Below are 51,231 nucleotides of genomic sequence, written 5' to 3' on the forward strand. Positions count from 1 at the left end.
CAGTCGATCAAACAGCACGCGCAACAGTTACTGGTGCGTTTGCAGGCTCATCCTGAACAGTTTGCGGCGGTGGCCAAAGTTGAGTCCCAGGACCCGGGATCGGCAAGTCAGGGAGGGGATCTAGGGTTTTTTGCCCGGGGAACCATGACGCCTCCCTTCGAGAAAGCCGTGTTTGCCTTGAACAAGGGGGAATTTTCCGGACCCGTTGAAACAGACTTTGGTTATCATGTGATTCAGGTGACGGATATCCACGAAGCGAAGCATTTAAGTCTTGAGGAAGTTACGCCCCAACTGACTGCAGAGATTCGCCGCCAGAAGGCCAGCCAGAAATTTTCCGAGGAGGCCGATGCCTTTACTACCCTGGTTTATGAGCAATCCGGCAGTTTACAGCCGACTGCCGACAAATTTCACTTGACGGTGCAGACAGCCAGTGGGATCAGCAAAGACCAGAAAACAGGAATCTGGTCCAATCCAAAGTTGCAACAGGCATTATTTTCTTCAGCAGTGATCAGAGATCATCGCAATACGCCTGCCATCGAGGTGGCGCCGGGTCTGCTGGTGGCCGCCCGGGTCACCCAGGATCAAGCGGCGATGCTGAAACCCTTGGAACAGGTGGCTCCTTCCATCGAGCAACGGCTGGAGGAACAGCAGGCGGCGGTTTTGGCCCGTCAGGCGGGAGAAGAAAAACTCAAGGAATTACAGGCAGGCAGGACGGATCCTGCCCTGACCTGGTCAGGAGAGCGGCTTTTGACACGCCAGCAGGCCTATGCCGGCGGTTTGCCCTCCGCAGTGGTGACCCCTGCCTTCCGGGTGGATGAACGACATTTGCCCGGTTATGCGGGGGCGTCCACCCCCGAGGGCGGGTTTGTGCTGGTGCGGGTTACTCAGATTCAACCGGGACGTACCGATGAATCTGCCACGCGCAAAGAAGCTGAAACGGGTTTGACGCGCGCCTATGGAGATGGAGCCATGGAAGAATTCATGGCCGCTTTGCGTAAAAAGGCCACCATTCAGGTCGTGGACAAGAGCGTGCTGGAAGAGTCTCCCCAGCACTGACCTTCCGGAGACCTCCGGGTTTTCCCTATGATTCAGCCACCCATGCCGGGGACGGTACTGGAAAAACCGCCGTCCACATGAAGAATCTCTCCCGTTACACCGGAAGCCAGGGAACTGCACAGAAAAGCCGCCACATTTCCCACTTCCTCGATGGTGATATTGCGGCGCAGGGGGGAGGTTTGTTCCACATAGCCAAGAATCTTGCCGAAATCACCGATGCCGGCGGCGGCCAGGGTTTTGATGGGACCCGCAGAAATACCGTTGACCCGAATGCCCTCAGGCCCCAGACTTTGTGCCAGGTAACGGACATTGGCCTCGAGACTGGCCTTGGCCAGTCCCATGACATTGTAATTTTGTACGGAACGTTCGGCGCCCAAGTAGGACAGTGTCAGCAGAGCACCTTGACGACCGGCCATGAGGGGGGCACCGGCTTTGGCCAGGGCCGCGAAACTATAGGAACTGATGTCATGGGCAATACGAAAGTTTTCCCGGGTTACCGAATTCAGAAAAGTCCCGCTGAGGGCCTCACGAGGGGCAAAGGCAATGGAATGAACGATACCATCCAGTCCGTCCCAGCGTTGTCCCAGTGAATGAAAGAGAGCCTCGATTTGATCGTCTTGCGCTACGTCACAGGGATAGAGTTCAGTAACCCCCAATTCTGTGGCCAGTTTCTCCACTCGGCCGCGCACCGCATCGCCTTGATAGGTAAGGGCCAGTTGTGCCCCTTCCCTTTGCATGGCTTGGGCGATACCCCAAGCGATGGAACGATTGCTCAACAATCCGGTGATGAGTATGTTCTTGTTTGCCAAAAATCCCATGGGTTGGTCTCCTCTTGTCAGGGCACCATGATAAACCATTCCCTTCGGAAAGGCGCAGTGGGACGCGATAGAATGAGGGATGGGGTGAATGAAACCGGGCATAGGTCGGGGGGGAATGGGTTCTGCTGTGACGAAGAAGAGGAAAGGGCATGATAGAGGGCGATGGATGAAGGTGATAAGCGCTTGGGTGCTGGGGCTGACCTTGGCCCTGTTGTGGATGTCCCCGCTGCAGGCCCGGGAAAAGGTTCTGCATGTGGCGTTTTCTGCCTCTGAAACGGGGTTTGATCCGGTCCAGACTTCCGACCTCAATACGGCCGCCGTCGAACAGCAACTGTTCGAATCGTTGCTGACCTATGATTATCTGGCACGACCTGCCAAACTGATTCCGCGTTTGGCAGCCGCCATGCCCAGCGTGAGCGGACAGGGGAGCATCTGGACCTTTACCCTGAAAAAAGGGGTGTATTTTTCCCCCGATCCCGTTTTCCGGGGTAAGAAGCGGGAGGTGACCGCGACCGATGTGGTCTATACCCTGATGCGTTTCATGGACCCAAAAAATCGTTCTCCCTACAAGTTTTTGCTGGAAGGAAAAATCGAAGGACTGGATGAGCGTGCGGCTCAGGCCCGAGTGACAGGGCATTTTGACTATGATACCCCCGTGGCGGGGTTGAGGGTACTGGATCCCTGGCATGTGCGCGTGCACCTGAAAACCACCGACTACGACTTTGGGCATGCCATGGCCCAGCCGGTTATGGGCATTGTGGCCCGGGAGGTAATCGAGGCGTATGCCGGGGACACGGCGTCCCATCCGGTGGGTACCGGACCCTATCGCCTGGGACAGTGGTTGCGCTCAGCGCGCATTGAATTGATTCGTAATCCCAACTACCGCTCTGAAATCTGGCATTTTTCTCCCGGAAAGGATCCGGTAAATCAACGTCTGGTGGCACAAATGGAAGGAAAAACGCTGCCCCAGATCGATCGGATCGATATTCAAATCATCGAGGAAGCCCAGTCGGCCTGGCTCAGTTTTGGTAAGGGAGAGTTGGACATTCTGGGGATTCCTGCCCAGTTTTCTCCCCTGGCCCTGAGTGGGGATCAATTGCGTCCGGAATGGGTTCAGCGCGGGATTCATTTGGACCGGATCGTGGAACCCGCCATTGCCTACTATTTCATCAATCAGCAGGACCCCCTGTTGGGGGGCATGGCCCCCGCCAAAATTGCCCTGCGGCGCGCCATTTTTCTAGCGATGAATGATGGAGAAATGATGCGGGTCATCGACAAGGGCCAAGCGATTCGGATGACTTACCCGATTCCGCCAGGCGTGGCGGGCGCCGATGCCCAGTATCAGAGTTTGTTGAATTATGACCCCGAACTGGCCAATCAACTGCTCGATGCCTATGGTTATCGACGGGGCAGGGATGGTTATCGTCTTCAGCCGGATGGAAAACCCCTGGAAGTTCAGTACACCACAGGGCTTTCTTCGCAGGATCGTGAATTGGATGAGGTGATGAAAAAATCCCTGGACCGCATCGGCCTGCGGTTTTCCAGCAATAAACTCAAGTTTCCGGACATCATCCGGGCAGAACGCCAATGCCAGGTTCAGTTTCGCTTGTCGGCCTGGATTGCAGATTACCCGGATGGAGACAATTTCATGCAACTCTGGTACGGACCGCATACCCATGAGAACAATGCCAGTTGCTATCAGGATCCGGAATGGGACCGGCTGTACGAGCAAACCCTCACCCTGCCCGATTCCCCCCGGCGAGATGCCTTGTACCATCGTTTGGCGCGCCGCCTGGAACTGTATGGGGTGACCAAGGTCAGTACGGCGGCCTTGCGCAATGTCCTGTCCCAGCCTTGGGTCCTGGGTTACCGGACGCATCCGATCTTGCCTTCGGTATGGAATTACCTGGATGTGGAGGAGAGGAATGACCGAACTCCTTGACGAGAAAAAAACATGAGTGGATTACTGTTTCTGGTTCGGCGCCTGGGACAGGCTCTGCTGACTTTGCTGGGGGTGATCCTGCTGGTCTTCGTCCTGTTCAATTGGGTGGGGGGAGACCCTGCCACGATCCTGGCGGGCAAAATGGCCAGCGCGCAGGATTTGGCCAACGTGCGTCACCAACTGGGCCTCGACCGCCCACTCTGGCAACAGTTTCTGGACTTTGTCGGGCAGGTTTTGCGCGGAGATTATGGGGAAAGTTGGGCCACCCATGAACCTGTCTCCGCCATTTTCCGCTCCCGGTTGGGACCTTCTCTGACGTTGCTGATTCCCATGCTGGTTCTGGAAACGCTGGTGGCCGTTGCCGTGGCCCTGCTGGTGGCGGCGTTGCGGGGGTCCTGGCTGGATCAGGGAGTGCGCATGGTGAGTACGGTGGCCATGTCCATCAGTTTATTGGTCTACATCATCGTAGGACAATACGTATTTGCATACCTGTGGGGATGGTTTCCAGTCAAGGGGTGGAGCGATTCCGTTCTGACCAATTTACGGGTCTACGCGCTTTTGCCTGTGTTGCTGGGCCTTTTTGTGAGTGTTGCGCCTTCGATCCGGCTCTATCGCTCCTTCATACTGGAAGAGATCGATCAGGATTTTGTGCGGACAGCGCGTGCCAAGGGATTGTCGGAAATGCGCATTCTTTTTGTGCATGTTCTGCGTAACGCGGCCATTCCCATCGTGACCAATGTTCTGATGGGATTGCCCGGATTGTTGACGGGCGCTTTTCTTCTGGAGCGGTTTTTTGCCATTCCTGGCATCGGACGGGAAATCATTCTGGCCGTGGAACGTAGCGATTTTCCCTTGATCAAGGCAATCACCGTGTATGTGGCCATGGCCACCCTGGCAGTCAATTTACTGGGCGATCTGTGTTACCGTTGGCTGGACCCCCGGGTACGTTTGGAGTAGGACGGAATGACGGTGCAAATTTATTCATCGATGCGTTCGGAGAATGCCTGGAGCCTCGCCCTGCGCCGCTTATGGCGTGACCCGGTGGGACGTATTTCCCTGGGGGTGGTGGTTTTTTATCTGGTGCTGGTGGGACTGGTGCTGATGGGTTGGCTGGGAACGCACTGGAATGACCCGGTGGCAGTCAATTATGCACCGCCGACGTGGTATGCCACTGCTGCGAATCGGGTGACCTTGCCGGCTGAAGAGGCCTGGGATCGTACCCAGGTCATTCCCCTGTATGGTTGGACCGATCCGCTGGAACCGATCTGGAGTGAGGCGCGGGCAGCCGCACAGCGGATCCAGCCCGAGCCTGTATCCTATCGCTTGACCCTGCCTTTGGGTGCGGATAAATGGGGGAGGGATGTGGGGCAAAAGGTGCTCAAGGGAACCCAGACCTCGGTTTGGGTGGGGCTGGTGGCGGCTTTTGTGGCCACCTTCATTGGAACCGTCCTGGGCGCTCTGGCGGGTTATTACGGGCGGGGCGTAGATGACCTGTTGAATGGTTTTTATGGGGTATTGACCTCCATTCCTTACCTGTTGCTGGTTTTTGCGGTGGCTGCCGTATTTCAGCAGAAGGGGGTGGGTACCCTCATCCTGATTCTTGGCCTGACGGGGTGGACGGGAGTTTTTCGCCTGGTTCGCGCCGAATATCTGAAGCATCGCACCCGAGAATACGTTCTGGCTGCTGGTGCCTTGGGCGCTTCCCACGGACGACGGGTGTGGGTACATATTCTGCCTAATGTCAGTCATGTGGTTTTGGTTCAGTTTTCTCAGAATCTGGTGGGGTTTATCAAATCGGAAGTGATTCTGAGTTTTCTGGGATTTGGCGTCCCAGTCAGTTCGGTGTCCTGGGGCAGCATGTTGAACGAGGCGCAGAATGAACTGATTCTGGGTAAATGGTGGCAGTTGGTGGTCACCACGGTGGCCATGGCTATTTTTGTCACCGCCTTGAGTTTATTGACCGATGCTCTGCGGGATGCGCTCGATCCGAGGTTGAACTCGTGAGGCCCCAGCCTTTGCTGGAGGTGCGCGACCTTGAGGTGGCGTTTCGACGTACTGGAGATAGTCCCCTGGTGGTGGTGCGTGGCGTGGATTTTACCGTTCCCCCCTGTTCCACGGTTGCCCTGGTGGGTGAGTCGGGAAGTGGAAAATCGGTGACTGCGCTCTCCATCCTGCGCCTTCTCCCGGAATCCCATGCCCACATCCATGAACGCAGTCGTATTTTATGGGAGGGGCGCAATCTTCTGGAGTTTTCGTCTCAGGCCATGGGGGCTTTGCGCCGGCGTTCCCTGGGGATGATCTTTCAGGATCCCCAAGGTGCGCTCAACCCGGTTTTTACCATCGGAATGCAGTTGGGAGAATCCGTGCGCCGCGCGGAAGGGATTGGGTCCGCACGGCAGGTACGTCAACGTTCCCTTGAACTTCTGGCGCAGGTGGGCATTGCAAATCCTGCGGCACGGCTGTCCGCCTATCCCCATCAACTGTCCGGGGGGCAGCAGCAACGGGTCATGATTGCCATGGCAATCAGTACCCATCCCCAGTTGCTGATTGCCGACGAACCGACTACGGCCCTGGATGTGACCGTGCAACGTCAGATCATGACCCTGTTACGGGAACTGCAACGGGAACTGTCCATGGCCATTCTGTTCATTACCCATGATCTGGCGCTGGTGGGAGAAATTGCCGAGGAGGTGGTGGTGATGCGCCAAGGGCGAGTGGTGGAGCAGGGGCGCTGTTCCGAGGTTCTGGTGGCCCCCCGCCATGGCTATACCCGTGCGTTGCTGACCTGTCGTCCTACTCTGGGCAATTTGCCTGCCCGTTTGCCCATGATCGACGACCAGGGGGATTTGACGCCTGCCCGGGCCTCTTCCGGTCCTCGCTCGTCGGGTCCGTTGCCAGTGGTGCTGGAAGTGGAGGGGGTCAGCAAGTCCTTCGTGGTGCAAGGAGCAGGCTGGCGACGTTCCCGTTTTCAAGCCCTGGAACCCCTTGGGTTCACTTTGCAGGCCGGGCGTACCCTGGGCGTGGTGGGTGAATCCGGTTCCGGAAAATCCACTCTGGCGCGGATGGTGGCGGGTATTCTGGTTCCCGACACGGGACAGATTCATTTTCCCGGGAGGGGAGCCCCCGGCAGAAGCGGAAGGGCAACCCAGGTTCAAATGGTGTTTCAGAATCCCTTTGCTTCCCTCAACCCGCGTTTTACCGTTGCCCAGTTGCTGACTGAACCCCTCATGCTTCAGGGGGTGGGGACCGGTGCGCGCGAACGGGTGGAATTGGCGGTGCGCTGGTTGGAGCGCGTGGGTCTGAACGAACGGGCACTGAACCGTTACCCCCATGAATTCTCCGGTGGACAACGCCAACGGATTGCCATTGCGCGTTGCTTGACGGTGAATCCGCGCGTGCTGATCTGTGACGAATCCGTTTCCGCTCTGGATGTGTCAGTTCAGGCTCAGGTGTTGAATCTGTTACGGGATTTGCAGGACGAACTCAATCTCAGCCTGCTGTTCATTTCCCATGATCTCGCTGTGGTCCGGTTCATGGCGGATGAAATCCTGGTTTTGTACGCCGGGCAGGTCGTGGAACGGGGGAAAGCAGAAGAGGTTTACGCACGTCCACGACATCCCTATACCCAGCAGTTGCTCAAAGCCGTTCCTCAGGGCATTCCCCTCTCCGCTCAAGGAGAAGAATGAGGGGGGGAGGAAGTTGGGTGACGATCTCGTCCATGGGTTTTGTGAAGTGCAGGATGCGTTCGGGTGGTGGAAGTTTGCGTCGTGGTTTTGCCAGAGGAACCTCGGGCCGGTTTTGAATGGCCTTTGCCACGGAGAGCATGGGCCCGACTGGTTTTTTTATGGGCCTGTGGGTTGTGCGCAGGCGGATGCTTCGTGGGCGGCGTGGAGAGCTCGGCTTCCGGGGGGCTGGCAGGAAGATCGGGGGGAGGCGCAGGAAGACCGGTTTCTGCAGTTTTTGAAAAGGGAACCAGAATGACGCCGCCGCTGGCAATTCTACGGTTGGCCGCAATGCCGTTGATGCGTTTCAGTTCTTCGCCGCTCATTCCATATTCGTGGGCCACATGATCGATGGCTTCGCCCCTTTGCAACTGGCGGGTTTGCCAGGATACCAGGATGATATCCGGGTCATCCAGGCGGGCGATGAACGAATTGGCGGCGGATACAGGAACCAGAATCGTCGTGTTTTGATGGGAATCCAGTTGAATCAGAGGGCGGTTGAAACCGGGATTCAGCATCAGAAAGTCTTCCACGCTCAGTCCCGCCAGTTGAGCGGCTACTTTGGTATCGATTCGCTTGTGGGTGGTAATGGAAGAAAAGTAAGGTTCATCAGGAATGGGAGGAAGAATGAGACCATAATGTTCTGGAGACAGAACGATGGTTTTGGCGGCCAGAAGACGGGGGACGTAATTGCGGGTTTCATCGGACAAGTTGAGGTGGGCAAAGTCGGTGGGTAACTGGCGAGCCTGATTGTAGGCAATTTCGCGGCGAATTTTTCCTTCCCCGCAATTGTAGGCTGCCAGCGCCAGGTCCCAGGAGTGGAATTCGTCATACAGGCGTTGGAGATAATCCAGGGCACTGTAAGTGCTGGCGACCACATCCTTCTGACCGTCATACCACCAATCCTTGTGCAAGCCGAAGAGACGGGCCGTGGAGGGAATGAACTGCCAGATGCCCGAGGCTTGGCTGCGTGACAGGGCGTGGGGGTTATAGGCACTTTCCACCACAGGCAGCAGCGCAATCTCTGTGGGCATGCCCCGCCGTTGTACTTCACTGGCAATGAAATACAGATACATCCGGCTACGGTTGAGGGTCCGTTCCACATAATCCGGACGGGCGACAAACCAGGCAATATGTTTGGCCACTAACTGGTTGTCCCGGTCATCCGTCAAGTCGGGCAGAGCGAATCCGCTGCGGATCCGGTCCCAGACTTCCCCTGGAGGGGCCTGATCACTGGCTTGTGGAGGTAATTCAGGATCGGTGGGCAGGTCGAGGTCATCCATGTCGGAATTCTGCGGTGTGGCTTCCTCCATGAACGCAGGGGTGGGCGAAGGTGTGGTGGAAGGAAGTGGATCCTGGGCCCAGCCGGGACCCATCCAGAAGAACAGAGCCAGAAGTCCCAGAATTCTGATCAACACTGATTCTTCCAGGCACGTAGAACCGTGAAACGGGTCAAGGGGTCGGTGCCCACGGGATGGCCCAGGTAATGATCCAGTGCCGGGGTCAAGGCGATGTCGGTACTACGCAGGAAGGGATTGGCACGTCGCTCGCGGCCGATCTGGCTGGGCAGGGTGGGTTCTCCCTGTTCCCGTTGAGCCCGAGCCTCCCTCGCCCAGTTCTGGAGTTCCTGATTGTGCGGGTCTACCTTCAGGGCAAAATCCAGGTTACGTACCGTGTACTCATGGGCACAGTAGACGGCGGTTTTGTCGGGTAGGGCAGCCAGTTGAGCCAGGGAGTGAAACATCTGGGCAGGAGTCCCTTCAAAGATTCGGCCGCAGCCAGCGGCAAACAGGGTATCCCCGCAAAAGAGGCAATCCTGCCCCACATAGGCCACATGTCCCAGGGTATGTCCGGGAACTTCCAGTACGGTCAGGGTCAAACCCAGAGAGGTCAGGGTGATTTCGTTTCCTGCGCGAAGGGGATGGGTGGTGCCCGGGATGGATTCTTCTGCAGGGCCGTAAACCGTCAGGTTGGGGAAGAGGGTACACAATTCCACCACCCCGCCGCAATGATCGGCATGGTGATGGGTGAGAAGGATGCCCTCCAGTTCCAAGTGACTACTCCGAAGGGTGGTCAGGACGGGGGCGGCGTCTCCAGGGTCGACGATCCATGCTTTGCGGTTATTGTGGATCAACCACAGATAGTTGTCGGCGAAGGCAGAGATCGGAACAATAGAAAAAGATTTAGGCATTTTCCACAAAGAAGCAGATTTGGACTACAATTTTGTCATGGAACAGAGAAACCTGCACGCTTGGCTCGAAACACCCTTGGGACAGTATGTGCTCCAGATGGAGCAGGATATGCTGGATCAGGCGGTGGCGAACCTGTTTGGCTTCAATGCGCTGCAAATCAGTTGGCCCCATCTGGATGGATTGCGCACCAACCGGATTCCGCATCATATCTCTTTGAGCACACGTCTGGGGGGAACCATTCAGGCCGAACCCTGTGCCCTGCCTCTGGCTTCTCAGAGCCTGGATCTCGTGGTCATGCCCCATGCTCTGGAGTTTGCCGAACATCCCCATGCCCTGTTGCGGGAGGTGGATCGAGTCATGCGCCCTGAGGGGCGGTTGGTGGTCGTGGGCTTCAATCCACGAAGTCTGTGGGGCGTGCGCCAGTTGTTCACTCTGAATCGACGGGTCTCTCCCTGGTCGGGACATTTCATCAGCCTCTCCCGTCTCAAGGACTGGCTGGCCCTGCTGGGCTTCGAGATGGATGGGGGGCGATTTGGCGCCTATGCCCCCCCTTTCACCAGTGCTCGCTGGTTACACCGTTTCCGCTTCATGGAACTGGCGGGTGATCGCTGGTGGGGGGTAGGCGGCGGTATTTATCTGCTGCAGGCGGTCAAGCGAGTGCATGCCATGCGCCTGATCATGCCGCGCTGGCAACCTCAGAATGTGGTGGAACCTTCCTTGGCTGCTGCGGTGCGCAGCGCGGGGGTCCGTCGGCAGGGGGTGCAACCAGAGGCGCATGATAACGTGGTCCCTCTTCTGCCCCGTCCCAAGGCGGTGCCGGTATCGCCCCAATCATGAGTGTGGTTCGGATCTATACGGACGGGGCGTGCAGTGGCAACCCCGGACCGGGCGGGTGGGGCGTGTGGTTGCACAGTTCGGGAGGGGAGCGTGAACTTTGGGGGGGGGTGGCGCAAACCACCAATAACCGTATGGAATTGCAGGCTGTCATCGAAGGATTGACGGCCTTGACCCGACCCTGTGAAGTGGAACTGTATACCGATTCCCAATATGTCCAGAAAGGCATCCAGGAGTGGATTCATGCCTGGCGTCGCAATGGTTGGCTCACCTCTGCCCGCAAGCCGGTACGGAATGCTGATTTGTGGCAGATCCTCTGGGAGGCAACCCAGCGTCACCAGATTTCCTGGTACTGGGTCAAAGGTCATGCGGGAGATTTGGGCAACGAACGGGCCGATGCGCTGGCACGGCGCGGTCTGGAAGAAAAAGGGCGGGTATGCGCTGGGTGATGCTGGATACCGAGACCACCGGGTTGGACCCCCGTCAAGGCCATCGCCTGGTGGAAATCGGATTGGTGGAAATCCTCACCCGACGTCGTGCGCGCACCTGGCATCACTACCTCAACCCAAGACGGGAGAGTGATCCGGGCGCCTTGGAAAAGCATGGTCTGACGACGGATTTTTTGAAGGATAAACCTCCCTTCGGGTCGGTGGTGGAAAGTTTCATCGAATTTTTGTGTGATTCCCCCAAGGGAATGCCTCTGAACTGTTTGGTCATTCACAACGCCGCCTTCGATCTGGGTTTTCTCGATCATGAGTTGAGTCTGCTGGGAAGGCCTGCGTTGCTGGCTCATTTGCCAGAGGGCGTGTTGGTGGATTCCCTCAAGGTGGCACGGGAATTATTTCCGGGAAAACGTAACAGTCTGGATGCACTGTGCGAACGGTATGAAATCGATCATGCCCACCGTACCTTCCATGGTGCGCTCCTGGATGCCGAATTGCTGGGTGAGGTTTACCTGGCCATGACGCGGGGCCAGGAACATCTGTTGATGCCCGAAGAAACTTCTCCGGGTTCGATGCAGATGCCCGGCTACGTTGCCTCGGTTTCGGCCCATGGATTACGGGTACCCAAGGCCACCGAAGAGGAAATGGAAGCCCACCGTACTCAATTGGAACGAATTCACCAAGCCAGTGGTGGGCGAGTGCTATGGCGGCCTGAGATTGCTTAGGTGGAAAGGGTGGCCTGGAGCAACTGGCGGTAACGCTCCTGATCGGGCGGGGTTCCCTGGCGTTGGGATTCCCACAGGACCTGACCCAGACAGTCCAGAAGGCGGTGGCGTGCTTCATGTTCGTCACGGGTGGTTCGGCATAGGCGCTGAAAAATTGCGCTGATGCCCGGGGGGTGATCGATTCCCAACTGTTCTTCGAGGGCAAGATGCAAGGACAGGTGTAAAAATGGGTTCATGCCGCCCTCCTCCGGGCCCCAGGTACGTTCCAGGGTTTCTTGGGAAGTGGATTCGAGCAGCGGGTGAAATTCGGGGTGGTATTGAATGACTTCCGTAGCCAGCGCTTCCAGGGGGCTCAGCAGGCGTCCGTTGCGTTGTCCTTGCCAGGCTTCCATGAAAAATTTCCGGACTTCTTCACGGCTGGGTTCAAACATGGATTTTCCCCGTGTCACAAAGATCCTGAATCGGGCAGATGCCACAGCGCGGTGCCCGTGCCAGGCAGATGTGTCGGCCCTGCAGGATCAACCAGTGGTGGGCATGCTGCAGAAAAGGCGCAGGTACCGCGCGTAGCAGGGCCTGTTCCACCGCCAGAGGCGTGGTTCCGCGTGCCAGTCCGGTTCGATTGGCCACCCGAAAGACATGGGTATCCACGGCGATGGTGGGGTGACCGTAAAGGGTATTGAGGACGACATTGGCGGTTTTTCGACCTACGCCGGGCAAGGCCTCCAGTTCGACCTGGGTCTCTGGCACCTGACCCTCATGCTGATCAACGAGAATTTTAGCCATTTCAATGGCATGGCGTGATTTTGTACGGTACAGTCCCAAGGTTCGGATGGCTTCTTCAAAGGCTGCCAATCCCAGCGTCAGCAAGTCTTGCGGGGTCTGTAGGGTGGGAAACAAAGGCGCAGTGACCCGATTGACTCCCACGTCGGTGGATTGAGCCGACAGGAGAACTGCCAGGAGTAACTGAAAAGGGGTATGCCAGATCAGTTCGGTGGTGGGATGAGGATTGGCCTGCGCCAATCGTTCAAACAACTGTTGGCGTTGGGCGGGAGTCATGGAGCGGGGCGGCAGGCAAAAAGGTGATGCAGTTTTCTGGACAGGGGGGGAGGCAATTTTCACAACCGGTACACAGTGCGTGCAGGATGGTATGCATCCAGCGTGCGGCGCCCACGATGGCTTGCTCGGGACAGGCGCGCACACACTTGAAACAACCGATGCAGCGGGTTTCATCGATCAGCGCGATTTGCCGGCGGGTGGCCAGGGTGGGATTCATATCGGGCGGTCACTTTCCAGAATCTCGCGGATCAGGTCCGGGCCCCGATAGATCAGGCCGGTGTAGACCTGAATCAACTGGGCACCGGTGGTCAACATGGCCTGGGCCTGCGCTGCACTGGTGATGCCGCCGACGCCAATGATGGGCAGAGCCCCGTCCAGCGTGCGGGCCAGATGGGCGACCACGGCCAGGGATTTTTCATGGAGGGGCGCTCCGCTCAACCCCCCGATTTCCTGTCCGTGGGGTAGGTGCAGGACGGGATCGCGGGTAATCGTGGTATTGGTGGCGATGACCGCATCCATATGTTCTTCCACCAGAATCTGGGCAATATCTGTCAGGGCTGCGGGGGTGAGGTCGGGGGCGATTTTGATGGCAATGGGCAAAGGACGTCCCAAGTCTTCCACCAACCGGAGTCGTTCTTCATGAAGTGCGCGCAGGAGCGGGGGCAGGGCCTCGGTTCCCTGGAGTTGACGCAGATTTTGAGTATTGGGTGAAGAAATATTGACCGTGACATAATCCGCGTGGGGGGCCGCCGCAATGAGTGCGGATCGGTAATCCTCCACGGCCCGCTCCATGGGAGTATCGAAGTTTTTGCCGATATTGATGCCGAGGAGGGCGGAGGGTCGTCGTTGGCGGACCTGTTCCACCAGTGCGGCCACGCCATGGTTGTTGAATCCCAGGCGATTGATCAATCCTTCCACTGTGGGGAGGCGGAAGACACGGGGACGGGGGTTACCATTTTGTGGCCGTGGAGTGACCGTACCAACTTCAATGAACCCCACCCCGAGGGCAGCCAGTCCATGAATGAAGGTTCCGTTCTTGTCCAGGCCTGCGGCAATCCCCAGGGGGTTGGCAAAGGTCAGTCCCATGACGGTACGAGTGCGGGTGGAAACCAGATGTCCGGGCTGGACCAGACCGCACCGGGCAGCTTGGTCCAGAGCGGTCAGGGAGAGGGTGTGGGCAGTTTCCGGGTCGAGGCGAAACAGCAGGGAGCGAGCAATGGGATAGAGCATCAGTGGGAGTCAGCGGATTGTCGAGTCAAGGGATTCGAGTAGTTCAGGAAAAGAAATCCAGGCGCCGGAAAACCAGGCTTCGAGGGGCTGGAAACGGCTTTTGTAAGTCATTTTGGCACAGGAACGGATCCAGTAACCCAGGTAGAGCCAAGGAAGTCCTTGTGTCTGACATTCCTCGATTTGCCAGAGAATGTTATAGGTGCCGTAGGAAACTCCGGGCATGTCCGGTTCATAGAAGGTGTAAACCGAAGAAAGTCCCTGGGTCAGTTCATCAATCAGGCTGACCATGCGCAGTTGTCCGGCTTCGCGAAACTCCACCAGGCGAGTAGGCAGGGAAGATTGTAGCAGGAATTGGCGATACTGATCTTCTCCGGTGCGGCCCTGAGTGATTTCTCGATGACGTGCATGCTGGTATCGGGTATAGAGCGAAAAATGCTCTGGTTCGAAATGCAAGGGCAGCGAACGTGCCTCCAGAGATCGATGCTGTTTCCAAACACGGCGCTGAATGCGCGATGGGGCAAAGTCCTGTACCCGAATCCGTACCGGAATGCAGGCGCGGCAGCGGTGACAGTGGGGGCGGTAGGTGAAGAGTCCGCTGCGACGAAAGCCATTTTCCACCAGGAGGCTGTACAGTTCCTGGTTGATCTGAGGACCGGGGGCCACCACCTGAGAACGTGCGTTCTGTCCCTCCAGATAACTGCAGGGATAACTGGCCGTGACATAGCACTGCACGGGTTGGATCGGAAGGTCATAAAGGTGTGTCATGGGGACACTCCAGGCGCGTCGTTCACGGGTTTGGGGGCGAAACGCAAGAAATCGGTGGCGTTCATGTCTCCTAGTATAATACGAGGTTCTGACTGTGCAAAATCATCGAGGATGGAGACGGTAAAACCATGAGGGAAAGAAGGGAATGAGGAGAGAGGAAAGGTGATCGGTTCCATGATGGAACGTCCGCTGCTGGTTTCTGCCTTACTGGAACACGCGGCTCGCTGGCATGGCAAAACCGCCGTGGTTTCCCAGCGCGCCCCCCAAGAGGGGGTGACCCTTGGTTGGGCGGACATCGATCAGCGTGCCCGTCGTCTGGCTCAGGCACTGATTCGTCTGGGCGTGCGTCCAGGCGATCGGGTGGGGACCCTGGGTTGGAATCATCATCGCCATCTGGAAGCCTACTATGCGATCCCAGGCATGGGGGCAATTTGTCATACCCTCAATCCCCGCTTGTTTCCGGACCAATTGGTCCAAATTCTGCATGATGCAGAGGACGTGGGGTTATTGGTGGATTCCGGGCTTCTTCCGTTGTTGCTAACCCTGGAAAACCTGGGTGTGCGTTTGCCCTGGGTCATAGTGATGGGAGAACCCGGAGAAGCACGGGCCCCCCTCCTGGGGACGTGGTTTGACTACGAAGTTCTGCTGGCGGAAGAAGACGGAGGTTTCAACTGGCCGGACTGGCCCGAGGATCAAGCCGCCGGTCTCTGTTTCACCTCTGGAACCACAGGACGACCCAAAGGAGTGGTGTATTCCCACCGCTCCACCGTACTTCATGCCATGAGTGTGGCCTTGCCCGACAGTCTCGGGTTTTCAGCTTGCGACTCGGTATTGCCGGTGGTTCCCTTATTCCATGCCAATGCCTGGGGATTTCCTCATGCTGCTGCGCTGGTGGGGGCCAAACTGGTGTTGCCAGGTCCCTGGCTGGATGGGGCAACCCTGTATGCTTTGCTGGAGCGCGAGGAGGTTACGATCAGCGCGGGTGTGCCCACGGTGTGGCGAGGTTTGATGTCTTTTCTGCAGGCGCAGGAGGTGAAACTGCATCATCTGCGTTTGCTCGGGGTGGGGGGGTCGGCTTGCCCTTCGATGTTGGTGCGTTATTTCGAACAGGAACAGAAGGTGACGGTGCGGCCAGGGTGGGGGATGACAGAAACCAGTCCGGTGGCAGCGCTCGCGAGCCCCAAACGGGCACAGGCGGAGTTGTCCGGCGAGGCGCGCTGGCACTGGTTGGAGAAATCGGGGCGTCCGCCCTTTGGCGTGGATATGCGACTGAGGGACAGTGAGGGACGGGAAGTGAACTGGGATGGAAAAACCCCCGGTCACCTGGAGGTGCGCGGCCCGTGGATCTGCGAACATTATTGGAAAGAGGCGCGGGAGACGGAGCGAGCCTGGTTCCCCACCGGTGATGTGGCCACCCTGGATGAGGAAGGATTCTTGCAGATTACGGATCGGGTCAAGGATTTGATCAAGAGTGGAGGAGAATGGATCAGTTCGGTTCAGGTTGAACAGGCGGCTTTGCTTCATCCTGTCTTGCGTGAGGCGGCGGTGATCGGCGTTCCTGATCCGCATTGGGGGGAACGTCCTCTTTTGATCATGGTGCTGGAGGCAGGAAGGGTCGTGGAGGAAGAAGAATTACGGCAACATCTGGCGCGGCATGTGCCGCGCTGGAGTGTGCCCGATGGATTTCTGACGGTGGACAGTCTGCCCTATACCGCCACGGGCAAAGTGGACAAGGTGGCTTTGCGCCAACGCTATGGAGAGTATACGGGGGGTTGATGGGTTTTTGGTTCAGACACAAAAAAGACCAAGTTCAACCGAAAAAACGGAAGAAACCTGGCCTAAATGATTACGGGACGGTCAAGTCCCGTTCACGCACCTAAGCGTTTTGAATATTTGAAGCTTGTTTTCCCTTGGGTCCCTGGGTAACATCGAAGGAGACTTTCTGTCCTTCCTTCAGGGTTTTGAACCCGCCCATCTGGATGGCGGAGAAATGAGCGAAAAGATCTTCGCTTCCGTCATCGGGGGTGATGAAACCGTAACCTTTAGAATCGTTGAACCACTTAACTGTACCTGTTGCCATGTTTGCTTTCCTGTTGATGATTTGGGCCTTAAAACCCGGGTAAGGTTTGAGTTTCAAGGCCAGCAAACGGCAAAACCGGTGATGCAGACAACTTGGAACCAAACTCCAGTTGCACTTTTACGCGAGTTTGGGTCAGGTCGTCAAGGGGGGATCCGTTTTTTTTTTGAAAAAAGGGTGGTTTTGTGCAAAAAATGATCAGAAATGAACTTTTTGAGTAAGGGGGTTGCGAAAATTCTTGAAAAGTTTAGACTGAAACCATATCTTTGGAGACAAGGGGAAGAAGGGGGCGGAAAAGCGTCGAGTTTCCTCATGGTGGACTTGGGTGAGAGAGGAGCAGGATGAATCGGGAATTGACAACCGTGCTGGAAAGAAAAGAGATCCGGGTGAACCCGCCGCCGCTCTTTGATGTCCTGTTGCTGAATGATGATTATACCCCCATGGAATTTGTGGTGGACGTTCTCGGGCGGGTATTCGGTCTGGAGCAGGAGGCGGCAGTACGAGTCATGTTGCAGGTTCACACGGAGGGTCGTGGACTCTGTGGCACTTATCCACGGGATATTGCAGCAACGCGGGTGGCGCGCGTCGTCACCCTGGCACGAGCGGCACAACACCCTTTGCAATGTATCATGGAGGAACGGGGATCATGATTGCCCAAGAACTGGAAGTCAGTCTGCATATGGCCTTCGTGGACGCGCGTCAGAAGCGCCACGAATTCATTACGGTGGAGCACTTGTTATTGTCTCTGACGGAAAATACCGCCGCCTTGGAGGTGTTGCAGGCCTGTGGCGCCGATGTGGGGGGGCTACGCGAAAAGTTGAGCACGTTCATCCAGGAAAACAATCCCCAGACAGAGGGAACCGGAACGGTGGATACCCAGCCCACGCTGGGTTTTCAGCGGGTTATTCAGCGCGCCATTCTGCATGTTCAATCCTCAGGAAAAAAGGAAGTGACCGGTGCCAACGTGCTGGTGGCTATCTGTGGGGAAAAGGATTCCCATGCCGTGTTTTTCCTCAATCAGCAGGGTATTACCCGTCTGGACATGGTGAACTTCATGATTCACGGCGTGAGCAAGGTGAAAAATTCCGCCTCCCACCAGAAAGAAGATGCAACTGCCGAGGGGGAGAATGAAACGGGCGCTGGGCGGGAATTACAAAGTTTCACCGTGGATCTCAATGCGCAAGTGGTCGCGGGAAAAATCGACCCCCTCATTGGGCGAGATCGGGAAGTGGAACGGGTCGTTCAGATTTTGTGTCGCCGCCGCAAGAACAATCCCCTGCTGGTGGGAGAAGCGGGGGTGGGTAAAACAGCCATCGCCGAAGGACTGGCATCGCGCATCGTGAGTGGGGAAGTACCGGAAATTCTCAAGTCCTCTACGGTTTACAGTCTTGACATGGGGTCTCTGCTGGCGGGGACCAAATACCGGGGGGATTTTGAACAGCGTCTCAAAGCGGTGCTCAGAAAGTTGCAGGAGGACCCGTACAGTATCCTGTTTGTCGACGAGATACATACGCTGATTGGCGCTGGTGCCTCTTCAGGGGGTACTCTGGATGCTTCCAACTTGCTGAAACCTGCTCTTTCGAAGGGCAGTCTGCGCTGTATCGGGGCGACGACCTACACGGAGTTTCGCGGCGTTTTCGAGAAGGATCATGCCCTGGCCCGACGGTTCCAGAAGGTGGATGTGAATGAGCCTTCCGTGGAAGATACGGTGCAGATCCTGCGCGGGTTGAAGTCCCGTTTCGAGATCCACCATGGGGTTCGCTACACTGAAGCGGCCATTACCAGTGCGGCGGAACTGGCGGCCCGTTTTATCAACGATCGCCATTTACCGGACAAGGCCATCGATGTGATCGACGAAGCGGGGGCAGCGCAACGAATTCTGCCCAAGTCCCGGCAACGCAAGTGGATCGGCAAAACGGAAATCGAGGATATCGTCGCCAAGATTGCCCGTATTCCCGTGCACAATATCACCCACTCCGACCGCACTGCGCTCAAGACGTTGGACCGTGACCTGAAAGCGGTGGTCTTTGGCCAGGATCGGGCCATCGATGCCTTGAGTGCTGCCATCAAAATGTCGCGCAGCGGGTTGGGGAATCCCCAAAAACCCGTGGGTTCCTTTCTGTTTTCCGGACCGACGGGGGTGGGCAAGACGGAGGTGGCTCGTCAACTGGCCTATGTTCTGAAGGTGGAACTGATCCGTTTCGACATGTCTGAATACATGGAGCCCCATGCCGTCTCCCGTCTCATTGGCGCGCCACCGGGGTATGTGGGATTCGATCAGGGCGGGTTGCTGACGGAGGCCATCACTAAAACCCCGTATTCGGTCTTGTTGCTGGACGAAATTGAAAAAGCGCATCCCTCCATCACCAACATACTGCTTCAGGTGATGGACCACGGAACTTTGACGGACAATAACGGGCGCAAGGCGGATTTTCGGAATACCATCCTGATCATGACCACCAATGCGGGGGCCGAGGCCTTGACCCATGCCAGCATCGGTTTCATGAGTGCACAAACCCAGGGAAATCAGGGAGAGGAAGAAAAGGAAATCAAGCGCCTGTTTTCTCCCGAATTTCGCAATCGTCTGGATGCACGGATTTCCTTTGCGGCCCTGGACAGCGAGATCATTCTGCGGGTGGTGGACAAGTTCCTCATGCAACTCGAGTCCCAATTGCATGAAAAACGTGTGGAAGCCACCTTCACCGATCGCTTGCGGGCCTATTTGGCCCGTCAGGGCTTCGATCCCCTGATGGGCGCGCGTCCCATGGCTCGCTTGATACAGGACACGATCCGGCGTGCCTTGGCGGATGAATTGCTGTTCGGGCGTCTGGCGCAGGGAGGGAAAGTAGTGGTAGATCTGACCGAGGAAGACAAGATTCATCTCGAGTTCGAAGAAAACCTGGCGGAAAGCGTACATTGACATAAAACTTGCATTCTTCTGGGGTTCGGCCTCTATAATGGTTTCACCAATTCCAGTGGGGAGGCTTATGGACTCGTTTGTTGATGCTGAAGAACTCGTACGCATGGATGGGTGGTGGAGGGCAGCCAACTATCTGTCTGTGGGGCAGATCTATCTGAAGGATAATCCCCTGCTTGAACGTCCGCTCACGCTGGAGGACGTCAAACCCCGTCTGCTGGGGCACTGGGGAACGACGCCCGGACTCAATTTCATCTACGTTCACATGAATCGGGCCATTCCGGTGGAGCGGGGTGCGCTCTTGTGGCAACAGATGGTGGATCGGCTGACGACCCATCGAGCCTATGTGTGCGAGTTTGGTGAAGATCAAGCGGAAATTCAGGAATAGCGGTGTCCCCACTAACCCTTCTGGTTCTCAATAGCGGTTCCTCTTCCTTGCGTGCCTCCCTGTTTCAGGGGGGGGAAGGGGTTCGTCACTGGCATTTTTCCGGAACCACGGATCATGAAGGTCCGTTGCAATCTCTGCTGAAGGATCTGGAGGGCCAGCGTCTGGATGGCGTGGTTCATCGACTGGTGCATGGGGGGGCCATCACAGAGATGGCAAGGGTGATCGATGGGGTGGAGCGAAGTCGTCTCGAGACATTAGTGCCCCTGGCGCCGCTTCATCTGCCCGCCAACCTGAGGGGCGTGGACCTCTGCACGGCTCATTTTTCCGTACCCCAGATCGCCTGCTTTGATACGGCATTTCATGCCACCTTGCCTGCCCTGGCCATGCGTTTGCCCATTCCTTCCCGTTTCCATCTGCGCAAATTTGGTTTTCATGGCTTGAGTTATGCTCACCTGGCGCGGCGCCTGCCCGAGGTTCTGGGTTGGCAACGAGCCCAGGGAAGAATCATGGGGTTGCATCTCGGACAAGGCGCCAGCGCCTGTCTTCTGCATCACCTGACGTCCGTTGAAACCACCATGGGGTACAGTCCGGCAGGGGGATTGGTGATGGGAACACGCAGCGGAGATCTGGACCCTGGGGTCATCCTGGCATTGGGACTGGAGTTGACGTGGGACGAATTGACCCAGGTGGTTTACCATGAAATGGGTTTATGGGCCTTATCTGAAGGAATCAGTTCCGACATGAAAACCTTGTTGGCAGATGGACGGGAAGAGGCTCGTTTTGCCGTGGAATTTTTTTGCCGGCGGGTGGCGCAGAGCGTGGGCAGCATGGCCACCCTGCTGGGCGGTCTGGATGCGCTGGTTTTTACCGGTGGGATAGGAGAGCATGCCGGGGAAGTTCGATCGCTCATTGTACAGGCCTTGTCTTTTCTCGGGTTTGCACTGGACGAGGAAGCCAACCAGGAAAATGCGCGTTTCATTTCCACGGCGCAGAGTCGTCCCGTCCTGATCATTCCCGCCGACGAGGAAGACCTGATGCGTGAGGTGGCGACGCCACTCTTTCTGCCCCGGCTTTGAGGCAGAGCCCATGGGCAATCTCCAGGAAATTAGGAGCAAGATCGGGACCGTACGAAATTTGCAGAAGTTGACGCGGGCCATGGAAATGGTGGCACGCAGCAAGATTGGCAAGATCATGATGCGCATGGAGGCAGCCCGTCCCTTTGGCGAGAAAGTGCGTGTCATTGCTGCACATATGCACCATGCTCGCCTCGAATACCACTCACCCTATCTGGACCAGCGCCTGCCCATGAAACGAGTGGGACTGATTCTGGTGACCACCGACCGGGGCATGTGTGGTGGTTTGAATACCCGTTTGTTCCGTCAATTGGGAGAGCATTTGAGGGAATGGAGTCGGAGCGGGGTAGCACTGGAAGTATGTGTGATCGGAAATCAGGGGCTGAGTTTCATGGGCCGTCTGGGTTTGCCGGTGGTCGCGCAGGTGGTGGGACTGGGAGACACGCCCGAGATGGAAAGGTTGGTCGGCCCTGTGGACGTGGTCCTGAAGGAATTTCGGGAAGGTCGGATCGATGGTGTATTTCTGGCCTATTCGCATTTCGTCAACGTACTGGTTCAGCGCCCCGTGGTAGAAGTCTTGTTGCCGCTCTCGGGCGAGCGACTGGGTGCGCCCACGGAACCTTGGGATTACCTGTATGAACCGGATTCCGCTACGGTGGTGGATCGTATGCTGCGCCGCTACCTGGAAACCTTGATCTGGCTGGCGGTGGCGGAGAACATGGCCTCCGAGCAGGGTGCACGGATGATGGCCATGAAGGCAGCCAGTGACAATGCCCAGGAAGCCATGGAAGACCTTCAGCATCTCTACCACCGTTCTCGTCAGGAACAAATCACCCGTGAGTTGGTCGAGATCACCTCGGGGGCGACAGCCACGGGGGGAGTGGGATGAAGTTATTCCAGGTGGATATTGTCAGTCTGGAACGATTGGTTTTTTCGGGGCAGGCTTCCTTTGTGGTGGTCCCGGGGGAACAGGGCGATTTGGGCATTCTGCCGGGCCATGCTCCGCTCATGGCGGAATTGCGCCCGGGATGGGTGCGGGTGGATCAGGGAGATCCCGTGGCCGAGGAACATTTTTATGTTTCTGGTGGTGCGGTGGAGGTACAGCCGAAACGGGTGACCATCCTGCTGGATTTCGTCCTGGCAGCGCGGGAAGACCAGGAGAAGCAGCAGGGCCGGGAGAACCTGCTGCGGGCACGGGTATCGGCCCTCGAATATGCGCAAATGGAAGCGGCCCTCTACAAGGCCCTGAATGGCTTGCAGAGTGGGCAACATCCCCTGCGCAGCAGGAGAATCCGTGGAAGTGGGCGGTGATGACAGAAAAATCAGGTAAAATCCGGGTTTCGGTTCAAACTTTTACCTTCAGTCGAAACGGATCATGAAATCTTCCGCCCTGCGTACGCGTTTTCTGCAGTTCTTTGCCCGGCACGGGCATACCATCGTGCCTTCCAGTTCCCTGGTGCCCGCCCATGACCCGACCCTGCTCTTCACCAACTCGGGCATGGTCCAGTTCAAGGACGTCTTTCTCGGCAAGGAGCAGCGCCCCTACACCCGCGCCACCAGTAGTCAACGCAGCGTGCGCGCCGGGGGTAAGCACAACGACCTGGAGAATGTGGGGTATACGGCCCGCCATCATACCTTTTTCGAGATGCTGGGAAATTTCAGTTTTGGCGACTATTTCAAGCGCGCCGCCATCGGCTATGCCTGGCAATTTTTGACAGAGGAACTGGGGTTGCCCAAGGAGCGGTTGTGGGTGACGGTTTACCATGACGATGAAGAAGCCGCCGGGATCTGGCTCGATGAGATTGGCGTGGATCCGGCCCGTTTTACCCGCATTAACACGGCGGACAACTTCTGGCAGATGGGGGATACCGGCCCCTGTGGCCCCTGTAGCGAGATTTTTTATGACCATGGTCCTGATGTGGCGGGGGGGCCTCCAGGATCCGCCGAGGCCGATGGCGATCGGTACATCGAAATCTGGAATCTGGTGTTCATGCAGTTCAATCGCGATGAACAGGGAGTGTTGCATCCCTTGCCCCGTCCTTCGGTGGATACGGGAATGGGGCTGGAACGGATTGCGGCGATTTTGCAGGGCGTGCACAGCAACTATGAAATCGATCTGTTTCGTGACCTGATTGCGGCGGCCCAGCGTCATACAGGGGCACCGGACCCTACCAGCCAGTCCTTGCGTGTCATCGCTGATCATATTCGGGCCTGTGCTTTTCTGGTGGTGGATGGCATCGTTCCGGGCAATGAGGGACGAGGTTATGTGCTGCGCCGCATCATTCGGCGGGCTATTCGCCATGGTTATCGACTGGGGCAGAAACAACCCTTCTTCTACCGTTTGGTGGAGGATTTAGTGGCGGTGATGGGAGAAGCCTATCCCGAACTGGTGGCGGCACAAGAGCGGGTGAAGGCCGTGCTGCTGCAGGAAGAGGAACGTTTCGCCGAAACCCTCGAGCATGGGTTGGCGGTGCTGGATGAGGCCCTGCGTCTAAACGCCGAACATCTCTCTGGTGAGGTGATCTTTCGTTTGGCGGACACCTATGGGTTCCCCGTGGACCTGACTGCAGACATTGCACGTGAACGGGGTGCAACGCTGGATAGGGAAGGCTTTGAACGGGCCATGACGCAACAACGTGAACGGGCCCGCGCGGCCTCCCGCTTTACGGCACACAGTGGCGTGGATTATGACGGAGCCGTGACGACATTTGTGGGCTATGACACGCTTCAGGAATCGAGCGTGGTGCAGGCCCTCTATCACGAAGGAACTCCGGTGCCACGACTGGAGGCGGGTCAGGAAGGGACCGTGGTACTTGATCGTACCCCGTTCTATGCTGAATCCGGGGGCCAGGTGGGAGATCGGGGGCAGTTGGAGGGAGAGACCGGTTGTTTTGCAGTGGTCGACACCCAAAAAATCCAGGCCCAGGTTTTTGGTCATCAGGGTCGCATGCTCGAGGGGGCCTTCACCGTGGGTGCTCCTGTGCTGGGACGGGTCGACGAAACCGCGCGCCAGCAGGCTGCTCTCAACCATTCGGCCACCCATCTGCTGCATGCTGCCTTGCGTGCGGTGTTGGGCAGTCATGTGGCTCAGCGAGGCTCGCTGGTGGATGCCCAACGCACCCGATTCGACTTTTCCCATGGTGAATCTTTGAGCGCAGAACAGATGCAGGCGGTGGAAACGCTGGTTAACGACGAGATACGACGGAATGTGCCGGTTTCCATTCGGACCATGAACTATGATGAGGCTCTGCGGCAGGGGGCCATGGCACTGTTTGGCGAGAAATATGGCGCCGAGGTGCGGGTCATTGGCATGGGCGCATTTTCCACCGAACTGTGTGGGGGAACCCACGTCATCCGGACGGGGGATATCGGATTATTTCGCCTGGTGGCCCAGTCCGGCGTGGCGGCAGGGACCCGGCGGGTGGAGGGTGTGACGGGCGCAGCCGCCCTGATCTGGACTCAACAGGAACAGCGCCAACTGTACGATCTCGCTCAACGACTCCATGCCACGCCCCAGGAAGCCCCCAAACGTCTCCAGCAGTTGCTGGAGCAAGGGCAGGGGCGGGAACGGGAGTTGTCCCGTTTGAAGGCACAATTTGCAGCTCGGGCCGGGGTGGCCCTGCTCGATCAGGCGAAGGTTGTGGCGGGGGTGCGGGTTTTGGCTACCTCCTTGCCCGACACCGATGCTAAAGGGCTTCGCGAAGCCTGGGATGCCCTCAAGGGGCAAGCCGATTCCGCAGTGATTGCCCTGGCGACGGTGCAGGAAGGACGGGTGGCGGTGCTGGTGGGGGTGACTCCCGATCTGATTGCACGGGTGAAGGCTGGGGAACTGGTCAGCTACCTTGCCCAGCAGGTGGGTGGGAAGGGAGGCGGACGTCCCGACCTGGCCCAGGCCGGCGGGACCCGACCTGAGGCATTGTCGGTGGCCCTGGCTTCGGTTCTTCCCTGGGTCAGCGCCCGTCTGCAGGGGCTCTCAGAGTAATACCTCAAGGTTGTCGATGAGGCGAGTGCCCCCCAGACGGGCGGCACCCAACACCACCAGAGAACGATCCGCGGGGGAGGGTTCGCTCAGGTCCTGGGCACGGCGTACGGCCATATAATCCGTCGACCAGCAGGTGGAGTCGAGTTGGCCCCGTTTCAGACTTTCTTGCGGCGTTTTTCCCTGTTTCAAGGCTTCGGTCACGGCCTCGAGGGCCTGGTAGAGTTCGGGCGCGCGCTGCCGTTCTGCCTGACTCAGATAACGGTTGCGCGAACTGAGCGCCAGACCATCGGGAGCCCGTACCGTTTCCGCCGCCAGGAGCGTGACGGGTAGAGCCAGTTGACGCACCATGGTGCGCAGAATCAGGGTTTGCTGATAATCCTTTTTGCCAAAGATGGCCACTTGAGGCTGAACCATATGGAACAGTTTCAGGACCACGGTGGCCACGCCCCGAAAATGTCCGGGACGGAAGGCTCCTTCCAGTTCGTTCTGAAGTGGGGAAGGGTCCACGGTGACACTTTGAGGTTCGGGATACATCTCGTTTTCCGAGGGAGCAAAGACCACAGAGCACCCCGCCTGTTTCAAACGGGCGCAGTCTTCCGCCAGGGAACGCGGATAGCGGGAGAAATCTTCCTGCGGACCGAACTGCAGGGGGTTGACAAAAATGCTGGTCACTACACAGGGGGCGTGGAGTTGGGCACGATGGACCAGATCCATATGGCCGTCATGGAGGTACCCCATGGTGGGTACCAGTGCAACCGTGGATTCCTGGGCGAGACGGTGACGCAGAGCGCTGAGAGTATGCAGAATATCCATGGAAAGTTCAGGGGTGGTTCACAGGGGCAAGGCCAGAGGGCCGGGACAGTTGGCCAGCAACTTGGCAATGGTTCCCTGTCCGGGAACCATGAGGGTTTCCGGGGCCACGTCGAGCCATGGCAGGAGTACGAAGGAACGTTGAGCGAGGCGTGGATGAGGGAGGGTCAGGCGCGCATTCTGACGACACTCCGTCCCATACATCAGGATATCCAGATCCAGGGTGCGCGGCCCGTTGGCAAACAGACGCACCCGTCCATGGGCCTGTTCCAGACTCAATAATTCAGCCAGCAATGCTTCAGGGTCGAGGGTCGTTTCAATGTGTGCAACGGCATTGATGAAATCCGGTTGATCCAGATGACCAAAGGGAGGGCTTCGGTACAGGTGTGAATGGGCAACCAGGCGAGTTTCCGGGAAAGCCTCCAGATGGTTGAGTGCCGAGGTAACCTGGTGGACCGGGTCAGCCAGATTGCTGCCCACACCGATGTAAGCGGTGATGGGTTCGAGGTGCTGGGCAGAAAGAGCGGCTGGGTTCATGGGGAACGACGACGACGGGACCGTGGTTTACGGGTCTCCTGTACCAGGAGAGAAGGGCGGGTGTCAGGGTCGGCTTCCAGGAAGGTCGTCCACCAAACGCCCAACTCGGGAGTTGTGTTGCCACTGGCCGCCCGTAGCAGCAGAAAATCGTACCCTGCCCGGAAACGAGGGTGTTCCAGCAGGCGGGAAGGCCGTTGACCGCTGCGTTGTTCAAAACGGGGTTGCAGACCCCAAATTTCCTTCATAGTGCCATCGAAACGGTGTGGGATGGGCAAGGTCTTGCGCTGTTCATCGAGAACCGCTTCCATGGCTCCAAACAGGGCAGGATAAAGGGGTTCTCCCTGAGCCTGGCGGGTCTGCCAGAGGATCTGTACCGAAGGCCAGAACAGGGCGGCCAGGAGAAAGCCCGGAGAAACCGGTTTTTTATCCTGTAACCGTCCATCGGTATTATCCAGGGCAAGGGTGATGAAGTGCACATGGTCCGGGTTGGTCCACAGGCTATCGAGATGGGGCAAAAGGTGGGTATGCAACCCGAATTGGTGGAGCAATTCCAGACAGGACCGTGCCTGTCCAGACAAGAGCAACTTGAGTAATTCGTCAAACAGACGGGATTCGGGGATGGGGGCCAACAGATTGCCCAATTCCCGCAGAGGAGCGATCAGGGCTGCATCCAGGGTAAACCCCAACTTCGCGCTGAAGCGGATGGCGCGCAGCAGGCGTACCGGATCTTCGCGAAATCGGAGGACGGGGTCGCCGATCATGACCAGGCGGCGGGCGGCAATGTCCTTCGTTCCAGAGAAATAATCCAGCAAGGTATTGTGGACCGGATCATAGAACAACGCATTGGCCGTAAAGTCACGACGGGTGGCATCCTCTTCCAGACTACCAAAGACGTTATCTCGGGTCAGACGACCATGCTCATCGGTCTGGGAATGATGGTCATGGGGTGCATGACCCCGAAAGGTGGTGACTTCAACGATTTCATCGTGGCAGGGGACATGGATGATCTGGAAACGTCGTCCAATAATGCGCGAGCGGCGGATCAGGCGTCGGATCTGTTCGGGCGTGGCATTGGTGGCGACGTCGAAATCCTTGGGGGATTTCTGCAGGAGCAGGTCACGTACGGCACCGCCCACCACATAGGCCTGAAAACCGTTTTCCTGGAGGGTTTTGATCACGCGCAGGGCGCAGGGGCTGATGGCCTGGGGGCGCAAGGAGTGCTGGGAAGCGGTGAGCGCGTGCAATTTTGCACTATGGCGGTGAGGTTTTTGGCCAAAGACCTTGTTCAGAAAACGCCGGATCATGTCAGGATTTCCAATAGTAGACAGGCCAGCCCCGTTGTTGGGCCAGGTCAGAAAGAACGGGGTCGGGATTCACAACCACGGGTTCGCTGGCCCGTTCCAGCAAGGGGAGGTCATTCTGGGAATCGCTGTAGAAGGCGGTTTCCGTAAAGTCCTGCCAGCGGTGCCCCAAGTTGGCCAACCATTCATCCACGCGCGTGATTTTGCCTTCCCGAAAACTGGGTATCCCCTGCACTTTACCGGTGAATTCACCGACTTCATTCTGAGCAGGCTCGGTGGCAATCAGATGTTCGATTCCGAACAGGGAGGCAATGGGACCCGTGACGAAACGATTGGTGGCGGTGACGATGGCCACCAACTGGGCCCGTGCTTTTTCCGCTCGGACGCGTTCGAGCGCTGCCGGGCTAACCAGCGGGAGGATACGTTCCGTCATGAAGCAACGGTGCCACTGATCCAGTTGAGCGCGGGAAAAGCGGGCCAGAGGTTCCAACTGGAAGGCCAGGAAGGCATCGATATCCAGCTTTCCTTCCTTGTAGTCGTCATAAAAGGCCTGGTTTTCGGCTGCATGGTGAACGGAGTCGAATACCCCCTGGGCGGCCAGAAATTGGCCCCATTCAAAATCGCTGTCACCGGACAGCAGGGTGTGGTCTAGATCAAAGAGGGCAAGGCGCATGAAGGTCGGTTCAAGAGTGAGGGGTTCCAAGGATTTCGCGCACCATCGGCAAGGTAATGGTGGCACGGTGGGTGGCCAGGGTCCAGTGATGAAATTCTTTCATGAGCGAAAAAAGATAGTCATTGCGGCGCGGACAATGGGTCAGCAGGTACTGGGCGACCGCCGGGGGAAGCGTAAGTCCCAGAGATTGGGCGTGGGTATGCAGGGCTGTAATTTTTTCTTCATCGTTCAATGGGGAAACCCTTAACACCAATCCCCAGGCCAGACGGGTTCTCAGGTCGGGAAAAAGGGGCAGGTGAGCCGGAGGGCAGGAACCGCTAACCAGCAGCCCCAATCCTTGATCTCGGCGCTCATTATACCGATGAAACAGGTCCAGAGCACCTTCCGAACCCAAAAGATGCACGTCATCTATGGCCAGGTGTGGGTTTTGATCGGGTTCGAAACGGGTATCCGGGGTGGTGCGCACGAATTCTTCAGGACGTACCAGAGCGCGCAGGAGATGGGTTTTTCCTGTGCCCGAATCTCCCCAGAGATAGATCTGACGTTCTCCTTCGCCCTGTTGCCAGCGTTGCAAGGCGCTCACCACTTCCCCGTTACTGCCTCTGACAAAATCGTCCAGGCACGGACGCGGATCGGGTGTCAGGTCAAGGATCTGTTGGCGCATCAGGCGTCAGTCTCTTTTGACCACCAGGTCAGGTGGAGATGTCCCAACAAGATGCGGGCAACGGCCGAGGCGGGCAGAGCGATAACGATGCCGAAAAAACCCAGCAGTTGGCCAAAGGACAGCAAGGCCAGGATGACCATGACAGGGTGTAATCCGATACGCTCCCCCACCAGGCGGGGTGTGATGAAGGATCCCTCCAGTACGTGGCCAGCGGCAAATACACCGCAGACGGGAAGCAGCAGGGAAGGGTCCTGAATCAGAGCCGTGAGAATTGCCAGGACAAACCCGATGAAGACGCCCACATAGGGAATAAAAACCAGCAATCCGGCGGTGATGCCCAAAGCCAGTCCCGAGGACAGTCCCGTGAAATGCAGGCCCAGGCCATAGAAGGTCGCCATGCAGGTCATGACCAGGATCTGTCCACGCAGGAACTGGCCCAGTACGACATCGATTTCATGGGCCAGTTGGCGCAGGGGGTCGGCACTGCGCGGGGGCAGTTTTTGAGCCAGAGCCTGAATCAGACGGTCCCAGTCCTTGAGCAGGTAGAAGGTGACGACGGGAATCAACAACAGGGTCAGGAACAGATGAATCAGCACCGATCCGCCGTGGCGGGCAGACAGGAGCAAGTTCTGGAGTGCATCACTGATCGATCCCAGGTGTTGTTGCAGTAGTTCGCGCCAGGTACTCAAACTGGTATTCCAGTCGACACCGAGGTTCCTGGGTAGATAAGGGATGAGGGCGGCTTGCCAGGCATCCGTCGTGTTGGGCAGGCGCGCGATCAGTTGCAGGAGATCACGGGCCAGGAGCGGAAAAAGCAAAACCAGAAATCCCAATCCCAGTCCCAGAAAACTGCCAACGACCACCAGGGCCGCCAAGGGGCGAGGAAACCAGGAGGTGCTCAGACGTCGGACCAGGGGGTGTCCGAGATAGGCCAGCAGGAGGCCCGCCACGAAGGGCGCCAAAATATCGGCCAGAGTGTAGATCAGCGCACCCAGCGCCAGCAGGGCAAGCCAAATTTCAGGGCGTTGAGTGAACCTGGGGCGTGACAGGGGCATTTGAGTTAAAATCTGCAAGTAAAAATAATTCGGAAGATCGGTCTGTGATTGGGTGATTTTAACAGGTCGGCATCCTTCTGGAATGTATCCGATCCTACTTTGGAGAATTTTTGTGACTGTTTCCAATCCATTCAATGCCGGACTATCCTATCGGAGTGCCGGTGTGGATATCGATGCAGGTGATGCCTTGGTGGAACGCATCAAGCCCTTTGCCCGACGTACCCTGCGCCCGGAGGTGGTGAGTGGAATCGGTGGTTTCGCGGCTTTGGTGGAAATTGGCCAGCGTTACAAGGAACCGGTTCTGGTTTCGGGCACCGATGGCGTGGGTACCAAATTGCGACTGGCCTTCGAGTTGAACCGCCATGAAGAGGTGGGCGTCGATTTGGTGGCCATGAGCGTCAACGATATCCTCGTGCAGGGGGCAGAACCCCTGTTTTTTCTGGATTACTTTGCCTGTGGTCGGCTTGATGTGGAACAGGCCGCCACCGTGATCGAAGGGATTGCGCGCGGTTGCGAGGAAGCCGGCTGTGCCCTGATCGGGGGAGAAACCGCAGAGATGCCCGATTCCTATCCGGCGGGGGAATATGATTTGGCGGGATTTGCCGTGGGCGTGGCGGAAAAATCTGCCTTGATCGATGGTTCCACTCTGCAGGCGGGAGATTGCGTCATCGGAGTGGCTTCAAGTGGGGCCCATTCCAACGGATTTTCCCTGATCCGCAAAATCGTTTCCCGGAGCGGGGCAGATCTGAAGGCGCCTTTTCCCGGTGGGACCTATGGCGCCGCCACGCTGGCCGATGTATTGATGACCCCCACCCGCCTCTATGTCAAACCTGTTCTGGCCCTTATGAAACAAGTGACTCTCAAGGGTATGGCCCACATTACCGGGGGTGGACTGGTGGACAATCTGCCACGGGTGATCCCCGCAGGACTGGCTGCTCGCCTGGAGCGCGCGCGCTGGCCCCGCACTCCGCTGTTCGAGTGGCTGCAACGTAGCGGTGACGTGACCGAGGAAGAAATGTTGCGGGTATTCAACTGTGGGGTGGGGTTGGCCTTGGTGGTGGCCTCTCAGGACGAAAAAACCGTGCTGGAACATTTTCAAGCACGGGGTTGGGAAGCCTGGTCCATCGGCGAGATCGTGCCGCGTCCCGAGGCAGCACCAGCGACCTGGGTCGAGTGAAGACCATGAATGCCCAGCGCCGGATCGTCGTTCTGATCTCCGGGCGGGGATCCAATCTGGGCGCTTTGCTGGAGGCTCGATTACCGCTGCAGGTGGTGGCCGTCATCAGCCATAAGGCGGATGCGGCAGGGTTGGGGCTGGCTCAGGAATGGGGTATCCCCACCCGGGTCATCTCCGCCGAGGCTTATGCCGAGCGAACAGACTTTGATCGAGCACTGCAGCAGGCCATTGATGGCTTTGCGCCTGATCTGGTGGTGCTGGCAGGTTTCATGCGTATTTTGACGCCGGAATTCGTGACCCACTATCAGGGACGTCTGCTCAACATCCATCCCTCTTTGTTGCCTGCTTTTCCGGGATTGCATACCCATCGTCGGGCTCTTGCGGAGGGAGTGGCGGTGCATGGGTGTACCGTTCATTTCGTCACGTCAGAACTGGATCGCGGACCCATCGTGGCCCAAGGGGTGGTGCCCGTATGGGCAGGGGATGACGAAGCAAGTTTGGCGGCACGGGTATTGTCCATGGAACACCGGTTGTTCCCCCATGTATTGCGGGCCTGGGTGGAAAGTCGCTGGGTTTTGGAGGCGAACGGCCAGGTCCGGTGGCGCGATGATTCACAAGAACAAAATTTACGCCTGCTCTGGGCTGGAGACTCTCAATGACAAAAAATCGTTCTCCCCTGCGTGGGTCAACCCGTCCCTCTCCCTCATCGCTGAAACCGAAGGAAGAGGTGGAAAACGACGGGGTAAGAATTCCTCTCTTCGAGGCTCTGGTGGAAGTGCTGCGCATCTTGTTGGCGGGAACCCGTCCGGCGGATCGGGTGCTCCATGATTTTTTTCGCGATCAGTCCCAATTGGGTGGGCGGGATCGGGCTTGGGTCACGGAGCATTTTTACGCGTTGTTGCGCCATTGGGAATCCATCACGGTTCTGGCTCCGCCCACGGCTCCCCGTCGACTGGTGCTGGCCAGTTTGCAACGGGTCAATGGACTGAGCACCCGGGAATTGCAGGGATTGTGCCGGGGAGATGAGGAACGGGACTGGTTGGCGGCATTGGCGGCGCAACGTTTGCCCGATACCCCCTCGGTGCGGGCCCATCTGCCTGAATGGGTCGTGAGTGCGGTGCAGGAAGTTCTGCCGGAAGGCGAGTGGCAGGCACTTGGATGGGCGCTGCAAAAATCGGCGCCCCTGGATTTGCGCGTCAATCTGCTCAAGGCGGAGCGACCGGCTGTGTTGGCGGCATTGACGGCTGCGGGGATCGCTGCCGAGGCGACGCCTTTGTCCCCCTGGGGGGTGCGGGTGCAGGGACGTCCCCTGCTGAATCGATTACCCTTGTTCACGGAAGGCTGGGTAGAGATTCAGGATGAAGGCAGTCAACTGCTGGCTGCTTTGGTGGCCCCGCGTCGCCGTGACATGGTGGTGGATTTTTGTGCCGGTTCGGGAGGCAAGGCACTGCATCTGGCGGCTCTGATGCATAATCAGGGACGCCTTTATGCCTTCGATGTGGCCGCACGCCGTCTCGAACAACTCAAGCCACGGCTCAAACGTTCGGGTGTTTCCAATCTTATGCCGGTGGTGATTGCTCGTGAAACTGATGACCGGGTTCGACGTCTCACCGGCAAGATCGATCGGGTGCTGGTGGATGCCCCCTGCAGCGGAATGGGGACCTTGCGCCGTAATCCGGATCTGAAATTGCGTCAGACCCCTGAGGGATTGCCGGCGTTGCTCGACAAGCAGCGCCATATTCTGGAAGCCGCAGCTCAGCTGGTCAAACCTGGCGGGCGCCTGGTCTATGCCACCTGCAGTCTTTTGCCTGCAGAGAACCAGATCCAGGCCCAGGAATTCAGTGCACGGCACCCCGAATTCGTTCCGTTGGCAGCTTCTCAGGTCTTGGCAGAGCAAGGGATCATCGTGCCCGATCTGGAGGATCCCTGGTTACAACTCTGGCCCCAGCGTCATGGAACGGACGGTTTTTTTGCGGCTCTCTGGCAGCGTCAGGGGTAATGGATGGAACCGGCAGGGGATCCTTTTGCTGATTTGATCGAGTTTTTTCAGTCGCTGACCCAATATCGGCATATCTGGCAAGTACCTGTGCTGGGTGCGGCTCTTGCGGTGGGGTTTGGAGCTGCCCTGCTCCTGGGGAAACGCCTGGCTCATCAGACGGAAGTCGAAAAACTAAGCCGTCTCAAGGGGATTTTGTTCGCAGGAAGCAGCGCTGTGACCCTGATGCTGTTGCGTCACCATTTCGGTCAGGGACGTCCAGCCCCCTTGTTGCATATGGTGCTGGCCTTGGCTCTGGCTTTGACTGTGGCGCGCATGGGCGTGTATGTCCTGCACTACGGTGTGGGGTCCAAACGGCTGGTTTTTGTTCAGACCCTATTTCTGCGCCTGGTATGGGTAGTCTTTGCTCTGCATGTCACCGGGTTCCTCAACCCGGTGCGTGCATGGTTGGGGGAAGTAGACTTCACCATGGGCGGTACCCGGGTTTCACTCTGGCAGTTATTGCAGGGAACCCTGGCTATCAGTTTGTTGGGGGTGGGGGCCTTGTGGCTGGGTTCCTGGCTGGAACGACGCCTGGGCCGAGCTGAATCCCTGGATCCCCATGTGCGCGTCATCGTGACCAAATTGACCCGTGGTTTCCTGTTCTTTTTTGCGGTATTGCTGGCTTTTCCCCTGGTGGGGATCAATGCCACTTTTTTGTCGGTGCTGGGCGGTGCCCTGGGCGTAGGACTGGGACTTGCCCTGCAAAAGGTGGCGAGTAACTACGTGAGCGGATTCATTCTGCTCATGGATCGATCCGTGCGCATGGGCGATGTGATTACCGTGGAAGGACGGCAGGGCACGGTGATTCGTCTGGATGCACGTTGTATCACCCTGTCGGGTACGGATGGGACGGCGTTCATCGTGCCTAATGAAACCTTTTTGACCCAGACCATCATCAACCATTCGCGCATGGGGGTGGGAGTCTGCCATGGCCTGACCATCGAAGTGTTCTATGAAGCGGATTTGGTCATGGTACAGACCTTGATGGAAGGAGTCGCCCGCCGTCAAGGTCGTATCCTGACGGACCCGGCGCCCGGTGCGGTGGTGGGCAAGATGACGGGGCATGGGTTTGAAGTGACCCTGTATTACTGGATACCGGACCCTGGAAAGAGTGATTCGGGGTTGCGCTCTGCTCTGATGCAGGAAATTTGTCAGGGATTACGTACGGCAGGGATCAAGGTCCCCCTCAGAGACGGGGCGCAGGCAGTCTTGCCCTGACCTGTTATAATGGGCGTTTTGCCTGCAATTTTTCCCTCTTTGGAGGAGTGTACATGATTTATTCCGGTATTTTGGCCCTGTCCTGGGTGGGCGATGTGATCGTTGCCTTGGTGTTGACCCATATCACCATTGCCAGCGTCACCATTTTTCTGCATCGCCACCAGGCCCACCGTGCCCTGGAATTGGGCCGTGCCGCCAGTCATTTTTTTCGTTTCTGGCTGTGGTTGACCACGGGCATGGTGACCCAGCAATGGGCGGCTATTCACCGCAAACATCATGCCAAATGCGAAACTCCGGAAGATCCCCACAGTCCCCAGGTATTGGGATTGTCGCGGGTACTGTGGGGCGGGGTGTTCCTCTATGTCAAGGAAAGCCGCAATGCGGAAACCATGGTGCGTTTTGGGCACGGCACCCCCAATGACTGGCTGGAAAAACACCTTTACGCAGCCCATGAACGTTTGGGCGTAACCCTCATGGCGCTGGTGAACATGGCGTTGTTTGGTCTGGTACCGGGGCTATTGATCTGGTTGGTCCAGATGGTGTGGATTCCCTTCTGGGCGGCGGGTGTGGTGAATGGGGTGGGGCATTTCTGGGGATACAGAAATTTCAATTGCAAGGATGCCAGTACCAATATTTTCCCCTGGGGAATATTGATTGGTGGCGAAGAGTTGCACAATAATCATCATACTTTTGCGACCTCAGCCAAACTTTCTCACCGTTGGTATGAATTCGACATCGGCTGGATGTATATTCGCGTTCTGCAAGGCCTGGGACAGGCTCGTGTCAAGTCGGTGGCTCCCCAGGTGCAATTTGATCAAGCCAAGCGCGAGTGTGATCTGGCAACTCTCAACGCCATCATCCGTAACCGTTATGACGTCATGAGGCGTTATACCCGGGAACTGGCTACAACCTGTGCTCAGGAATTTCACCATCTCGGAGAATCCGCCAAATTGCCTTCCCTCTCCCGGCGTGAGGTCACCGCCATGATTGGCCGTTGGTTGCACCATCCAGATCATGAACTGCCCAAGGCCGAACGCCATACGTTGGCTCAAGTGATGGAAATCAGTCACCCGGTGGGCACGGTGGTTCAAATGCGCCGCGAGTTGGAACAGTTATGGACGCGCACCAATGCCAGCGCCGAACAGTTGCTGGAGCAACTGCGCGATTGGTGTCAGCGTGCCGAGGCCAGCGGAATTCAGGAATTAATGCGATTTTCGCGGACCTTGCGGGCCTATGCCTGAGTAGATTATTGATATTAGTTATAACAGTCCAACTTTATATTCTTTGTTTGAATAAAGAACGCTCGTTAGAATGGTCTTCATTCCGATGAAGTGGAGAAGAAGACGATCATGTACCAATATGATGAAATCGACCAGCGTCTGGTGGAGGAACGGGTGGCCCGTTTTAGGGATCAGACCCGGCGCTTTTTGGCAGGAGAGTTGTCTGAAGATGATTTTCGTCCCTTCCGTCTTCAGAATGGGTTGTATATTCAGCGGCATGCACCCATGTTACGCGTGGCCATTCCCTATGGTGTGCTGAGTGCTTCCCAGTTAAGGCGTCTGGCCTGGATCGCACGCACCCATGACCGGGGCGTGGGCCATTTCACTACCCGTCAAAATATTCAGTACAACTGGGTCAAATTGCCTGAAGTTCCCGATATTCTGGCTGCGTTGGCCGAAGTTCAGATGCATGCCACGCAAACCAGCGGCAATTGTGTGCGCAATACCACCACCGACCATTTTGCCGGGGTGGCAGCGGATGAATTAGTCGATCCGCGGGTTACTTGCGAGTTGATTCGTCAATGGTCCACCGGGCATCCGGAGTTTGCCTTCTTGCCGCGCAAGTTCAAGATTGCCGTCAATGGGGCGCGCGAAGACCGTGCGGCCACGGGGGTTCATGACATCGGGTTGCAGGCGGTGCAGGATGCAGCACAGGGTCTGGGGTATCGGGTGCAGGTGGGCGGCGGATTGGGACGGACCCCCATGGTGGGCGAGATCATCCGGGAGTTCTTGCCGGCCCGACATCTATTGACTTATCTCGATGCTATCCTGCGCGTGTACAACCGCTATGGGCGACGGGACAATAAATACAAGGCGCGGATCAAAATTCTCGTCAAAGCCATGACCGTGGAGCGTTTTCAGCGGGAAGTGGAAACGGAATGGCAGCACTGGAAGGAGGGTCCTGCCACTTTGGTGGATGAGGAAGTGGCACGGATCGAAGCGCGTCTCAAGAAACCGGCTTACCGGTCTCTCCCCGCCGGGATTCCGGCTGCGCTGGCTGCGCGCCTGCATCAGGACACGGACTTTTCCACCTGGTTTCGACAGAATCTTCATCCGCACAAAGTGCCAGGATATACCAATGTCACTCTGTCCCTGAAAAGCCCGGATCAGCCTCCAGGCGATGCCACTGCGGACCAGATGGACGTGATTTCAGACTGGTCAGAGCGCTTTGGTTTTGGTGAAATCCGGGTTAGTCATGAGCAGAACCTGATCTTGCCCGATGTGGCTCTGAGCGACTTGCCGGCACTGTATGATGCCTTGTGCCCCTGGGGACTGGCGACTCCCAATGCGGGGTTGCTCACCAACATCATCGCGTGTCCTGGGGGAGATTACTGTGCCTTGGCCAATGCCCGCTCTCTGCCACTGGCCAAGGCGCTGCAGGACAGGTTTTCCGATGCCGTCTGGGTGCGTGCCCTTGGTCTTCTGGATCTCAATATTTCAGGATGCATGAATTCCTGCGGACACCACCATGTGGGCCATATCGGTATTCTGGGCGTGGACAAGCATGGGCGTGAGTATTATCAGATTTCCATTGGTGGGGCGCAGGCACCGGCACGTCTGGGCAAGGTCATCGGCCCTTCACTCACCCCGGAAGAAGTACCCGATGCTCTCCAGGCCATGCTTGAGGTGTACCTGAAATTGCGGCTGAACCCCGCGGAAAAATTTACGGATACGGTGGAAAGAGTGGGGATTGTCCCTTTCCGTGATGCAGTCTATGCACCCAACCAGGAGGTGGCCTGTGCGTGAAGTCGTGGTGAATCGCCATATTGTGCCGGATACCTGGGTCCGGTTCAGTCCGGATCAGAGTGAGGAAGGGGGGGATCGGCTGTATCGTCTCGAGGAATGGCAGGAAGTACGGGCACAGGCCAGAGAAGGACGGGTCGGGTTGTGGGTGGAGACCGACCAGGACCCGGAGGCTTTGCGCCCCCATCTGGCGGAAGTGGCCCTGATTGCCATCCATATTGGCAGTTTTACCGATGGGCGGGGACATAGTCTGGGACGTTTATTGCGCGAGGTCTATGGCTATCAAGGCGAGATTCGGGCGGTGGGCGACGTGTTCCAGGATACGGTCAATGACCTGGAACGCTGCGGCTTCAACGGATTTTTACCCCGACCGGGAGAAACGCCCGCCAATCTTCTGCGCGGTCTGGGACTGTTCAGCGAAGCCTATCAAATCTCGGTGGAACGACCGGAGCCCTTGTTTCGGCGGCGGTTGTCCCACGGTTCTGGAGGTTGACATGTCAATTTCTCGAATCGATCAGTTGGAACAAAATTTGCGTGCGTGGTTGTTGCGCACGCCAGTCCTGTCCTTGGCCAGCAGTCTGGGGGCCGAGGACATGGTGATCACCGACCTGATCTGTCGCAAAAATTTGCCAATCCGAATTTTTACCCTGGATACGGGGCGTTTGCCCGAGCCGACCTATCGCTTGTTGGACCGGATTTTCGAGCATTATGGACGGCGTATCGAAGTGTTCTGGCCTGCCCAGGAGGATGTGGAAGAATTGGTCAAGGAACAGGGCGTCAACGGGTTTTATCATAGCCTGGCAGCGCGTCGTGCCTGTTGCGGCGCGCGTAAAGTGAAGCCCTTGGCACGGGCCCTGTCTGGGCAGCAGGGCTGGATCACCGGGTTGAGGCGAGATCAGTCCCCCACCCGCAGCGATCTCGTCGCTGAAATCCGGGACGAAGGCCATGGATTGATGAAATACAGTCCCTTGCTGGACTGGAGTCAGGAAGAGGTCTGGGCAGTAGTGAAAGAATACCGGGTACCCTACAACGCATTGCATGACCAGCAGTATGCCAGCATCGGTTGTGCTCCCTGTACGCGCGCGATCCAGCCGGGGGAGGATGAACGGGCCGGACGCTGGTGGTGGGAATCTTCCCACAGCAAGGAATGTGGATTACATGTGGTCTCAGAAACGGCAACCCAGGAATGATGAAAGGAGAAAGCGGTTCCATGAAGTCAACCCAAGCAGCGACACTCACTTCCCTCACCTCGTCCGGCGCTGGCGCCTGGGCTCCCTGGGATCATCTCGACCGACTGGAGTCGGAAGCCATTCACATCCTGCGTGAAGTGGTAGCCCAATGCACCCGCCCGGTCCTGCTCTTCTCGGGCGGCAAGGATTCCATGGTGGTCCTGCATTTGGCACGGAAGGCTTTTTACCCACAGCGCCTTCCTTTTCCACTGATGCATGTGGATACCGGGCATAATTTTCCGGAGGTCATCGAGTTTCGCGATCAAGTGGTCAAAGATCTGGGGGTGAACCTGATCGTACGCTCGGTGGAAGAGTCCATTCGTCAGGGCCGCGCCCGGGTTCGTCTCGAGTCAGACAGCCGAAATGCCTTGCAGGCAGTGACGTTAGTGGATGCCATTCATGAGTTCGGATTCGATGCCTGTCTGGGTGGAGCCCGTCGGGATGAGGAAAAGGCCCGTGCCAAGGAAAGAATTTTTTCCTTTCGCGATGAATTCGGGGGCTGGGACCCAAAAAACCAGCGGCCCGAGTTATGGGACCTTTACAATGCCCATGTCCACCCCGGCGAAAACATGCGGGTTTTTCCCATCAGCAACTGGACCGAGGCCGATGTCTGGGAGTACATTGCCCGCGAAGGATTGGATCTGCCCTCCCTCTACTTTGCCCATCGCCGGGAAGTCGTGGCGCGCGGGGATCAGTGGATTCCCGTCACCCCCCTGACTCCCCCCAGAGCGGGAGAACAGGTGGAAGAGCGCTGGGTACGTTTTCGTACGGTGGGGGATATGACCTGCACCTGTCCAGTCCCTTCCGAGGCCCGGACCCTGGCGGACATCTTGCGCGAGACAGCCACCAGTACCCTGACCGAACGAGGTGCGACTCGTACCGACGATCAAACCTCCGAAGCCTCCATGGAACTGCGTAAGAAACAAGGTTATTTCTGAAGAAAAAATATTTGGAATCCGTGATATGGAAAATAAACTGAAGAACTGTCAAGAGATTTTGCGGTTCATCACCTGCGGTTCTGTGGATGATGGAAAAAGTACCCTGATCGGACGTTTGTTACTCGACAGCCGGTCTGTACTGGCGGATCAATGGGCCGCCATCGAAGCCACTTCCACGCGCCGCGGTCAGTCCCAAGTGGATTTATCCCTGCTTACCGATGGACTGCAGGCCGAGCGAGAGCAAGGGATTACCATCGATGTGGCGTATCGCTACTTCAGTACGCCAGTGCGCCGTTTCATCATTGCAGATACCCCAGGTCATGCCCAGTACACGCGCAACATGGTGACGGGGGCAAGCACGGCGGATTTGGCGATTCTATTGCTGGATGCACGCAAGGGCGTGGTGGAACAAACCCGTCGGCATGCACAGATCGTACGCTTGCTGGGGATTCGCAAGGTGGTGATTGCCGTCAACAAGATGGATCTGGTGGCGTATGGACAAGAGGCTTTTGAACGGGTAAAGCAGGAGTTTCTGACTTTTGCAGAACCTCTGGCTTTTCGGGATATCGTTTTCATCCCCTTGAGTGCCTTGAATGGCGATGGCGTAGTGCTCCATGGGGAGTGCATGCCTTGGTATACCGGTCCAACATTGCTTGAATTGCTGGAGACGGTGGCGCTGGACGAAGAGGCTTTGAACTCAAGTTTCAGGTTTCCAATTCAGTTAGTTGCGAGACTTTCTGAAGAAAATGGTGAAGAACGTCGCGGTGCGCAGGGACGGGTGGAAAGTGGCACGGTGGCGGTGGGAGATGAGGTCATTCTTCTGCCTGCAGGTCGAAGGAGTCGTATTTCTGCCATCGAGACCTATGGAGGACGAATTTCCCAGGCGCGGGCAGGGCAGTCGGTTACCCTGGTGCTGGCCGATCAGATCGACATGTCGCGCGGGGATATGATTGCCAGTGTTGCGCATCCCCCCAAAATCGATAAAAACTTCGAAGCCCTGGTGTGCTGGTTTTCCCAGACGCCTTACGATCCGGCACGCCGTCTTTTGATCCAGCAAACCACCCGTTGCATACAAGGCAAGATAGACACCCTCAGCGCTCGTCTGGATATTCAGACCTCTCAATTGATTCCCTCTCCGGCACAGGCAGGCATGAACGACCTGGTGCGTATGGGGTTCAAGGTTCAACAGCCCCTGGCTTTCGACCGTTATGAAGACAATCGCACGACGGGCAGTTTCATCCTCATCGATGCGTTGACCCATGACACGGTAGCGGCGGGCATGATCGTTTAAGGGGGCTTCCTGCGCACAGCAGGGCTTGAATCGAGTACCATGGCAGTTGTGTCATCACCGAGGAAGTTTGCCCATGAAAATCGTGTTATGTGGGGGGGTACTCGCCCTTCTGTTGTTGACGGCGTGCGAGGGTACCAAGACCAAGGAGTATTACCTGGATCATCCCGATGAGATTGTTTCCGATCTTTCTGAATGCCAAAAATCCGGTAAAAATACCTATAACTGTAATCAGGCGACCCTCGCCCAGTATCAATTGAAAACCAAGGCTCCACAGACACCATGAGCAAAAGCGTCGTCGACGCATCCCCTGAAGCAGTGACTGCCCAGGAAGACTGGGCTCTGGCGCGGGAAAAACGTATGCATGAGATCATCCTGAAAATTGCCAGTGATGGTCTCCATGTTCTGGATGCCAGAGGCAATTTGGTGACCATGAGTGACTCCTTTTGTGTTTCTTTGGGTTACGAACGTAGCGAGTTGTTGGGTAAACACATTTCTTTCTGGGATCCCTCCTTTCCGCCCGGAGTTTTTGAAGAGCGCATGGGTTCCTTGCGGGAAACGAATGACCAGACTTTCGAAAGTCAGTATCGACGCAAGAATGGTCAGTTCATCGATGTGGAAGTGCATGCGCGGGGGTTTCAGGTGGAGGGAGAGGGTTTGTTGTTCTGCTCCTCCCGTGACATTTCGGTGCGCAAGCAATCCGAATCCCTGATTCGGCTTCAAGCCGGTGCCCTGAACAATAGCGTCAATGCCATTGCCATTGCCGATGCTACCTTGCCCGATTTCCCCCTGGTGTATGTCAACCCTGCTTTTGAGCGGATTACGGGCTATTCCTCGGTGGAGGCCATCGGGCATAACTGTCGCTTTCTCCAACGGGAGGATCGCGCTCAACCGGAGTTGATAGCCGTGCGCATGGCCTTGATGAGCGGCGTTCCCGTCAAGGCTACGGTACGTAATTACCACAAGGATGGCCGCATGTTCTGGAATCGTTTCCAGATTGCACCCGTCCATGACAAAGAAGGGGTATTGACCCACTTTGTGGCCATCATCAATGATGTGACCGAACGCAAGTTATCCGATGATTACATTCGTCTGGTTTCACAGGTATTCCTGCATGCGGATGAAAGCATCTTTATTACTGACCCCGAGGGGCATATCATCGAGACCAACCCGGCCTTTACGCGAACTACTGGGTACAGTCGTGAGGAAGTGCTGGGACGAAACCCCGGGTTTCTGCAGTCCGGACGTCACGATCCGGATTTCTTTTCCAATTTATGGACCACGGTTCTGGAGCAGGGTCATTGGTCTGGAGAAATCTGGAATCGGCGCAAGAACGGCGAAATTTATCCAGATAAACTCACTTTGTCGGTGGTGCGCAATGAAGATGATACGATTCTCAGTATTGTCTGCGTGTCTTCCGATATCACGGTTCTCAAAGAGCAACAAAACGAATTGGAAATGATTGCGCTGCACGATGTTCTTACCGGACTGCCCAATCGTGCCCTGCTCAATGATCGGTTGACCATGGCTTTAGCCGATGCACGCCGTTTCGATAAAAAAATGGCTCTCTGTTTCATTGATCTGGATGGATTCAAACCCATTAATGACCGGTTTGGTCATGATAAGGGAGATCAGGTACTGATGGCAGTGGCCCAGCGCATGACTGCTACCCTGCGCGCCACGGATACCGTGGCGCGGTTGGGCGGTGACGAATTTGTGGTGGTGCTGTCCGAGGTCAGCAGCGAGCAGGAATTGATCGTCACCCTGCAACGGATCATGACCGCCATTGCCTTGCCCCATACCTTTGGGGATCAGGAGGTGGTGGTGTCTTCAAGTTTGGGGGTGACGGTTTACCCGGATGATGAGGTGGATGCCGAAACTCTTTTACGTCATGCCGATCAGGCCATGTATCGGGCCAAAGGGAAAGGTCGTAACTGTTTTCACTTCTTCGATGTGGTGGACGAGCGTAACGCACATTTGCGCACAGAGGGAAGAACCCGCATAGAGCAGGCTCTGGAGAGCAATGAACTTGAATTGTACTATCAACCCAAGGTCCATCTCGGTACTGGGCAGGTTCTGGGTGTAGAAGCACTGATTCGCTGGAATCATCCGCAGCAGGGCGTGCTGTTGCCCCGGGAATTTTTGCCCATGATAGAAAACACAGACGTTGAAACGCGTATTTCCGAGTGGGTCATTGAAACCGCTTTCAAACAACGGGAAGATTGGAAGGCCCTCGGATTGGATTTCGGGGTCAGTGTCAATCTGCCTGCCCGTCATTTGCATACCCCTGGATTTTCTGAATTCATTGGTCGGATGATGCAACGATATCCCACCGACCTGGTCCCTGATTTTGAACTCGAAGTCCTGGAGTCCGTGGCATTATGGGATATTCCCCAGGTCACCCAGGCCATGGAAGCCTGCCGTCAGCACGGGGTGAGTTTTGCCATCGATGATTTTGGAACGGGGTATGCTTCACTGGATTACCTTCGGCGCCTGCCCGTGAGCGTGATCAAGATAGATCAGAGTTTTGTCCAGGACATGCTGACCGATCGGGAGGATTTTGCGATCGTGGAGGTGGTGATCAACCTGGCTGAGGTATTTCGTAAGGAAGCCATTGCAGAGGGAGTGGAAACAGAAGAACAGGGATTGGCCTTGATCTTCCTTGGATGTACTCAGGCCCAGGGATTTGGCATTGCCCGACCCATGCCGGCACCTCAGGTGGCGGACTGGTGTCGGCAATACCAGCCGCCCCTGTCCTGGCAGAAGGCCAGCAAAAACCCACCGGCGCGGTTGAGTTCCCGGCCTGATAAAATCGACTGGTCCCAGTACACCCTGGGTTCTGAAAATTGATCAGTGCACTATTGTGAGTTGACAGCAGGAGACGCGACATCGCAATCCATGCATGCCATGGTTGCGCAACTTCAGGAAGTGTTCGTGCATTATAGATTTGATCGACTTATCCGTGGTTTCTGAGCCGTTGCTTGGGCAAATAGTACGTCATGGCAGAAGGGTGCTGGGCAGTGATACCCTATATGGTGAAATCCGGTGACCCCTCAAAGTTTTCGGAACGCGGTTATGCGCTTTTACTGGGAGGGCATGGGGAGGTTTGGTTCCGTGAAAAAGGTGACGATGATCGATCTGAACAAAAAGATGGATGTCGCGACAGCCTGCAGGGAAATCGTGAAGAACTGCCTGCAGCAATTGCAGGACAATACCGTGGGGTTCCTGGACGGCGAAGAAGATTGCGAATACCTGCGTCAGATGCGGGTAGGGATCAGACGCATGCGTTCGGCATTCAGCGTTTTTTCTCATGCTTTCGGCAATACTATCTTTTCCGACATCATTCGGGAATTGAGATGGTTGTCCGGGGAACTCGGACCGGCAAGAAACTGGGATGTTTTCGTTCTCGAAATTCTCCCTCCCGTGGTGAACGCCCTTTCGTCAAAATATGATTTCACGAAACTGATGCAGGCAAGCGAAATTCTGCGCAGGAAAAATCGGGAAAGAGCCGTCACGGCCACCGAGTCCCAGCGATTTAAGGTCCTGCTGCTCAAACTCGGAGCGGTTTTGAGCAGCGATACATGGCCGCAAAAGGACGCTTCACCGGTTGGCGACTTTGCAGATCTGATACTGGAAAAATGCTACCGCAATTTCGAAAAGAGCGGAAGAAGGGTCACCACCCTTGATGCAAAGAAATTGCACGCCCTTCGCATCGACGGGAAAAAATTGCGTTATGCCGCCGAATTTTTCTCGCCACTTTACTCCGCGCGTGCGGTACGCGCTTTCCTGTCTGCAATGAGCGGGCTCCAGGATGCGTTGGGCGCGGTCAACGATGCCGCTACGACAAACCATCTGCTGGAAGAATTGCCAAATGTTGACCCCGGTGCTTTCTGCCTTGTCAAGGGATGGATGGCCTGCGAATCCGTGCAGCGGATCAGTCGGCTTGGCCCTCAATGGGTGAAATTCAATACCATCGATCCATTCTGGAATTAATCAGTGCACGGTGCCCGTGATGCTTTCATCCGGGCCCGTCACCTCTCCCTCTTCTGCCGAGACGGGAGAAGCGTTCTCAAAAACCACGATGGTGGGACTTCTGGCGACCATGGATTTTTCTTCTTCAGAAAGGGAAGCATTCATATTGGTCAGGACGGATTGGATCAATTTCAGTTGAAAAATGGTGAGTGCCTGAATGGTGGCCACCAAGACGGCTGGGGAGGTCTGGGCTGAAAAGGGAGAGGTTAGGTGTGACAGGATTTCGTCCAAGGGGGCGGCGGGTTCTTGAGAGCCGGCCTGCTGGCCGCTTTCTTCCAACGGATCGCATGCCGTCACCTGAGGTTCAGGAGCCTGGGGGGTGGCACTTATCTGGTGGGACTGACAGTAGGGGCAGGTGACATACCCACGCGCACGCTGGGCTGAAAAACTTTCTTCAGAAGCAAACCAGCCTTCAAAATCATGACCCAAAGCACATTTCAGCGAATAGAAGACCATACCACACACCCAGATAACGGACCTGCAATTCTAGCATAGATTTTACCTGTCTAGCCCCCCTCCATGCATCAATGAAGGGGAGGGTACGCAAATAGGATCTAGACGTAGGATACGGACCGGCGTTGCGTGAAACCGAACAAACCGATTCCGGCAAGTCCGGTCAAGAACAGGAGGACAGTGGAAGGTTCTGGAACGGCGGAGGGACCCCCGTTTGGCGGAAGGGTCTGGCTGGCCAAGGCTATGCCATAAAGATCATTCGCCAGATGGGGCGAGGCCATAAAGTTACCGTTGGCACCTACCAATCCGGTATTGGCATAATCCATGAAGAACAGTTGCCCGCCATTGCTGCCACCTGATGAGGCAAACAGTTGTCCGGTTCCGGTCAACGCGACATTTTCAAGGCCGTAACCCCCATTATTACCCAGAACAAAGTCTAGATTTTTTTGCGAAATGAGACCCCCTGTTGTGGGGTTGATCTGATTGATATAGTTACTGCCCACCGTTATCAGGTCGCCTGTAAACGGGTCATAGGCGATGGTGTTCAATCCATGCTGATTCGTGAGGAGGGCCGTTGTTTTTCCAGTTGTGATGTTGAGGGTGCCGAAGTTTCTGGTGCCACTGGAACCGTAATAAAATCCACCGGATGTATAGTACATCGTATTGTTTTTGGGATCGAAGGCAAGGCCCGAGATGGCCGTATCGCTACCGCTCAGTGTTAAGGCAGTACCCGATCTACCGAAGGGGTTGATCGGGAAAGAGGCCAACGGACCGGTGCTGCCAAATTGTCCTCCGGTGGCCCAAACTTTGTTATTGGGTCCAATGGCTAGATTGACATTATCAACAATACCAGGTCCGGTGGCAGTCGTAATGTTCCCAGTTGTCGGATTTACTTGATAAATAGGGGATGGAAAAAAGCCTCCTCCCGATTGTCCTCCTCCCACCAGCAACTGTCCGTTGGTGGGGTTCACCACAATGCCGCCAGCAAAGGTAAAAGCCCCGGTGGCGGCGATGGGGGCGATGGTCCCTAGCGTGAAACCAGAACTGGAATAGGTTGCAGTTACTTCACCAATGTTTCCGGTTGTATTGTTACTGCCTCCAGTTGAAAAATATAAATTGTCGGTAATGGTTGATGCTTCACCGGTCACTGACCACGCTGACAGGGAAACCCCTGCCACTAAAACCAGAAACTTGCTCAATATCCGTTCCGACTTCATTTTTTCGGCTGCAACCACTCTTTCGGTTAGGGTTGTTTCGGTATTATGTGCGGTTTTAATCATTTTCCACTCCCTTTTGTCTGATAATTCTCAACCTATCGAAAATCCATGTGCCTGAGCAGTTTTGAACGAACCTGCCACTGGTTCCATAGAAGCACCTGTCAGAAAGTACCTTGATGCAAGATGGATTCATGTTAACGATGGATCTTGAGGGCGACAATCCCTCCAATTGGGGGGGTAAACAAACCTAAAAAGATGCCAATGGGCGCGTGTTTATGAGTTTGGATTGGGTCGTTCTGTTATGAAGCCTCCCACCGTCACAAGACCTTTAGGTCTTTAGCGGTGGGAGACTTCATGGCACGATTAACCCCAGATGCGTCGCTGTAAGCAAAAACTGGTCGCCCATCGCCATTGCGCGCGTTGAACTTGGCAGGGCATCCCAACCAACAGGCAGGTCTTTGAGCGCATAGTGTTGGTACGGTTCATCATCGGGAAGGTCGAGCATGACCAGAACCAAATCCTGAGGCAAGATTTCTCCGGTATGAACCAGTTTTTCCATCGCAGCGATCTCTGGTGTTAGTCCTGCGTACACGGCAGCAACCCCAGGCGAATTCCATCGCCCTCCGGATAAATGGGCCCCCGTACCTTGGCGGTCAAGGGCAAAAGCGCGCTTGGCAATTCTCCAAGCCCGCATTAGGCCGCACCACCATAGGCAATGGAAGACAATACTTTCCGTACCTCTCCAGCCCCGGTTTCCGTGTCCATCATGGACAGTGGTGTGGCACCCAATGCGGTATTATTTTTAGTGAGCCAGTCGCGCGCCATATTGGGCGTACCAAACACACGCTCAGCTTCATTTTCGATCAGGGCGATGCGCTCGAGACGTTCCGTTTCGGTTTGTCCCAACAGAATGCCCGCCTTGATTTTGCGTTCAGACGTTGCCGGAGAAATGCCGAGCAATCGTGCAAACAAGTTACGTGGGATACCGAAGTGTTCGCTGGCCGTAACTAACACAGCAGGATGGGCACCCTCACGAACAATCTTGATGCGTGCACCAGGATTTGCCTTGACCAATCTTGTTTTCCATTGAGTAAATCCTTCCAGATGTTTTTGAGTTGATTTCACTATGATTGTCATGATCAGCGGCCTTCTGTCATATGATAGTTAATCATACCCCCCGGTGTCAGGGAAGATGTCGCGGCACCGTGCCCCATGCTACTGACCGCAATCCACAGGTCATTGGTGGGAATGGGGTGGCCTTTTCGACGTAGAGCGGCATAGACCAGCGCATATAGTTCTGCTGTGGCGGTCGTACTTCACCGAATACATTAGTGGCTGTGCAACTTCTCTTGTAGCCACACCTTGATAAGCGACTGATACGGCACATCGCGAGAATTCGCAGCAGCTTTAATGGAATCCAGAAGATGTTGGGGTAGTCGCAGCGAAATTGTTTTTGTTGTAGGCTTCAAATTAGGCAGTACAACCTTTTGAGCCTTCGTCCAATCCAGATAATCCGTTGAATCCTCTTTACTCCAAAAGACTTGCTCTTCTGCCTCATTAGAAAATTTCGGAATCGGTTTAAGTTGCTTGTTCATAAATCATGCGCTCCTTCTTGTGCATATCTCTGGCTGAAATCACCCGAATTTTCTCACTGGCATTACGTAGTGTGAAAGTAATATGCAATGTACGCCCCTCGTCTGTCTTGCCTAATGCGTGAAAACGTGACTCGCCTTGACTGTGTTTTATATCAGCAAGCAGAAAAAGTGGTTCATTGAAAAATATTTGCTCCGCTTCCGCCATTGAAACACCGTGTTTTTCGTTTTTACGGGTGTTCCCTTCATCCCAGTCAAAACTGGATATTTTGGTCAGATCAATCATATTTGTATATTATAGAAATATACGATAAAAAGCAAGAGGACGATAAGAGGTCAGAAAAATCGTTATTGTTTCAAGTTCAAAATGCACTTAGCCTTCCTTTTATAGGCGGCTTGAAGCAGGGAGGCAACCCAGGTTGGCCCATCTCCGGAAATCGTTTCCAACAGCGGAGCGATTGGGTTGCACCCGTCACGCTGAAATTTTCACTGTAGGTTTCCGTTTGGGGGTGGGAACCAAACCTGAAAACTGGAACCCTGTCCGAGGACGGATTTGACAAGTATTCGGGCACCCATGAGTTTTGCCAGACGGCGGACGATGGACAGCCCCAGACCCGCTCCCTGGCTCTGGTCGCCTTCGGAAGGCGTGACCTGATAGAATTCCCTGAAAATAAGTTCCTGTTCTGTGTCGCTGATGCCCTTCCCGGTATCCGTGACGTCGAGCAGGGCGTCCCCTTCCTGCATCAGTGAAGTCGTCACATGAATCTCTCCCTGTTCGGTGAACTTGATGGCATTGTCGATCAAGTTGCGCGTGATTCGTGCCACCGCCACTTTATCCCCGGAAATTTTGACAGGGGCCAGGGTTCGTCGAATTTCCAAACCTTTGGCAGAGGCGGCTGAATGAAATTCGGCGCAGATGTCAGCAACCATGGTGTCCAATGAAAACAGGTTCTGTTGCGTCGGGTAATTTCCCTCAGAGATTTTTGACAGATCCAGCAGGTCCGTCAGCATTTTTTCCAAATCCCGGACAATGTGGTCGATATTTCTTCGGGTTTCCTGGAGTGTCCGGTCTGATGGATGGGAGACCAGTACGGCACCGTAAAGAGATAACGCGTGCAGGGGCTGGCGCAGATCATGGCTGACGGTTGCAATGATACGATCACGTTCTTGCCGGATCAGGACAGATCGATAGAGCAGTTGTTCACTTTCGCCCGCTACTCGGATCAGAAACAACCAATAGATGAGAGTCAGACCCAGAACGGCCCAATGTTTGTCAGGATGCAATACTGTCCACGGCAGGGTTGCGCCCAATAATACCAGGAACGAATACGCCGCCGTCATATATCTGGATGAAACGGCCACAGAGACTCCGGCGGCGGCAATGGAAAACAGGATGATCTCGATCAGCGCCTGGGAGACAAAGGAAAGATGGGGCAGGAAGAGAACGGCGGAGAGGCCGACACTGGCTCCCGCCAGAGCATCCAGGGCCATGAATACGGCATGGAGCCGGTTTGGCCTCAATTTTTCGACGCGCGGCAACACCCACCAGGCAAAGGTAGCGCGGAGCAGTTCCAAACCCAGTGTCAGAGCACTCCATAACAGAAAGGTTTGGAGAGGAACAGTGGGGTAGACGATCCAGCCCAATCCACCAACGAAAAATAACTGAACGAGGGGCATGTGCAGGAGCACCCTCGCATGAAGGGTCACAACCTCCCGTGTCATTTCGTGCTTGAGCGAGGACGGGTGGGATCGATCTGTCAAATGTTCATGATTTGGCTCGAAGCAGGATGACAGCCAATGGGACACCGTATGCATTTAGCGCGGGCGCAAGTAGAAAAGACTGGCTTTGGTGACGGCCTCGACTCGATTGTTTGCGCCAAGAATCCGAAACAGGTCGGAGATATGATCCTTGACCGTATACTCGGAGAGGGACAGTTCCCTGGCGATGGATTTTGTGGAAAAACCACGACTGAGGGCGTACAGAACTTCCCGTTGACGGGGGGTCAGATTGGGTATGCCGGAGGGCGCGGATGGTTCCACATCATTCTCTTCTTCATGGGGCAGAAAGATCTCTCCCTTCAGGACGCGCTGCAGGGCATAAAGAAATTTTTCGGAGGTCAGGCTCTTGGGAATGTAACTCATGGCACCGGCTTGCATGCAGGCGCGCACCGTGGAGGAGTCCTCCGACCCTGAAACGATAACCACAGGCAGGTTAGGGGATTCAAGTTTGATCTTTTTCAAAACGGGGAGTCCACGTTCCTGTTTGAGATCTAGGTCAAGGAAACACATCGTTAAATTAGCGTGTTCCAGTAGCAGGGACAGTGCGCCCGCAAGGGTGCTTGCTTCAAGCAATTGCGCATCGGGATGGGTTGAGCACAGTAACAAGCGTAATCCATCCCGGAAAAGCGCATGATCATCCACCATGAGTACTTTCATGGACTTCTCATCATCCTGATTCATCATCACATTGCTGCCTACGCCCATTGTACCTTTCCTGCGCTAAACCTCCCCATGCCTAAAGGCAGGGGGTTCTAAGGGCGAACCCACCGGGGTCTCCTGGCTCTCGCGTCGCCGCTACAGCATCCAGGCCATGACCGATGGAAAACCCTCTATCACAAACGACCTGCTCTAACGGTGTTGCCACCGTGATTTTGCCCGAAGGCTCTATCTTCGCAGGTTCGGAACGCAGCCACCCCGTTTGCAGCAGCACAGGTTTCTGAGCCGCCCACATTGTTTCAATATGGGATGGGTGGTGCGTGTTGCTCA

52 protein-coding genes and 1 pseudogene are annotated in these 51,231 nt (G+C 56.2%); 29 read left to right on the top strand and 24 right to left on the bottom strand.

Annotated features, from left to right (window positions below; all coding sequences use genetic code 11):
• Positions 1-1,056 (top strand): peptidylprolyl isomerase (locus IV91_RS0100425; protein WP_035416904.1); only part of this gene is annotated, 1,056 nt, incomplete at its 5' end.
• Between the two features lie 32 nt (positions 1,057-1,088).
• On the opposite strand, the gene IV91_RS0100430 is transcribed toward IV91_RS0100425, so the two are convergent.
• Positions 1,089-1,874, bottom strand: a complete 786-nt coding sequence (locus IV91_RS0100430) for an enoyl-ACP reductase FabI (RefSeq protein ID WP_031595137.1) — start codon at positions 1,872-1,874, stop codon at positions 1,089-1,091.
• A 166-nt stretch (positions 1,875-2,040) separates the two neighbouring features.
• On the opposite strand from IV91_RS0100430, the gene IV91_RS0100435 reads away from it, so the two are divergent.
• The 4 genes from IV91_RS0100435 to IV91_RS0100450 are packed head-to-tail and all read left to right on the top strand — an operon-like array spanning position 2,041 to position 7,502.
• Positions 2,041-3,816, top strand: a complete 1,776-nt coding sequence (locus IV91_RS0100435; RefSeq protein ID WP_031595138.1) for an ABC transporter substrate-binding protein — start codon at positions 2,041-2,043, stop codon at positions 3,814-3,816.
• A 12-nt stretch (positions 3,817-3,828) separates the two neighbouring features.
• Complete coding sequence (locus IV91_RS0100440; protein WP_031595141.1) at positions 3,829-4,773, top strand: ABC transporter permease; 945 nt, start codon at positions 3,829-3,831, stop codon at positions 4,771-4,773.
• A gap of 6 nt (positions 4,774-4,779) precedes the next feature.
• Positions 4,780-5,820 (top strand): ABC transporter permease, encoded by a 1,041-nt coding sequence (locus IV91_RS0100445; protein ID WP_051861758.1) that lies wholly within the window; start codon positions 4,780-4,782, stop codon positions 5,818-5,820.
• Positions 5,817-7,502, top strand: coding sequence for an ABC transporter ATP-binding protein (locus tag IV91_RS0100450; protein WP_031595144.1), 1,686 nt, complete (start codon positions 5,817-5,819; stop codon positions 7,500-7,502). The genes IV91_RS0100445 and IV91_RS0100450 overlap by 4 nt, the downstream gene beginning before the upstream one ends.
• Here the strand turns inward: IV91_RS0100450 and IV91_RS0100460 are convergent.
• Together IV91_RS0100460 and gloB are read right to left on the bottom strand one after the other, a co-directional pair.
• Positions 7,487-8,956: a transglycosylase SLT domain-containing protein gene (locus IV91_RS0100460; protein ID WP_051861761.1), complete on the bottom strand. Its 1,470-nt coding sequence runs from the start codon at positions 8,954-8,956 to the stop codon at positions 7,487-7,489. The genes IV91_RS0100450 and IV91_RS0100460 overlap by 16 nt on opposite strands.
• Positions 8,950-9,738 (bottom strand): hydroxyacylglutathione hydrolase, encoded by a 789-nt coding sequence (gene gloB / locus IV91_RS0100465; RefSeq protein ID WP_411463578.1) that lies wholly within the window; start codon positions 9,736-9,738, stop codon positions 8,950-8,952. Before gloB ends, IV91_RS0100460 begins: the two co-directional genes overlap by 7 nt.
• 28 nt (positions 9,739-9,766) lie before the next feature.
• Here gloB and IV91_RS0100470 point away from each other — a divergent pair, with 28 nt between their 5' ends.
• Genes IV91_RS0100470 through dnaQ form a run of 3 tightly spaced genes read left to right on the top strand, consistent with a single transcriptional unit; the run spans position 9,767 to position 11,732 of the window.
• Positions 9,767-10,567, top strand: coding sequence for a class I SAM-dependent methyltransferase (locus IV91_RS0100470; protein ID WP_082783174.1), 801 nt, complete (start codon positions 9,767-9,769; stop codon positions 10,565-10,567).
• Positions 10,564-11,013, top strand: coding sequence for a ribonuclease HI (gene rnhA / locus IV91_RS0100475; RefSeq protein ID WP_031595152.1), 450 nt, complete (start codon positions 10,564-10,566; stop codon positions 11,011-11,013). The genes IV91_RS0100470 and rnhA overlap by 4 nt, the downstream gene beginning before the upstream one ends.
• Positions 11,001-11,732: a DNA polymerase III subunit epsilon gene (gene dnaQ, locus IV91_RS0100480; RefSeq protein WP_031595154.1), complete on the top strand. Its 732-nt coding sequence runs from the start codon at positions 11,001-11,003 to the stop codon at positions 11,730-11,732. The genes rnhA and dnaQ overlap by 13 nt, the downstream gene beginning before the upstream one ends.
• Here the strand turns inward: dnaQ and IV91_RS0100485 are convergent.
• Genes IV91_RS0100485 through IV91_RS0100505 form a run of 5 tightly spaced genes read right to left on the bottom strand, consistent with a single transcriptional unit; the run spans position 11,729 to position 14,783 of the window.
• Positions 11,729-12,163 carry a DUF1841 family protein gene (locus tag IV91_RS0100485; RefSeq protein ID WP_031595156.1) on the bottom strand — a complete coding sequence of 145 codons (435 nt, stop codon included), beginning with the start codon at positions 12,161-12,163 and terminating at the stop codon, positions 11,729-11,731. The two genes, dnaQ and IV91_RS0100485, sit on opposite strands and share 4 nt — an antisense overlap.
• The gene (gene nth, locus IV91_RS0100490) at positions 12,156-12,788 is read right to left on the bottom strand and encodes an endonuclease III (RefSeq protein ID WP_031595158.1); all 633 of its coding nucleotides are present in this window, start codon (positions 12,786-12,788) and stop codon (positions 12,156-12,158) included. The genes IV91_RS0100485 and nth overlap by 8 nt, the downstream gene beginning before the upstream one ends.
• Positions 12,757-13,005, bottom strand: a complete 249-nt coding sequence (locus IV91_RS0100495) for an RnfABCDGE type electron transport complex subunit B (RefSeq protein ID WP_031595160.1) — start codon at positions 13,003-13,005, stop codon at positions 12,757-12,759. Before IV91_RS0100495 ends, nth begins: the two co-directional genes overlap by 32 nt.
• Entirely contained in the window at positions 13,002-14,018 is a 1,017-nt protein-coding gene (locus IV91_RS0100500; protein WP_031595161.1) for a quinone-dependent dihydroorotate dehydrogenase, read from the bottom strand. Before IV91_RS0100500 ends, IV91_RS0100495 begins: the two co-directional genes overlap by 4 nt.
• A gap of 9 nt (positions 14,019-14,027) precedes the next feature.
• On the bottom strand, positions 14,028-14,783 hold the full coding sequence (locus IV91_RS0100505; protein WP_031595163.1) for an arginyltransferase: 756 nt from the start codon (positions 14,781-14,783) through the stop codon (positions 14,028-14,030).
• Positions 14,784-14,945: 162 nt separating this feature from the next.
• On the opposite strand from IV91_RS0100505, the gene IV91_RS0100515 reads away from it, so the two are divergent.
• Positions 14,946-16,559, top strand: a complete 1,614-nt coding sequence (locus tag IV91_RS0100515) for a long-chain fatty acid--CoA ligase (protein ID WP_200874293.1) — start codon at positions 14,946-14,948, stop codon at positions 16,557-16,559.
• A gap of 100 nt (positions 16,560-16,659) precedes the next feature.
• On the opposite strand, the gene IV91_RS0100520 is transcribed toward IV91_RS0100515, so the two are convergent.
• On the bottom strand, positions 16,660-16,863 hold the full coding sequence (locus IV91_RS0100520; protein WP_031595167.1) for a cold-shock protein: 204 nt from the start codon (positions 16,861-16,863) through the stop codon (positions 16,660-16,662).
• 338 nt (positions 16,864-17,201) lie between these two features.
• Here IV91_RS0100520 and clpS point away from each other — a divergent pair, with 338 nt between their 5' ends.
• From clpS to alaS, 7 genes and pseudogenes are all read left to right on the top strand, one after another.
• Positions 17,202-17,510 carry an ATP-dependent Clp protease adapter ClpS gene (gene clpS, locus IV91_RS0100530; RefSeq protein WP_031595169.1) on the top strand — a complete coding sequence of 103 codons (309 nt, stop codon included), beginning with the start codon at positions 17,202-17,204 and terminating at the stop codon, positions 17,508-17,510.
• Positions 17,507-19,780 carry an ATP-dependent Clp protease ATP-binding subunit ClpA gene (gene clpA, locus IV91_RS0100535; RefSeq protein ID WP_031595171.1) on the top strand — a complete coding sequence of 758 codons (2,274 nt, stop codon included), beginning with the start codon at positions 17,507-17,509 and terminating at the stop codon, positions 19,778-19,780. Before clpS ends, clpA begins: the two co-directional genes overlap by 4 nt.
• Before the next feature lie 67 nt (positions 19,781-19,847).
• Positions 19,848-20,057: pseudogene (locus tag IV91_RS18830) on the top strand (phosphoketolase family protein); the annotation flags it as partial.
• Between the two features lie 110 nt (positions 20,058-20,167).
• Entirely contained in the window at positions 20,168-21,241 is a 1,074-nt protein-coding gene (locus IV91_RS0100545; RefSeq protein ID WP_035416905.1) for an acetate/propionate family kinase, read from the top strand.
• Between the two features lie 10 nt (positions 21,242-21,251).
• Positions 21,252-22,127: an ATP synthase F1 subunit gamma gene (gene atpG, locus IV91_RS0100550; protein WP_031595176.1), complete on the top strand. Its 876-nt coding sequence runs from the start codon at positions 21,252-21,254 to the stop codon at positions 22,125-22,127.
• Positions 22,124-22,549 (top strand): ATP synthase F1 subunit epsilon, encoded by a 426-nt coding sequence (atpC, locus tag IV91_RS0100555; RefSeq protein ID WP_031595177.1) that lies wholly within the window; start codon positions 22,124-22,126, stop codon positions 22,547-22,549. Before atpG ends, atpC begins: the two co-directional genes overlap by 4 nt.
• 64 nt (positions 22,550-22,613) lie before the next feature.
• Positions 22,614-25,220: an alanine--tRNA ligase gene (gene alaS, locus IV91_RS0100560; protein WP_031595179.1), complete on the top strand. Its 2,607-nt coding sequence runs from the start codon at positions 22,614-22,616 to the stop codon at positions 25,218-25,220.
• Here the strand turns inward: alaS and panC are convergent.
• From panC to IV91_RS0100590, 6 genes are read right to left on the bottom strand one after another with little or no spacing between them, the layout of a single operon-like run.
• On the bottom strand, positions 25,212-26,033 hold the full coding sequence (gene panC / locus IV91_RS0100565) for a pantoate--beta-alanine ligase (protein ID WP_031595180.1): 822 nt from the start codon (positions 26,031-26,033) through the stop codon (positions 25,212-25,214). The genes alaS and panC overlap by 9 nt on opposite strands.
• An 18-nt stretch (positions 26,034-26,051) precedes the next feature.
• Positions 26,052-26,567, bottom strand: a complete 516-nt coding sequence (gene folK, locus IV91_RS0100570) for a 2-amino-4-hydroxy-6-hydroxymethyldihydropteridine diphosphokinase (protein WP_051861763.1) — start codon at positions 26,565-26,567, stop codon at positions 26,052-26,054.
• Positions 26,564-27,871, bottom strand: a complete 1,308-nt coding sequence (gene pcnB, locus IV91_RS0100575) for a polynucleotide adenylyltransferase PcnB (protein WP_031595182.1) — start codon at positions 27,869-27,871, stop codon at positions 26,564-26,566. Before pcnB ends, folK begins: the two co-directional genes overlap by 4 nt.
• A gap of 1 nt (position 27,872) precedes the next feature.
• Entirely contained in the window at positions 27,873-28,571 is a 699-nt protein-coding gene (locus IV91_RS0100580; RefSeq protein WP_200874294.1) for a histidinol-phosphatase, read from the bottom strand.
• Complete coding sequence (locus tag IV91_RS0100585; protein WP_031595184.1) at positions 28,552-29,205, bottom strand: HdaA/DnaA family protein; 654 nt, start codon at positions 29,203-29,205, stop codon at positions 28,552-28,554. Before IV91_RS0100585 ends, IV91_RS0100580 begins: the two co-directional genes overlap by 20 nt.
• Positions 29,205-30,260 carry an AI-2E family transporter gene (locus tag IV91_RS0100590; protein ID WP_051861765.1) on the bottom strand — a complete coding sequence of 352 codons (1,056 nt, stop codon included), beginning with the start codon at positions 30,258-30,260 and terminating at the stop codon, positions 29,205-29,207. Before IV91_RS0100590 ends, IV91_RS0100585 begins: the two co-directional genes overlap by 1 nt.
• Positions 30,261-30,372: 112 nt before the next feature.
• On the opposite strand from IV91_RS0100590, the gene purM reads away from it, so the two are divergent.
• The 13 genes from purM (at position 30,373) to IV91_RS0100655 (ending at position 45,164) form a co-directional block, all read left to right on the top strand.
• Complete coding sequence (purM, locus tag IV91_RS0100595; RefSeq protein ID WP_031595186.1) at positions 30,373-31,437, top strand: phosphoribosylformylglycinamidine cyclo-ligase; 1,065 nt, start codon at positions 30,373-30,375, stop codon at positions 31,435-31,437.
• 5 nt (positions 31,438-31,442) lie between these two features.
• Positions 31,443-32,096, top strand: a complete 654-nt coding sequence (gene purN, locus IV91_RS0100600; RefSeq protein WP_051861768.1) for a phosphoribosylglycinamide formyltransferase — start codon at positions 31,443-31,445, stop codon at positions 32,094-32,096.
• Entirely contained in the window at positions 32,093-33,436 is a 1,344-nt protein-coding gene (locus IV91_RS0100605; protein ID WP_084189811.1) for an RsmB/NOP family class I SAM-dependent RNA methyltransferase, read from the top strand. The genes purN and IV91_RS0100605 overlap by 4 nt, the downstream gene beginning before the upstream one ends.
• A gap of 3 nt (positions 33,437-33,439) precedes the next feature.
• Positions 33,440-34,693 carry a mechanosensitive ion channel family protein gene (locus IV91_RS0100610; protein ID WP_031595189.1) on the top strand — a complete coding sequence of 418 codons (1,254 nt, stop codon included), beginning with the start codon at positions 33,440-33,442 and terminating at the stop codon, positions 34,691-34,693.
• Positions 34,694-34,749: 56 nt separating this feature from the next.
• Positions 34,750-35,934: a DesA family fatty acid desaturase gene (locus IV91_RS0100615; RefSeq protein ID WP_031595190.1), complete on the top strand. Its 1,185-nt coding sequence runs from the start codon at positions 34,750-34,752 to the stop codon at positions 35,932-35,934.
• Positions 35,935-36,042: 108 nt separating this feature from the next.
• Entirely contained in the window at positions 36,043-37,719 is a 1,677-nt protein-coding gene (locus IV91_RS0100620) for a nitrite/sulfite reductase (RefSeq protein WP_031595192.1), read from the top strand.
• Positions 37,712-38,209, top strand: coding sequence for a DUF934 domain-containing protein (locus IV91_RS15535; RefSeq protein ID WP_035416907.1), 498 nt, complete (start codon positions 37,712-37,714; stop codon positions 38,207-38,209). The genes IV91_RS0100620 and IV91_RS15535 overlap by 8 nt, the downstream gene beginning before the upstream one ends.
• Position 38,210: 1 nt before the next feature.
• Complete coding sequence (locus tag IV91_RS0100630; RefSeq protein WP_051861773.1) at positions 38,211-38,906, top strand: phosphoadenylyl-sulfate reductase; 696 nt, start codon at positions 38,211-38,213, stop codon at positions 38,904-38,906.
• A gap of 20 nt (positions 38,907-38,926) precedes the next feature.
• Positions 38,927-39,883 (top strand): sulfate adenylyltransferase subunit CysD, encoded by a 957-nt coding sequence (gene cysD, locus IV91_RS0100635; protein ID WP_035416915.1) that lies wholly within the window; start codon positions 38,927-38,929, stop codon positions 39,881-39,883.
• A 25-nt stretch (positions 39,884-39,908) separates the two neighbouring features.
• Entirely contained in the window at positions 39,909-41,174 is a 1,266-nt protein-coding gene (locus IV91_RS0100640) for a sulfate adenylyltransferase subunit 1 (RefSeq protein ID WP_031595201.1), read from the top strand.
• Positions 41,175-41,247: 73 nt separating this feature from the next.
• The gene (locus IV91_RS15540) at positions 41,248-41,457 is read left to right on the top strand and encodes an EexN family lipoprotein (protein ID WP_051861775.1); all 210 of its coding nucleotides are present in this window, start codon (positions 41,248-41,250) and stop codon (positions 41,455-41,457) included.
• The gene (locus IV91_RS0100650) at positions 41,454-44,021 is read left to right on the top strand and encodes a sensor domain-containing protein (protein ID WP_051861776.1); all 2,568 of its coding nucleotides are present in this window, start codon (positions 41,454-41,456) and stop codon (positions 44,019-44,021) included. The genes IV91_RS15540 and IV91_RS0100650 overlap by 4 nt, the downstream gene beginning before the upstream one ends.
• A 264-nt stretch (positions 44,022-44,285) precedes the next feature.
• Positions 44,286-45,164 (top strand): CHAD domain-containing protein, encoded by an 879-nt coding sequence (locus tag IV91_RS0100655; RefSeq protein ID WP_160171500.1) that lies wholly within the window; start codon positions 44,286-44,288, stop codon positions 45,162-45,164.
• Here IV91_RS0100655 and IV91_RS0100660 read toward each other — a convergent pair whose 3' ends face one another.
• The 9 genes from IV91_RS0100660 to IV91_RS18995 all read right to left on the bottom strand — a co-directional run.
• Positions 45,165-45,659, bottom strand: a complete 495-nt coding sequence (locus tag IV91_RS0100660; protein WP_031595206.1) for a DUF1178 family protein — start codon at positions 45,657-45,659, stop codon at positions 45,165-45,167. It lies immediately after the preceding gene.
• Positions 45,660-45,757: 98 nt separating this feature from the next.
• On the bottom strand, positions 45,758-46,804 hold the full coding sequence (locus IV91_RS0100665) for a PEP-CTERM sorting domain-containing protein (protein WP_160171501.1): 1,047 nt from the start codon (positions 46,802-46,804) through the stop codon (positions 45,758-45,760).
• Positions 46,805-47,225: 421 nt separating this feature from the next.
• Entirely contained in the window at positions 47,226-47,567 is a 342-nt protein-coding gene (locus IV91_RS17030) for an RES family NAD+ phosphorylase (RefSeq protein ID WP_031595209.1), read from the bottom strand.
• Positions 47,567-48,010: an antitoxin Xre/MbcA/ParS toxin-binding domain-containing protein gene (locus IV91_RS0100675; protein ID WP_035416908.1), complete on the bottom strand. Its 444-nt coding sequence runs from the start codon at positions 48,008-48,010 to the stop codon at positions 47,567-47,569. Before IV91_RS0100675 ends, IV91_RS17030 begins: the two co-directional genes overlap by 1 nt.
• 191 nt (positions 48,011-48,201) lie before the next feature.
• Positions 48,202-48,468: a type II toxin-antitoxin system BrnA family antitoxin gene (brnA, locus tag IV91_RS0100680; protein WP_031595211.1), complete on the bottom strand. Its 267-nt coding sequence runs from the start codon at positions 48,466-48,468 to the stop codon at positions 48,202-48,204.
• Entirely contained in the window at positions 48,452-48,751 is a 300-nt protein-coding gene (locus tag IV91_RS0100685; RefSeq protein WP_031595212.1) for a BrnT family toxin, read from the bottom strand. Before IV91_RS0100685 ends, brnA begins: the two co-directional genes overlap by 17 nt.
• 200 nt (positions 48,752-48,951) lie before the next feature.
• On the bottom strand, positions 48,952-50,172 hold the full coding sequence (locus IV91_RS0100695; RefSeq protein ID WP_227509489.1) for a sensor histidine kinase: 1,221 nt from the start codon (positions 50,170-50,172) through the stop codon (positions 48,952-48,954).
• Between the two features lie 108 nt (positions 50,173-50,280).
• Positions 50,281-50,949 carry a response regulator gene (locus tag IV91_RS0100700; RefSeq protein WP_051861778.1) on the bottom strand — a complete coding sequence of 223 codons (669 nt, stop codon included), beginning with the start codon at positions 50,947-50,949 and terminating at the stop codon, positions 50,281-50,283.
• A gap of 31 nt (positions 50,950-50,980) precedes the next feature.
• The coding region (locus IV91_RS18995) for a hypothetical protein (protein WP_233418365.1) at positions 50,981-51,231 on the bottom strand (251 nt) is incomplete at its 5' end.

The sequence above is a fragment of the Ferrovum myxofaciens genome (assembly GCF_000735045.1).
GTDB lineage: Bacteria > Pseudomonadota > Gammaproteobacteria > Burkholderiales > Ferrovaceae > Ferrovum > Ferrovum myxofaciens.

Excerpts from the sequence above, each read along its gene's own strand:
- IV91_RS0100520 (WP_031595167.1), bottom strand. The coding sequence starts at position 16,863 with ATGGCAACAGGTACAGTTAAGTGGTTCAACGATTCTAAAGGTTACGGT.
- IV91_RS0100610 (WP_031595189.1), top strand. The coding sequence starts at position 33,440 with ATGGAACCGGCAGGGGATCCTTTTGCTGATTTGATCGAGTTTTTTCAG.
- IV91_RS0100700 (WP_051861778.1), bottom strand. The coding sequence starts at position 50,949 with ATGGGCGTAGGCAGCAATGTGATGATGAATCAGGATGATGAGAAGTCC.
- IV91_RS0100430 (WP_031595137.1), bottom strand. The coding sequence starts at position 1,874 with ATGGGATTTTTGGCAAACAAGAACATACTCATCACCGGATTGTTGAGC.
- panC (WP_031595180.1), bottom strand. The coding sequence starts at position 26,033 with ATGGATATTCTGCATACTCTCAGCGCTCTGCGTCACCGTCTCGCCCAG.
- IV91_RS0100500 (WP_031595161.1), bottom strand. The coding sequence starts at position 14,018 with ATGCTCTATCCCATTGCTCGCTCCCTGCTGTTTCGCCTCGACCCGGAA.
- brnA (WP_031595211.1), bottom strand. The coding sequence starts at position 48,468 with ATGAACAAGCAACTTAAACCGATTCCGAAATTTTCTAATGAGGCAGAA.
- IV91_RS0100685 (WP_031595212.1), bottom strand. The coding sequence starts at position 48,751 with ATGATTGATCTGACCAAAATATCCAGTTTTGACTGGGATGAAGGGAAC.
- IV91_RS0100445 (WP_051861758.1), top strand. The coding sequence starts at position 4,780 with ATGACGGTGCAAATTTATTCATCGATGCGTTCGGAGAATGCCTGGAGC.
- IV91_RS15540 (WP_051861775.1), top strand. The coding sequence starts at position 41,248 with ATGAAAATCGTGTTATGTGGGGGGGTACTCGCCCTTCTGTTGTTGACG.
- IV91_RS0100440 (WP_031595141.1), top strand. The coding sequence starts at position 3,829 with ATGAGTGGATTACTGTTTCTGGTTCGGCGCCTGGGACAGGCTCTGCTG.
- IV91_RS0100470 (WP_082783174.1), top strand. The coding sequence starts at position 9,767 with ATGGAACAGAGAAACCTGCACGCTTGGCTCGAAACACCCTTGGGACAG.
- atpC (WP_031595177.1), top strand. The coding sequence starts at position 22,124 with ATGAAGTTATTCCAGGTGGATATTGTCAGTCTGGAACGATTGGTTTTT.
- IV91_RS0100505 (WP_031595163.1), bottom strand. The coding sequence starts at position 14,783 with ATGACACACCTTTATGACCTTCCGATCCAACCCGTGCAGTGCTATGTC.
- clpS (WP_031595169.1), top strand. The coding sequence starts at position 17,202 with ATGAATCGGGAATTGACAACCGTGCTGGAAAGAAAAGAGATCCGGGTG.
- dnaQ (WP_031595154.1), top strand. The coding sequence starts at position 11,001 with ATGCGCTGGGTGATGCTGGATACCGAGACCACCGGGTTGGACCCCCGT.
- clpA (WP_031595171.1), top strand. The coding sequence starts at position 17,507 with ATGATTGCCCAAGAACTGGAAGTCAGTCTGCATATGGCCTTCGTGGAC.
- IV91_RS0100650 (WP_051861776.1), top strand. The coding sequence starts at position 41,454 with ATGAGCAAAAGCGTCGTCGACGCATCCCCTGAAGCAGTGACTGCCCAG.
- IV91_RS0100590 (WP_051861765.1), bottom strand. The coding sequence starts at position 30,260 with ATGCCCCTGTCACGCCCCAGGTTCACTCAACGCCCTGAAATTTGGCTT.
- atpG (WP_031595176.1), top strand. The coding sequence starts at position 21,252 with ATGGGCAATCTCCAGGAAATTAGGAGCAAGATCGGGACCGTACGAAAT.
- IV91_RS0100585 (WP_031595184.1), bottom strand. The coding sequence starts at position 29,205 with ATGCGCCAACAGATCCTTGACCTGACACCCGATCCGCGTCCGTGCCTG.
- IV91_RS0100660 (WP_031595206.1), bottom strand. The coding sequence starts at position 45,659 with ATGGTCTTCTATTCGCTGAAATGTGCTTTGGGTCATGATTTTGAAGGC.
- IV91_RS0100495 (WP_031595160.1), bottom strand. The coding sequence starts at position 13,005 with ATGAATCCCACCCTGGCCACCCGCCGGCAAATCGCGCTGATCGATGAA.
- purN (WP_051861768.1), top strand. The coding sequence starts at position 31,443 with ATGAATGCCCAGCGCCGGATCGTCGTTCTGATCTCCGGGCGGGGATCC.
- IV91_RS17030 (WP_031595209.1), bottom strand. The coding sequence starts at position 47,567 with ATGCGGGCTTGGAGAATTGCCAAGCGCGCTTTTGCCCTTGACCGCCAA.
- pcnB (WP_031595182.1), bottom strand. The coding sequence starts at position 27,871 with ATGATCCGGCGTTTTCTGAACAAGGTCTTTGGCCAAAAACCTCACCGC.
- IV91_RS0100675 (WP_035416908.1), bottom strand. The coding sequence starts at position 48,010 with ATGACAATCATAGTGAAATCAACTCAAAAACATCTGGAAGGATTTACT.
- IV91_RS0100485 (WP_031595156.1), bottom strand. The coding sequence starts at position 12,163 with ATGTTTGAACCCAGCCGTGAAGAAGTCCGGAAATTTTTCATGGAAGCC.
- IV91_RS0100630 (WP_051861773.1), top strand. The coding sequence starts at position 38,211 with ATGTCAATTTCTCGAATCGATCAGTTGGAACAAAATTTGCGTGCGTGG.
- alaS (WP_031595179.1), top strand. The coding sequence starts at position 22,614 with ATGAAATCTTCCGCCCTGCGTACGCGTTTTCTGCAGTTCTTTGCCCGG.
- IV91_RS0100435 (WP_031595138.1), top strand. The coding sequence starts at position 2,041 with ATGAAGGTGATAAGCGCTTGGGTGCTGGGGCTGACCTTGGCCCTGTTG.
- folK (WP_051861763.1), bottom strand. The coding sequence starts at position 26,567 with ATGAACCCAGCCGCTCTTTCTGCCCAGCACCTCGAACCCATCACCGCT.
- cysD (WP_035416915.1), top strand. The coding sequence starts at position 38,927 with ATGAAGTCAACCCAAGCAGCGACACTCACTTCCCTCACCTCGTCCGGC.
- IV91_RS0100620 (WP_031595192.1), top strand. The coding sequence starts at position 36,043 with ATGTACCAATATGATGAAATCGACCAGCGTCTGGTGGAGGAACGGGTG.
- IV91_RS0100640 (WP_031595201.1), top strand. The coding sequence starts at position 39,909 with ATGGAAAATAAACTGAAGAACTGTCAAGAGATTTTGCGGTTCATCACC.
- nth (WP_031595158.1), bottom strand. The coding sequence starts at position 12,788 with ATGACTCCCGCCCAACGCCAACAGTTGTTTGAACGATTGGCGCAGGCC.
- rnhA (WP_031595152.1), top strand. The coding sequence starts at position 10,564 with ATGAGTGTGGTTCGGATCTATACGGACGGGGCGTGCAGTGGCAACCCC.
- IV91_RS0100605 (WP_084189811.1), top strand. The coding sequence starts at position 32,093 with ATGACAAAAAATCGTTCTCCCCTGCGTGGGTCAACCCGTCCCTCTCCC.